This is a genomic window from Streptomyces sp. NPDC002092 (assembly GCF_053593775.1).
This window is the reverse complement of sequence record NZ_JBSFDG010000003.1, coordinates 315815-373485: the sequence shown is the minus strand read 5'-3', so window position 1 is coordinate 373485 and position 57671 is coordinate 315815. Positions and strand designations below refer to the sequence as shown.

The following is a 57671-nucleotide window of genomic DNA, read 5'->3' as shown; positions in this document are numbered from 1 at the left end:
ACGATGATCGACCTCACCGAGGGCAGTTCGGCGTCCTGACCGGTGATGACCGGGAGGGGCTTGCCCGCGGAGCCGTAGCCGTCCTGCTTCAGCGCGGACAGGACGCCCCTGGAGATGCCGTCGTACGGCGACAGGACCGCGTCGACCTTCTTGCTGCCGTACCACTTGGCGAGGAGGCCGCTCATGCGCTTTTGCGCGGTGGGCCCGTCCCAGCGCACGGTGGTGATCTTGCTGAGTTCGGTCTGGCCGGACGGGACGACCAACTGCCTGCTGTCCAGGAACGGCTGCAGGAGCGTCATCGAACCGTTGAAGAAGTATTTGGTGTTGTTGTCGTCGGGGGAGCCGGCGAACAGCTCGATGTTGAACGGGCCTTTGCCGTCCTCCAGGCCGAGCTTCTTGATGATGTGGTGGGCCTGGATCAGGCCGACCATCTCGTTGTCGAAGCTGACGTAGTAGTCGACGTTCCTGGTGCCGAGGATGAGCCGGTCGTAGCAGATCACCGGAATGTGCGCATCGGCGGCCTGTTGCAGTACGCCGTTCAGCGATCTGGCGTCAATGGCCGCGATGATCAGTGCCTCGACGCCCTGTCTGATCAGGTTCTCGATCTGTGAGCCCTGGGCTTTCGGGTCGTCGTCGCCGTAGACCAGCTTGGTCTTGTACCCACTGCCCTTCAGGTTCTCGACCAGGCTCTTGCCGTCGGTGAGCCAGCGCTCGGAGGCCCGCGTCGGCATGGCGATGCCGACGGTACCGCGCCCGGACCTGCGGACGGAGCTGCTCTCACTGTTCTGGCCGCAGGCGGACAAGGCGATGGCGAGGCCGGCGGCTCCGGCGAGGGCGGATCTTCGGTTGAGCATGGTGATCGTTCCTTGTTCTTCTCGTCGTTGAGCGGATGACGGCGTATCAGGCGTCGACGGGGGCGGCGGAGCGGGCGGGCGGCGGGCAGGCGAGTCGCGAGCGAGTCGGACGCGCCGTACGCGCTCCCCGGGGGTCCCGAGGCAGGTCCCGCGGAGGGGGTGCGTACGGGTAGATGCCCCGGCGCCCTGGACGGACCGAACTTCAGACAGAGCCGTGGGCCGGGGCGGATGGGCTCGTCGCGCTCATGGATCCGCACGTAGCCGCCGAGGTCGTCGGGGCCAGGGGCACACGTTTCAAGGCGAGTCCACAACCGGCGGCCTCAAATCACGCGGTTGAGGCCAGGTTTTGGCCCGGCACGCTGCTTGAGTCGGCACTCAGGCGCCTCGATGTCCCGCAGATCGCCGATCCCGTCGTCGGAGTGCTTTCTGTACGTACGTCAGGCTGCGCCACGGCGTTCCGGCCACGTGCGTGCTGATTCCGGGGATGCACAGGGCAATCGCCTTTCGGACGTTCGAAATCTCGTCATATGTTCGGAATGCTGGCGTGACGTTAAGGGTGGGTATGCAGGGTGTCAACGGGGCGAACTGGAACGGTTACAGAAAGAGTTGGAGTTCGCTTTCGGTCTCCGATGGAGCAGCTGGGAACCTTCACCGTCACCCGCGACCGACCGCATCCGAGCGGGCGAGCGTGAATAGATCAAGCCCCGGGGCCGGAAGCCCACGGCGGCGCCGAAGCCGGACCCGCCGCCACTACCGGAAGCCAGGCCCTTCCGACCGGGTCAGCACTCGGCGGACGAGGTCTCGACGTTCACGGCAGAGCTGTTGGAGGCAGGTTTCTCGGTGTCGGTACGGCCGACACGGTAACGGGACCGGCGACTCGGCGGAGTGCGCCGCTGAACCGGGTCCCACCCCGCCGAGCTCACTACGCCGTGGCGCGTGCTTCCTGCCAGCGAGCGGCGTTCGCCTTGTCGAGACGGTAGAACGCCTCAGCCGGGTAGGCGGAGTCGGGGTCGGTGGCCCACTCGAACTTCATCGGCCAGTTGCCGCGCCCGTAGTGCGCGTGCAGGTGCCGGGTGAAGGCGGCCAGGGCCCCCTTGATCTGACCCCGGTCGAGATTGATGCGCTCGACGAGGGCTGTGGTGCTGTACGCGCGCTCCGGTTCAGCGGCGAGGAGGTCCAGCATGGCCGCAACGCGCTGGATCGACGGCAGATCCGTGGCGATGAGCGACCTGAAGTTCTCAACGGTCCACTCCTCCACCGGCCAGCTTCCGTCCGGCTCGCCCCCCTGGGTCCCGCCGGGCAGCGGGCTGTTCATCTCGCCCTGCCTCAGGTCCAGTTCGGCGAGCAGAGCGTAGACACGAGTGACGTGCTGAGCCGGCACCGGCACGGAGATGAACTTCTGGTCATGTGACACGACTCCCCCAGACTCCGGGCAGCGAGCAGCCTTTGACGCCCAGCAGACTGACAGACAGTCCAATGGACCGTCTACTTCCGACGACTGCAAGGTTCCTGTCCCGCGGATCACGCCCTTGCCCTGGCGGCTAAGGGCGTCCGTAGGCCCGACCGGCTCAGCACCGGCCCTCGTGAGGGCGCGAAGCGGACGGCGGATCGGCCGCCGCCGCTGCCAACCCGCCACCCGGTCACCGTTCGCACGCTGCCGTACGGTCCGAGCCTTACGGATGGATCTCCAGCTGAACCGCGTTGCTGACTCCCCGTAGGCCGGACGTAAGGCACTCCGTGGGCAGTTCCCCGGGCAGCCCGGTCACGGTCCGCTGTGCGAGATGCCCTTGGCCGCGTCCCTCAGTGACCCGGCCCCGCTGGATGACGACGAGGACGCCCGCCACGCGGACGGTGGCGGCACTGTCGTAGACGATCAGCGAGCTGCCGCCGTCGGCGTATCGGACGGTTTCCGTCCCGCTTCCGCCGGACACGGCGACGCAGGAAGCCTCCGGTGCGTCCGAGTCGAAAAAGGCGGTGGCGGAGACTGTACGGCCGGGGGTGACGGTGCAGGCGTACGTGATGTCCGCGTGGACATGGGTCGGCCGCGGCAGGAGGGTGAGCGGTGGGTCGTAACGGCCTTCACTGCGGCCCGCGCAGCCGACGCTCCCACCCTCGCTCGTCGTCGCCTGTCCAGCCGGTGCCCACGCCAACGACGATCCCACCAGCATCAGCGACCCCAGCGTCACCGCGATGCCACGCCACCCGAGCATGCTCACTCCATCACATCCTGAGCCCCGAACGGCCCTTGGCCTACCCAGAGGGAACGCCCCTTGCCCCGGCGCCTGAAGCGCACAGCCCGCGCACTCTCCGCTCGGCGCGCGGTGACGCGCACCTTCGCTCTCGCCGATTGCCGGCTGGTCGGCTCGGGTCGCATGGAACCTGCAAGGCGGCGGGTAGCAAGCGCCGGACGAGTCCTCGTCGAGCAGGGAACGAGCCGGAGGAGATCTTCAGTGGGCCGAACCACCGCCGCAGTCGCCACAGCCGCCACCGCTGCGAGGGGACGTATCTTCGCCATGATGGACGCGGACGGGGACGGGGTCATCTCGGCGCACGACTACCTCTCCCGGGTCGACCGAGCCGTCCAGGCCACCGGTCGCACGGAGGACGACCCGCTCGTCGTCGCCGCCCGCGGGCAAGCCCACAAGGCGTGGGGAGCGATGGACGCGAACGGCGACGGGAAGCTGACCCTCGCCGAATACGACGCATGGGTCGGTGCCGACAAGTTCGACAACATCTGCCGGTTCGCGCTCGGCTCACTGTTCGACCTCGCCGACGCCGACGGTGACGGCACCCTGGACAAGGCCGAATTCATCATCCTGCGCACTGCGCTGAACAATGCAACCGGAAACGCTGCCGCCGCGTTCGACGCACTGGACACCGACGGCGACGGCCGAGTCGGTCGGGACGCCTACCTGGCGGCGATCCGCGCCTACGTGATCGGCGACGCCTCGCTGATGGGCGAGGCCCTGTACTGAGCGCGGTAGCCCGCTGGTCTCTCTCCCGCACCTGGCAGCGCAGGAGTTCATCGATCTGCTGGTCGGTGCCGTCCCCCCGCCGAGCTGCGAAGTAGATACAGCGGCGGGCTACTGTCCACTCGTCGTTCTGCTCGGCCGGCACCACGCCGACGAGACGGATCAGGGCGGTCCGGCCGGGCAGAGCGGCCAGTACGTCCACGGCTTCGCCCATCTCGCGCAGGGCACTGCGGCGGGTCAGCGCGGGAGCAGCCCCGCAGTCCGTCTGAGACAAGATCACTGCGCTCCACGAAACCGGGGGGTTCTTTCCCCCACCTGGCGGGTGGGGCCCATCCGACCGGTGGGGGCGAACCGGCCGACTGCCGGATGGGTTCCCGATCGTCGGTCCCGGACACTTGGATCATGACAACGGAGAGCGGCCACGGCGACGGAGGGCGACGGGAAGTCTTCTTCATGATCGAAGCACCGGCGTACGGCGACGCGGCCGCATGACTGCATGCCGACTCTCGGATGCCTGCCGACGAGGCCACCGTCCGTTCTCGGATCTGCTGTGGCCGATGCGCCCGGGCGTCACCCCGTAAACGCCATCGAGGCCCAAGGTGAGGGACCTCCTCCCTCGCCGGTGCCGTCACCGTCACAGCTCCACCTCGAGAAGAACGCTGCTGCGCCGCCCGCGCGGACAGCGCGGACGCCGACCGCGATCGATGCCTGAAGCTGCCGGTCCACCACACCATCACGAGCAAGGGGAGATTTTCCATGACGTGCTTCTTCGACCCGGTCCACGGCCCCGGCGCCACGACCGTGGCCTGGTCACCCCAGTGGGGTGTGTCCCGCCCTGTGCAGGTGTGCGGCGCCTGCGCGCAGCGCGTGCAGACCACCCCGCCGCCCTACTACAGCCCGTACCAGCCGAGTTGTCCGCAGGCCGAATACGCGCAGGTACCGGGCTACCCTCAGCAGGGCTACCCGGTCCAGAACACGGGCCCCCTGCAACAGGGTTACCCGGCCCAGGACACGGGCCCGCAGCAGCAGGGCGGGCGCCGCTTCGGCGCCGGCGCGCTGATCGGCGCCGGTGCGGCCGGTCTGGTCGGCGGCGCACTCCTGAACGAGGCGATGAGCGGCGACAAACCGGAAGTGGTCGTGAACAACCACTATGAGGACGACGACTTCAGCGATTTCGAGTAAGGCGACCGAGGGGGCGTGAAGCTTCACACGGAGACCACGCCGCCTTCGGGACACCACGCCTTCGCCGGGGCCATTCCTGGACCAACCGCCTGCCAGAACATGCGAGGTTGTCCCCTGACGGGGGCCGGCCGGTCCCTGCCTCGGCCTTGCAGCCGTTTCCGGGCCCCTCGCACACAATCTCTGCTCCGGCAGGCGACGGCCTGCCGGGCCCACCGAGGCCCTTTCGTCCCAGGGGCGCAAGGGCCTTCGTACTCGCAACACCCATATGGCGCCCGATGGTTCAGCGGGCCGGCGGCTGGATGTAGTCCTCCAGTCGTGCGACGGCGAAGCCCTGCTTCTGGATGATCCTGAGCATGCTGGCGAACATCTGCGTCATCGTGCGGCCCTTGAGCTCGGAGGGCCCGCGGAAGTGGGCCAGGATGATGTCGCCGGCGCGCAACTTCTTGTCCGGGGTCTGGTACTGCATGTTGCGGATCTGCATCGATTCCCGCCACCACACGATCGCGCGGGGCCCGCACGCCCCGACCGCGGTCTTGGTGTTGGTGTTGTACGCGCCGTAGGGCGGCCGGAACAGCAGTGGAGCGGTGCCGTACTCCTTGGTGAGGATCTTCTGGTCTCCGCACACCTCCTCCCGTTGACGGGCCAGCGGGACGGAGCTCATGACGGGATGGTGCAGGGTGTGGTTCTGGATGTGATTGCCCAGCGCCTGCAGCGGTTTGAAGTACGCGTAGTCCGACTTGATCGCGTCGTTCATCAGGAACATCGTGATCGGGACCTTCAGGTCCCGCATCATCTTGATGAACTCGGGATCCTTCTCCTGGCCGTCGTCCACCGTGATGAAGACGACCTTCTGCGAGGTCGGTATGTGGGTGAAGACCGGAACGGCTCCGGTGGCCGAGAGCTTCACCGGCTTGTCGGCCGGCGGCCGCGGAGCGGTCCGCAGCGGTGTCAGGCCCCACCTGTGCCAGGCCGCGAGTTCGGCGCCCTGAGCAGCGCCGGCCGCGTTGCCGTTGGGTGCGGCGCCCTGCGCCGTGGGGGCGGAGTGACCGGTTCTGCTGCCGCCGCCCGCGCCGCAGCCGCTGACGGCGACGGCCACCGCGATCACCCCGGCCACCGACGTGTACAACCTGCCCCGGCTCATCCGCTGCACCATTCCTCGCTTCCGTGTGAAATGTGACGCTTTGCCAGAATGAAAGTAGGTTGATAATCAAGACCCACGATCACCCTGTTTGATGACGGATGCGGGGGCGGGGTTCCCGTCGGCCGTGAGACCCGGGCAAGGGGGCGCGGGTCACTTCAGGACGTTGACCGCGCGCGCGATGATCAGTGCCAGGGTCAGCAGGGAGATCGTGGACTGCACGGACATCAGCAGCTTCGCCCACCGGGACAGCGGCATGGTGTCGGTGGGGCTGAAGGCGGTGGCGTTGGTGAGGGCGACATAGAGGTAGTCCATGTACTGCGGCTCCCAGTCCGCGGGGGCGATGCCCTCCTGCTGCATCTGCGGGAAGAGGAAGTCCGGGTTCTGGTGCGTGCCGAGGGAGCGGGCCACCGGACCGCCTCGGTCCCACTCCCAGTACCAGAGGCTGAAGGCGATGACGTTGGTCAGCCAGATGCCGCCGCCGGTCATCAGCAGGGCGACCGCGTTGGAGCCTTCGGTGCCGTGCAGCAGGTCACGTACCAGGATGACGGCCGACCAGCCGTTGGCGAGGCTGACCGCGGCGGCCAGCAGCAGGCCCAGCGCGCGCAGCAGACGGGAGCTGTGCTCGATCCGCCGGTGTGGATGGGCCACCCACAGCGCCGCCATCATGACCAGCTCCAGTACGGGCAGGAGCCAGTGCGGGTGGATGGTGAGCCGTTCAGGCAGCGCCCACTGCACCCAGACGGCAACCAGCAGCGCCGCCATCACGGCCCAGCGCTGCTCGCCCCGGGTGCGCCGCCGCCAAGCTGGACGCTCGGACTCGGACGCCTGCTCCGCCGGAGCGAGCAGGCGCTCTATCCGTTCGAGGCGGACTTGCAGCAGCTCGGTCCAGTGCTCGGGGCCGGGGTGCTGCGGAGGCGGGGTGTCATGGGTGGTCACAGGCCTATCTTCGCCGGGTGTTTGCCTCATTGCGCAAGTCTGCAATCAATGGGATTCGTTCGTCATGCCGCGCCGGAGGCGAGCACGGCCAGGACTTCGCCGGCAGCCCCGGGAGGAGGGGTTCGGCTGGTCCAGCCCTTGTCCGAGGAGGAGCTGTTCCATTCACGGCCGTCGAAATCCACCGAAGTGATGTGCAGCGTGGCGGCATGGCAGACCAGCCACAGGGCCAGGGCCCAGCCCGCCGTGGTGTCGGTCGCCTGGTAAGCGACTTGGTTCGGGGCGGGGGCGGGCGGGTCGGTGGCGAGGTCGGTGCCGAACTCGCGCCGGACCTCCGCCGTGACGGCCGTGCCGCCGGTCCGGGCGGAGCCGGCTGTGCCCACGCTCCGCACCTCGCAGCTGAGCGAGGCGCCTTCGCGGCCGGACAGAGCGGCGGCCACAGTGGCGGCGTCCTGCTCGTGCCGGGCGTACGCCTCGGGGTAGCCACTGTGCTGGACCTTCTGTGCGGCGACGGTCACCGGCAGCTTCCGATAGTCGCGCACCTTGACGAGCGCGTCGTAGAACATCGCTGCGGAGTGGACGGGGTCGAGTACCTGCGCGGGGGTGCCCCAGCCCTGGGAGGGCCGCTGCTGGAAGAGCCCCATCGAGTCCCGGTCGCCGTAGCCGATGTTCCGGAGCTTGGATTCCTGCATCGCGGTGGCCAGAGCCACGGTGACGGCGCGTTCCGGCAGTCTGCGGGCGTCGGCCACGGCCGCGATGGTCGCGGCGTTGGCGGCCTGGTCCAGGTCGAGGGTCACGGCCGGCCCCTCGGTGCTCTGCGCGGTGCACTGCTCCACCAGCATCGAATGGATGTGGCGCGCTACGAGATAGCCGATGAGCACGAGAACCATCCCGAGCCCCACGACCACCGGCCACACCCGGCGCCGTCGCCGCCTCCTTGCAGGCCCGCTCAGTCCCACCGCCCCCTCGGGTTTACAGTTGCGCTGTTGCGCAACTGTATATCCTTCCAGTCGGAGCCCGTGCGGAGAGCCACCTCGGGCCCGGTCTGTTCACTGTCACCCCGGGGGGAGCCGCATGCGCGGTCGACGCGAGCCGGTCGTGCACTACGGCCGGTTCACCAGCCGTGATGTGGAACTGGCGCTGTTGCTGGGCGCCGTACTGATCTGCGGGTGCGGCTATGCCGAGACCACGCTCGCCACCGGGGGGAGCCTGTCGGCCGCCCTGCTGGGCCGGGTCGCGGTCCTGGCGATCCTGCCGCTGCTGTGCCATGTGGCCGTACGCCGCTTCGCCTGCCACGCCGACCCGTTGATCCTGCCGGTGGCCACTCTGCTCAGCGGGCTGGGCGCCGTCCTCATCCACCGCCTCGACATCGCCTACAAGGCCCGTTACGGCGCCGCCGCGGCAACGTCGGGACAGCTCATGTGGTGCGCCGTCGCGGCGGTGGGCCTGGCCGCGGTGGTGATCGCGCTGAAGGACCACCGCAGGCTCCAGCGCTACCCCTACCTCGCCATCACCCTCGGCCTGGTGCTGCTGATGGCACCCGCCTTCTACCCCGGTGACGTCTACGGCGCCAAACGCTGGATCTTCATCGGGCCGCTGTCCTTCCAGCCCGGCGAGTTCGTGAAGATCGTCATCGTGGTTTTCTTCGCCGGCTACCTCACCATGCGCCGAGACGCGCTGGCGCTGGCGGGACGCCGGTTCATGGGGCTCTACCTCCCGCGCGGACGGCAGCTCGGCCCCATCGCGGCCGTATGGCTCCTCAGCCTGCTCGTCCTGATCTTCGAACGCGACCTGGGCACGTCGCTGATCTTCTTCGGCATCTTCGTGATCATGTTGTACATCGCCAGCGAACGCACCAGCTGGGTGGTGTTCGGCGTCGCGATGTTCGCCGTCGGCGCGTTCGTCGTCGGCTCCTTCGAACCGCATGTCCACGGCCGCGTGGTCGCCTGGCTGCACCCGATGGACATCTACCTGCCACCTGCCCAGCGCCCGGCCGGACTCGTCTCCGACCAGGCCGCCCAGGCCCTCTTCAGCTTCGGCTCCGGCGGCATCCTCGGCAGCGGACTGGGCCAGGGACATCCGGAACTCATCGGCTTCGCCGGACGCAGCGACTTCATCCTCACCACCGTCGGCGAGGAACTCGGCCTGGTGGGCGTCACGCTCGTGCTGCTCCTCTACGCGGTCCTCGCCGAGCGGGGCCTGCGCACCGCCATCACCGTGACCGACCCGTTCGGCAAGCTTCTCGCCGCCGGCCTGGCGACCTCGCTCGTCCTGCAGGTCTTCGTCGTCACCGGTGGCGTCACCGGCCTCATCCCCCTCACCGGCAAGGCCCTGCCCTTCCTCGCCCAGGGCGGATCCGCCATGGTCGCCAACTGGCTGCTGGTCGCCCTTCTCATCAAGGTCAGCGACACCGCCCGGCGACCCCCACCCCAGCCCGCCACAGATCTGAGCGCCGCCGAGACACAGATCGTGCGGCCGTGACGGGGCAACGCACAAAGAGCCGCGAGCATGCGAGCGAGCGGGAAACGACGGCGCGACCTCTTCGCCCGGGCAGTACCGCTCGGTGTGGTCGCAGCCGGCGTCACCGTAGTGATCATGATCAGCACCCGGCAGGAATCCGGTGTGCAGGTCACCGGGCGGGTTCGCGTGCCCCCGCCCTCGGCCCCCGCCCCGGGCGGCATGGCCACCACCAGGGGCCGGGGCCTCGCACTGCCCGGGGGCTTCACCGGGCCCCCGGGGCCGCTTCTTCCGCGTTACTGCCGGGTCCACTTCTGGTTGGTGCCGCCGTTGCAGGTCCACAGCTCTACGAGGGCGCCGTTCGCGGTGGAGCCTCCGGTGACGTCCAGGCACAGCCCGGACTGGACGCTGGTGACGGTGCCGTCGCCGTTGAGGTTCCACTGCTGGTTGGTGCCGCCGGTGCAGTCCCAGAGGACGACCTTGGTACCCGGGGAGGTCCCGTAGCCGTCGGCGTCCAGGCACTTGTTCCCGTAGACCCGCAGCTCCTTGGCGGAGGTGGGGGTCCACTGCTGGTTGGTGCCGCCGTTGCAGTCCCAGATCTCGGTCTGCACACCGTTGGTGGTGCTCGCGCCGGGCACGTCGAGGCAGCGGTTGGAGCCGGCGCCGCGCAGTGCGTTGCCGCTGCCGCTGCCGCCTCCGGGGTTGGTGCCGGTGCCCCAGCCCCACTGGAGCCGGTCGAGACCGGACCGGTTGGTGACGGTCAGGGACAGGTTGGTGCCGGTGCCGTTCAGGGAGGTGATGGCGCAGGAGGCGTTGTCGCAGGGCCCGGGGCCCTGGGTCTGGGCGGCTTCCTTGACGCCGGTCCACAGGACGGAACCGATGCCGAGGCTGCGTACGGTGTCGGTGATGGCGTAGAAGTAGGAGTTGTTGTTGATGCCGTCCTTGGGGCCGTTGTAGTCGACCCCGGTGTTCATCGGGACGCCGAACTCGGTCACTACGGCGCGGTCGGCATAGCCGCACAGGTTGTTGGTGAACTCCTTGACCCAGTCGGCCTCGGTGGTGTGGGAGACGCCGAACATGCTGTAGGTGTGGATGGACAGCAGGGTGCCGGACAGCCGGGAGTCGGCGCCGAGGTTGCACAGGCTCGCGTCGCCCCACAGACCGGGCACGATCACGTGGTCACGGGGGATGCCGGGGTAGTGCGAGAGCCAGCCGGCCTCGAAGTCGGCCAGGTCGGTGGCGTTGTAATTCCAGGGCTCGTTCATGATGTCGAAGTAGAAGTTGCTCTTCGCGCCGTACTTGTTGATCATCGTGTCCCACATCGCGTAGAACGACGCGGTGTCACTGACCTTTCCGTTCTGCAGCCACGGCGCGACGATGACCTTCATGCCCAGCGCGGTGGCGGCGTCCAGCGCCGCGGTGTAGCTGCCCCACCAGGCTCCCGACGTGGTCGCCGCGTTGAATCCCATGCGGACGGTGTTGGCCCCCAGGCTCTGGAAGCCCTTGAGGATGGCCGTGGACTTCGCGTACGTGGTGGCGTAGTCGTCCGACGTCGACAGGCCGACGGGGATGTTCGGGCCGGTGATGAAGTTGTCGTTGGGGTCCGCCCAGTTCACGCCGTGGAACTGGCTGGTGGCCGCAGCCGCCGGGGCGGCCTGCGCCTGCGTGGCGGCCTGGGCGGTGCCGCCGCCCAGCAGTCCCAGCAGCGCCAGGGCCGAGGCCGCCGCGCCGGCGATAAGGCGCCGGCCGGTCTGGAGGCGGCTGCGCCCGGCGCCCGGCCGTCTCAGTAAGCGCGTCGTCGCGATGTTCACGAGGTCTCCTCACGAGGCCGTGTTTATTTGTGTTCGATTCCATTCCATTGCGATGCGACTCCCATCGATGACAGCCCGCATCGCGGCTCGATACATGGGATGAATATGGCGGGGTGGGCCTGCATAGCCTCTAGAGCGCGGCCCGGCGCCCGGCTTGCCAGGACCGGGAAAGAGCTTGCCCGCATCCCACAAGGCGGTCAAGACTCAGTACCCACATTCGTCGCGAAGACATGGGATGAACCAACAGCCCGTTTGTCGCGTTTGATTGTGCGACATCTTGTGGACTTGGACCCTCACGTCTGGGGGGACGCCCCATCGAGGAAACGTCTGAATGTCTTCACGGCCAGCCGGTCCGTCGTCGCGCTCCGGCCGGACAGGCGGTGGACGAGGATCCAGCCCTGGGGTGCGGCGCCCGCGAAGACAGAGGCGCTGCCCGTTGCGCCGTTGTGCCACAGGAGGTGTCCTGCCTTCTGCCAGGCCGGGGCAGGTTCGCCGAGCCTGCGGTCGACGAGCAGACCGGTGACGAGGCGGGCGGTGGCTTCGGGAGTGGCCCACAGGCCGCCGGCGGGCAGGATCGCGCCGGTCATGGTCCAGGGCCGCTGCGGTCGTCCGAGGAGCCCCCGACGGCACAGCCGTCTGCCGGACGGCGGCTCGGCGGTGACGTCGGTGACGCCGAGGGGGCCGAGGACATGCCGGTGCAGGAGCTCCTCGTACGGGGTGCGGGTGGCCGCGACCAGGGCGGCGCCCAGCAGGGCGTATCCGAGGTTCGAGTACTCCTCCGTGGTGCCCGCGGGCGCCGTGACCAGGGTGTCCAACTGCCGTACGACCGCATCCAGGGCTTGGGCGTCGAAGGCCGCGTAGGGGTCGCGGCCGCCGATTCCAGGGGGCAGCCGTGGCAGGCCCGAGGTGTGCTCGGCGAGGTGGCGCAGGGTGATTCCGGTGCCCTCGGGCGCGGGCAGGAAGGACTCCAGCGGGTCGTCGAGACTCAGGGCACCGCGGCCGGCCAGGGCGGTCAGGACGGTTGCGGTGAGCGGTTTGGTCAACGACCCGATCTGCACGTACAGGTCCAGGCTGTGGCCGTTGCGCAGGCGGGGCGGCTCGAAGCTGCTGAGTACGCAGGTGGGAACTCGGATCATGTCGGACTTCCGTCGTGCGTTCGGGGCAGCGCGCATGCCACCGTACCCGCCGGCATGCAGTGCGGGCAGGGGTTTGTCCGGCGATGGACGAGCGTGGTGCGGAGGTCTGCGTTATGGATCTGTGCCGACGGCCACAGCGTTCGGGAGGGACATGGGTTCATACTGAGCCATGACCAAGCCCGCGGCATCGAAGCGCCATCTGCCCACCAGCCCCTTCAAGGCCCCGGTCGCACCGGCCCCCAAGCACTTCGCGATGGGCGACCAAGTGACCCACGATGTGTACGGCCTCGGCCGGGTGATCGGCGTTGAGGACGGGATCGCGGCGCTCGTCGATTTCGGCTCGACGCAGATGCGGATCTTGAGCCCGTACGCCAAGATGACCAAGCTGTAGCGCCGTCGTGCCCGGCCACGGCACGCCAGGACCCATCAGGGACCTGTAACGAAAGGCAGACCTGTCATCGACTCGACGTCGCTGTTCTCCGCCCCGCTGGAAGGGCAATCCCGCCGTTCCACGGCATCGTCGCCGCCTCCGACGACGACACCCTTCCAGGCCCCGGACTTCGGAGAGGACGAGACCTTCTGGCCCGAGGACGCGCAGGAGCCCGTCCCGGGCACCCGTGCGGCGCGATCCGAGGCTGCCTGAGAAAAGCCGGGTCAAGGGCTGTATGAGCATGAGGAAGGCCCTCCGTGAGATCACGGAGGGCCTTCCTCATGTGTGCCCGGGTGGGCTACTTGCGGGCTACTTGCCGAAACTGACGGTGTTGTTGCAGCCCAGGCTCGAGCCGACGTTGGTGTTCTGCGTGTCGGGTTTGCCGTCCGGGCCGAACGCGGCGGTCTCGCCCTGTACGTCGCTGTTGTCTTCGGTCACCGTGCAGGTGGTGCTCTGGTTGACACGGATCGTCTGGCTTTCGTGGCCGTGGTGCTCGCGCGAGTGACCCTGTCCGTGTTTGCTCCCGTGCCCGTCCCCGTGGGCGTAAGCGGTGCCGGCGCCGAGGAAGCCGACGGTGCCGAGGAGGACTGCCACGACAACGGTCTTGCGAGGCTTGCGCATTTCTTCTCCGGGTGTTGAAACGGACGCGAACGAGATCCGCCACGTCTTAAGGTGACTGGAGGTTAATGCGCAAATTTCCTATATCTGCTCGTCGGCACGCCGGATCGTCCGATCAACGAGCGCGGGCGACGGGCCGGCTCCCGGCCCAAGTCCCCTGTGCGGACAAGGCATCGCGAGGATGAAGCGGACGTAGGCACTCCGCGCGGAAACCACCCGTGCGGCGGTGCCGCGAGCGTGAGGCGGCTTGAGCCGTTTCGGCTACTGGCCGGGCGCTACGGCGACCGCCAGGTCCTCCGCGCTGATCCAGGTCCGGCCGTCGGCGCCGATGAGGAGGGTGTCGGTGCCGCGGCGGTAGCGGCCGGTGCGTACGCCCGGTTCGAGCAGGGCCGGTGGGCTCAGGCAGACGTGACTGGCATGCATGTGGGACTGACAGGTGCGCAGTTGGGCGATCCCGGGGTGGCGACGGCCCTGGTCTCCGCAGGCACGTACGTCTCGTTGTCGGCGACGAGCAGGCTGCGGTCCTCGGGGCTGCGCAGGCTCCGGCGCCGCCGATCACAAGGACGCGGATGCCGAGGAGTGCGGTGACACCGGATCGCCGGGCTGGAACGGGAGTTGGGGGTCAAGCTGTCGGCCCGGTCCAGCCGCCGGGTGGAACTGACGCCTGCGGGGGCGGCGTTCGTCGCCGGTGCGCGGGAGTGTCTGGCCACCGCCGACCGGGCGGCCGCCGATGCCGCCGCCGCGACCGGTGTGGCGCCCGGCCGGCTCGCCGTCGGCGTGACCGTGACGACGGCCGCCGTCGACGTACCCGAGTTGCCGCAGCGGTACCGCGCCCGGCATCCGGACGTGCGCGTCGCTCTGCGCTCCGGACGCAGCGACGACCTGGCCGCGGCGGTCCGCAGCGGTGATCTGGACATCGCCTTCCTGGGGGTGCCGGAGAGCGAACCGCCTCTCGGGGTGGAGGCGGTGGTTCTCGGTCACGACGAGCATGTGCTGGTGGTGGCGGCCGGGCACCGGCTGGCGGGCGCTGCCCCGGTCACGCTGCGGGGGTCGCCGAGGAGACGTTCGCGGACTTCGTGGGCGGGACGCCCGCCCGGGCCCAGTCCGATCAGGCGTTCGCGGCCGCGGGCCTGGTGCGCGATGTCGCGTACGAGGCCGGTGTCGTGGAGCTGATCACCGGGCTGATCGCGCGCGGGCTCGGTATCGCGCTGCTGCCGTCGGCGTTCATCCGGCCGCGGGCCGCCGACGATCCCGGACTGGCGCTGGTCCCGGTGGTCGGCGGACCCAGTCGGACCGAGTTTCTGGTGTGGAACCGGTTCAACCCCAGTCCGGCGACCCGGGCGATGCTCGGCGTCCTGGAGGTGCCGTCGACGGCCTCCTGCCCCCCGTGTACTGGGCGGCTACGGTCGGTAAGGTTCGGCGATCAGCTGCCAAAACCTCCCCAAGGACGATTAAATCGCCTAAATTGCTCGGATCAGGTGGATCCCCGAGCGGGAGCGGAGGCGACAGTCGCGCGTGGTGAATGCCAGAGGCGCCGTGCGGCCCTTGGAGCGGCAGCAGATGCGGATGCGGCTGCTCGACGCCGTGGACGAGGACCGGCGCGATGTCGAGGTGCTGCTGACCGCGCTGCAGCAGGCGGTGGCCGAGGTGCACGGCCTGGGCGGCATGGTGCATCTGCCGGGCGGCGGAATGAGCGGCGTTCTCTACCTGGTCGCCGACAGTGGGCTGCCGGAGTCGATGACCCGGCCCTGGCTGATCATCCGGGCCCGGGGCAAGGCGCCGCCCAGCAGGGCAGCCCGCGGTGACACCGTCGCCTGGCAGCCGGACCTGGCCCCGCCCGATCCGGTGCCCGGCCGGGACCCCGCCGCGCTGTGGCCTTCCGCGCTTCCCGTGGGCATCGGGCACCTGGCCGTCCCCGTTCCGGGTGGCGGCGGCAGGCGCGGTGCGCTCTCCGTGCTCTTCGCTCCGGGCACCGAGCCCGGCCCGGCGGAGCATGCGTTTCTGAGCGAGGTGGCGGCCTGGATGTCCGGGAGGCTCAGGTCGTCCGGGATCCTCAATCCGTCCTGCGCCCTGCTGCGGGCCCTGCAGCACGGGCCTGGGCCGCGGGATGCCCCGGCGCAGGAGGTGGAAGGGGCGCCGGCCCTCACGTACACCTGGGACCTGCGCACCGGCGAGCTGACCGCCGGCGGGCCCGTCGACGAGGTGCTGCCCGGCATCGATCCGCAGATCATGACCGGCGGTATCGAGGCATGGGCGGCGCTGATCCACCCGGACGACCTGCCGGCGGCGGTGGCCGGCTTCGACACGGGGATCCAGGAGCGCGGCGGCTTCCAGCACGAGTACCGGATCCGGTGCCAGGACGGCACGTACGTCTGGATCGAGGCCCGGGCCCGGACGATCACGGACGCGGCGGGGGCGCCGGTGAAGGTGATCGGCACCATCCGGGACAGCAGTGAGACGCACACGGCCGCCGAGTCGGTGGGGCGGGCGCTGCGGCACATGAGCGACGGCTTCGTCTCCCTGGACACGGACTGGCGCGTCGAGTTCCTGAACCAGGCCGCCGAGCGGCTCTTCGGGCCTGCGGGAGAGGTGGCCGGGGCGCTGCTCCGGGACGTTCCCGCGGTGCGTGCCGTGCCGGGGCTCGAGCAGCGGTGCCGGGCCATCGCGGCCGAGGGCCGGCCGGCCGGCTTCGACGTGCCGTGGCCGGACGGGACGTCCTGGTACCACCTGCGGCTGGTGCCGGTGCCGGAAGGCCTCACCCTCTACATCACCGACACCACCGAGCGGCATCTGCGGGAGGTCGAGCGGGCCGCCGCGGAACGCGCGGCGGCGGAACGTGCGGCCCTGGTGCAGCGGATCACGCGGGAGCTGGCCGAGGCCGTCACCGCCCAGGATGTGATGGCGGCGGTGGCCGACGGTGTGATGACCCCGCTCGGCGCCACCGGACTGATCATGCTCGGCGTGGTCGACGACCGGCTGACCGTGGTCGGCTCCCGGGGGTACCCGCAGCACTTCACCCGGGCGCTGGAAGGCCAGTGGACGGTACGGGACCCCACGAACCCGGTGGGCGACGCCCTGCGCACCCGCACCCCCCTGCACCTCGCCTCCCCGGAGGAGTTCCGAAAACGCTATCCGGGGGCCGAGGCCCTGATCCGGGAGGGCGGCGAGCAGGCGTGGGCGTTTCTGCCGCTGGCCGTGTCGGGACGCGGGATCGGCGCGGCGGTGGTCTGCTTCGACCGGCCGCGGGCGCTGGACGACGACGAACGGACGCTGCTGACCGCCCTCAGCGGACTGATCGCGCAGGCCCTGGAGCGGGCGGGGCTCTATGACGAGGCGACGACCCGGGCCCGTACCCTCCAGCGCAGCCTGCTGCCGCAGGCACTGCCCGAACTGCCCGAGGTGACGGTGGCCGCGCGCTACCAGCCGGCCAAGCAGGGGGCCGACGTCGGCGGCGACTGGTACGACGTGATCCCGCTCTCCGCGGCCCGGGTGGCGCTCGTGATCGGCGACGTCATGGGCCACGGCATGGCCGAGGCCGCCATCATGGGCGGGCTGCGCACAGCCGTCCGCACCCTCTCGGAGCTGGAACTGCCGCCCGACGAGATCCTCGGCCATCTCAACGACATCGTCGGTGAACCGGGCACCGATTCCTTCGCCACCTGCCTGTACGGCATCTACGACCCGGTGACCCGGCAGCTGTCGTACGCCAGCGCCGGTCAGCCGCCCCCGGCGGTGGCCCGGCCCGACGGCACCGTGACCTTCCTGCCCATGACCCCGGATCCGCCGCTGGGTGTGGCCACTCCCCCGTTCGAGACCCTGGAGACCGAGCTGCCCGCCGAGAGCCTGCTCGCCCTCTACAGCGACGGGCTGGTGGAGAGCAAGGACAGGGATGTCACCACCGGCATGAACCGCCTCGCCGAACTGCTCTTCGAGTCCGCGAAAGCCGGACCGGGCGCACCCGGGGACGGGTTGGACGGCCTCTGCGCCGCCATCACCTCCGCTCTGCTGCCCGCCCACCGCGCGCTGACCGACGACGCCGCGCTGCTGCTGGCCCGCACCCACCCGCTGGCCACGGAGAACGTCGCCGAGTGGCCGTTGCCGGAGGACCCGATGGCGGCGGGCCAGGCCCGTGAGCTGGTCCGCGCTCAGCTCGCCGACTGGGACCTGGCCGACGAGGACCTGGTCATGACCACCGAGCTGCTGGTCAGCGAGCTGGTCGGGAACGTGATCCGGCACGCCGTCGGCCCCATCCGGCTGCGCATGCTCCGCAGCCGCGCACTGATCTGCGAGGTCTCCGACGCCAGCCTGACCACACCGCACATCCGCCACACCTCCGCCACCGACGAGGACGGCCGCGGTCTGCAGCTCATCTCCGCCCTCTGCCGGCGCTGGGGCACCCGCCACACCCGTACCGGCAAGTCCATCTGGACCGAACAGGCCCTGCCCGCCGGTGCGGTTGACGTCTGACCTCGCGAACGGGTCCGGTCAGGTCAGCGGGTCGAGGAACGTCAGTACGGAGGCGTCCTCCTCGATCAGCGGGGCGAGAGCGGCGTTGAAGGGAGCGCCGTACGGCTGCTTCAGATGCGCCTGGAAGGCGTCCTCGTCGCGGTACACCTCGAAGATCCAGAAGGCGCGCGGGCTTGCTGCCTTGGTGTAGGCGTCGAAGGCGAGGTTGCCCTCCTCCTCGCGGACCTTCTCGGCGTACTCCCGCAGCATGCGGGCGACTTCGTCCTCCGTTCCCTCGCGGGCGGTGAACTCGGCGAACAGGGTCTTGGTCACAGCGGTCCCTCTCCTTGCGTTGTCGGGAAATGTCCGTTGTCGGCGAATGTCCGTTGTCGGGGAATGTCCGGTGGGTGATCAGGGTTGCGCCAGCTCGCTCTGCCACGGCGGGTTGGGTCCGGCGACCGCGCAGGTCAGGGCCGCGACCCGGGTGGCGAACGCACAGGCTTCGGCGACGGCGGCGAGGTCCAGCTCCTTGAGCCGGCCACCGAGGAATCCGCGGGCGCCGAGGTGGTGCAGCAGGCCGGCCGTGAAGGAGTCGCCCGCCCCGACCGTGTCGACCACCTGGGTGGCGACGGCGGGGACCTGGATCCGTTCGCCGTCGAGGGAGGCCAGGGCTCCTTCGGCACCGCGGGTGATCACGACGAGCCGCGCTCCGGCGGTGTGCCAGACGTCGCAGGCCTTCTCGGGAGGCGTGTCCGGAAGGAGAAGTGCCAGGTCGTCCTCGCTCAGCCGCAGTACGTCGGCGAGGCCGCACCAGCGCTCCAGCCGGGAGCGGTAGACCTCGGGACGGACCAGCAGCGGCCGTACGTTGGGGTCGATGCTGATGGTGGTGCGGGGCGCGGCGGCCGCCAGGAAGTCCTCCACCACGGCGGCGCCGGGCTCGCGTACCAGCGCGAGGGAACCGGTGTGCAGACAGGCCGTTTCGGCCAGGTCCACCGCTGCCAGTTCCGCTGGGGTCCACTGCCAGTCGGCCGTGTTCTGGGCGTGGAAGGAGAACGCGGCCTGTCCCTGGGGGTCCAGTTCCGCGACCGCCAGCGTGCTGGGTTCGGCGGCCGCGACGGCGTGGGACAGGTCCACTCCGGAGGCCTCCAGGCGTGCCCGGAAGAGCCGGCCGAACACGTCGCCGGAGAGCCGGGCGAGGAAGCGGGCCGGGGTGCCCAGTCGGGCCAGCGCCACGGCCGTGTTCGCAGGTCCGCCGCCGGGCAGCACCCGCAGGGCGAGCTCGTGCGGGGCGCTCGCCGGTTCGGTGAAGGCGTCCGCGACGCACTCTCCCAGGACGGTGATCTGACGCGGGCTCATGGGCTGGCCTTCTTTCCGGCTGCTTTCCGGCTGAATTCCTGCTGCGTTCCGGCTGCGGACCCGCAGCGGGGAGGAGACGTTGCCGATTTGTGACGAGTGCAAGGCATTGACGTTGCCGCGAACGGGAGTCCATCATCCTCGCCAGGCGGTGTCAACGATGACATAAGTCAACGATGACACCGCGGGCAGTCCGCTCCGATCAGACCGCCGCTCGCCGTCCCGCATCCCGCAGGAGTCGTTCATGTCTCGCACCACTCGTCTGTCCCCCTCCCTCCTCAGGGCCGCCGCGGTCACGGGCGTCGCGGCCCTCGCTCTCACCGCCTGCGGATCCGGCTCCAAGGGCTCCGCGAGCGCCGGCTCGGGCAGCATCAAGGTCGGTCTGATCACCAAGACCGACACCAACCCGTTCTTCGTGAAGATGAAGGAAGGCGCGGAGAAGGCCGCCAAGGCCGACGGCGCCCAACTGATGACCGCCGCGGGCAAGTTCGACGGTGACAACGCCGGACAGGTCACCGCCATCGAGAACATGGTCGCCGCCGGCGTGAAGGGCATCCTGATCACCCCGAGCGACTCCAAGGCGATCGTGCCCGCGGTCCAGAAGGCCCGCGCCAAGGGTGTCCTGGTCATCGCCCTGGACACCCCGACCGAGCCGCAGAGCGCGGTCGACGCCCTCTTCGCCACCAACAACCTCAACGCCGGCAAGCTCATCGGCCAGTACGCGAAGGCCGCCATGAAGGGCAAGACGGCGAAGATAGCCACCCTCGACCTCGCGCCGGGCGTCTCCGTCGGCGTCCTGCGTCACAACGGTTTCCTGCAGGGCTTCGGCGCCACCGACAAGGACGTCGCCTGTGCCCAGGACACCGGCGGCGACCAGGCCAAGGGCCAGACCGCCATGGAGAACTGCCTCCAGAAGAACCCGGACATCAACCTCGTCTACACGATCAACGAGCCGGCCGCGCTGGGTGCATACACCGCGCTGAAGGCCAAGGGCCGTGAGAAGGACGTCCTGATCGTCTCCGTCGACGGCGGCTGCACCGGCACCCAGGCGGTCAAGGACGGCAAGATCGCCGCGACCTCGCAGCAGTACCCGCTGAAGATGGCCGCGGAGGGCGTGAAGGCGGTCGTCTCCTACGCCAAGAACGGCAAGAAGGCGTCCGGTTACACCGACACCGGCGTCAACCTGATCACCGACAAGGCGCAGGCCGGCGTCACGTCCAAGGACACCGCGTTCGGCCTGCAGAACTGCTGGGGCTGAGCCGCCCCCAGGCCCGCGACACCTTCCCTTCCCCCTCGCGGGGCGGCCGGCTCCTCCTCCCCGCCCGGGACGGCCGCCCCCTCGTCCTCCAGTCCTCCTGCCAGGAACGTGCCGGGCGGACAAGGACTTCTGTCTTCCGACAAGGACTTCGCATGACTGCCACGACCACGCCCCCGGGCACGTCCTCGCCGTATGCCGACCTCAAAGCGCCGACCACGCTCCGCAGACTGCTCACGGCGCCGACCACCGGTCCCCTGGTCGCGCTGCTCCTGGCCTGCGCCTTCTTCTCGATCTCGACCGACCAGTTCCTCACCGGCGGCAACTTCTCGCTGATCGTGCAGCAGGTCATGGTCGTGGGCACCCTCGCCATCGGCCAGACCCTGATCATCCTCACCGCGGGCATCGACCTGTCGTGCGGTGCGGTGATGGCCTTCGGCAGCATCATGATCGCCAAGATGGCCGCCAACGGCACCCTGCCCCCGCTCGTCGCCATCGCGCTCGGCATCGCCGTATGCGCCGGATTCGGCCTGCTCAACGGGCTGTTGGTGCAGAAGATCCCGCTGCCGCCGTTCATCGTCACGCTCGGCATGCTCAACGTGGCGTTCGCGCTGACCCACATCTACTCCAACGAGCAGACCATCACCAGCCTGCCCGGCTCGCTGACGGCTCTCGGCGAGACCTTCCCCCTCGGCCACACCGACATCACGTACGGCTCCCTGGTCACCATCGCCCTGTTCCTGCTGCTCGCCTACGCGCTGAGCAACACCAGCTGGGGCCGGCACGTCTACGCTTTGGGCAACAGCCAGGAAGCCGCACGCCTGAACGGCATCCGCACCTCCCGCCTGACCATCGGCATCTACGCGGTCGCGGGTCTGCTCTACGGCATCGCCGCCCTGCTGCTCATCTCCCGCACCGGAGTCGGCGACCCGCAGGCCGGGCAGACCGACAACCTCGACAGCATCACCGCGGTGGTGCTCGGCGGCACCAGCCTCTTCGGCGGACGCGGTTCGGTCCTGGGCACCTTCATCGGCGTGCTCATCGTCGGTGTGTTCCGCAACGGCCTGCAGCTGATGGGCGTCGCCTCCATCTACCAGACCCTGATCACCGGTGTGCTGGTGATCCTCGCGGTGACCGTCGACCAGATCTCCCGGAAGAAGGCCCGATGACCGCCACCTCCTCCCCCACGCCCGTGCTGCAGGCCCGCGGTCTGGTCAAGCGCTACGGCCAAGTCACCGCCATCGACGGCGCGGACTTCGACCTGCTGCCCGGCGAGGTGCTCGCCGTCATCGGCGACAACGGCGCCGGCAAGACCAGCCTGATCAAGGCGCTCACCGGCGCGCTGGTCCCCGACGCGGGCGAGATACGCCTCAACGGAAAGCCCATCACCTTCTCCGGTCCGCAGAGCGCACGCGCCCACGGCATCGAGACCGTCTACCAGGACCTCGCCGTGGCCGCCTCCATGGACATCGCCTCGAACATGTTCCTCGGGCGCGAGCTGCGCCGTCCCGGTGTCCTCGGCAGTGTCTTCCGCATGCTCGACAAGAAGCGCATGCGCGAGGAGGCCTCCGAGCACATGGCCGACCTGAAGATCGGCCTGCGCTCGCTCACGCAGTCGGTGGAGACCCTCTCCGGCGGACAGCGGCAGGCTGTCGCGGTCGCCCGGTCCGTCGCCTGGGCCGGCAGCGTCGTCGTCATGGACGAACCGACCGCCGCCCTCGGCGTCAAGGAGTCGGGGCAGGTCCTGGACCTGATCCGGCGCGTCCGCGACAAGGGCCTGCCGGTGGTGCTGATCAGCCACAACATGCCGCATGTCTTCGAGATCGCCGACCGGATCCACGTACACCGGCTGGGCAAGCGGGCCGCGGTGATCAAGCCGTCCGACTACTCCATGGCGGAGGTCGTCGCCATCATGACCGGCGCGCTCACCGTCGATGCGGCCGGAGGTACCGTCGTAGCGGATTCCGAGGCCGCGAAGGCAGCCGGAGTTCAGGCCAACTGACCACACGACCCAGCTCCCGCATGTTCCGGCCGAGGCCGCGGCCGGAACCGGGGAGCTGACAGGAGACGTTCCTCCATGGCTGCGAGCCGCCGTCCCACCCTGGCCGACGTCGCCCGGGAAGTAGGTGTCAGTGCCAAGACGGTTTCCCGGGTCCTCAACGAGGACGGCCCCGTCTCGCCCCGGACCAGGGAACAAGTCCTCGCCGCCGTCGCCAAGCTGGGCTTCCAGCCGAACCTGATGGCCCGCAACATCCGCGTCGGCGGCCCGGACACCACCATCGGCCTGGTCATCCCCGACCTCGCGAACCCGTTCTTCGGAGCCGTGGCCCGGGCCATAGAGGACACGGTCGGCGAACGCGGACTGACGCTGCTGATGGGCTCCTCCGCGGACGACCCCGGCCGGGAACGGGCCCTGACGGACAAGTTCCTGGCGCGGCGCGTCAGCATCCTGATGATCGTGCCGTCCGTGGGCGCCGACCACTCCCACCTCAAGAGCCACCGCGCGGCGGGGCTGCCCGTGGTCTTCCTCGACCGTCCGGGAGTCGGCCTGTCCACGGACAGCATCGTCAGCTCCAACCGTGCGGGCACCCATGACGGCGTCGCCCATCTGATCGCCCACGGCCACCGCCGTATCGGCTTCATCGGCGACCTGCCCGTGAAGCTGTACACCCGCCGCGAACGTCTGGCCGGATACCGTACGGCGCTGCAGGAGGCCGATATCGCCTACGACCGCTCGCTGGTCACCAACGCCCACGACCAGCCGGCGGCCGCGACGGCGACCGCCCAGCTGCTCGCCCTGTCCGATCCGCCCACGGCCCTGTTCGCCGGCAACAACATGGTCGCGCTCGGCATGGTCGCCGAACTCGCCCGCAGCAAGCGGAAGGACGTCGCGGTGGTCGGCTTCGACGACGTGCCGCTCGCCGAGGCGCTGGAACCGGCCCTGACCGTCGTGGCCCAGGATCCCGAGGAGATCGGGCGGGCGGCTGCGGGGATTGCACTGGCGCGGCTTGACGGTGATCGGTCGCGGGCGCGGACGATCACCGTGCCGACGCGGTTGATCGTCCGGGGGTCGGGGGAACGGTCTTCGCTTGCGGTGCGGGCGGTTTGACTGGCGTCGCTCTTGGCCGTCGGTCGTCTGCCACGCCGTCGTGGCTGGTCGCGCAGTTCCCCGCGCCCCTAAAAGGGGCGCTGCCGACCCGTAGCGGCCTTCGCGCGCCCTTCTCAGACGCCGTGACCGTCGCAGCAACCGTCCCTGCGCATCAGCCTCCCCAGCCCCAGCCAGTCCTCCTCCGCCGCCCTCGTGCGCGCCGCCGACGGCTCGAAGGCGGCGATCAACTCCTCAGTTGTATACGGCACTCCGCCCCTGAGCACCGACACAGTACGGACAAGCGTGGCGAAGTCCGTGAACGGGTCGCCGTCCACGACCGTCAGGTCGGCGAGCTTGCCCTGCTCGACCGTGCCCAGGTCGCCGTCCACGCCGAAGAGGCGGGCGGGCAGGACGGTGGCCGCACGCAACGCCTCGGCCGGGGTGAGGCCGCCCCGGTGCAGGGCGCGCAGGCCGAGGTGGAGGGAGAGGCCGACCGGGACGAGCGGCTGGTCCGTGCCGAGGGCGACCAGACCGCCGGCGGCCAGGATGCGCCGGTAGATGTCGGTCTCCGTACGGAGGGTGGCGAGTTGGGCCGCGGTGGGCGGAACGCCCGCCGACTGGCGGACGGCGGCCGTGTCCCACGGGGGCATCACCACCGTGACCCGCGGGTCGTCGGCGAGGGCGGGGTCCGCGCCGAGGAGGGGGGCGGACGTGAACGGGGTGGCGATCATGGAGAAGTGCACGTCCCGTGCGGTGTAGATCTCCACCACGTCGTCGTACGCACGACCCGTCGCCGTGATGGCATGCCCGAACTCGGCGCGCTGCGTGGCCTGCAGATGGGTCGTCAGGTCCTGGCCGAGCTGTACGCCCGGTGAGATCAGGTGGCCTCCGGTGCGTACGCCGAGGCGTTCGTGGGCGAAGCGGGCCGCCTCCTCCATGATCCAACCGGGCGCCCGGACATACGTCTTGACGAAGTCCCAGTCCAGATCGGCGCCCCGTTGCAGGGAGCGGCGCAGACCCTCCCGCGTCCGGTGGGCGCGGCCCATGCTGTACGCGACGCGTGCCCCGTCGAGGAGTTCGCCGGTGGTCAGCAGCCGCGGCCCGGCGAGCTGTCCGGTGGCCACCGCCTCGCGGATGCGGGCCTGCTCGTAGGCGAAGCCGCCGAGGGAGACGGCCGTGGTGATGCCGTAGCTGAGCTGGCCGGCGGTCTGGCGGCCGCCGTAGGTGCTCTGCCAGGGGTGGGTGTGGGTGTCCCACAGGCCGGGGATCACGGTGCGCGCGGAGGCGTCGACGCGGCGGAGGGCGGCCGTGCGCCCGGACGACCGGTGGGGTACCACCGCGGTGATGCGTCCGGCTCGTACGACGATGTCGGCGTCGTCGAGGGTCGCCTCGCCCGTGCCGTCCCACAGGCGTCCGGCGTGCACCACCACGTCCGCGGGGGTGGGTCTGGGGGCGTCGAGCGGGACGCGGACGGTGCGGGCGGGGCCGCCGTCGACGGCGAGGAGCCGTAGCCGGCCGCCGGACAGGTACAGCAAGGTCGTCGAGTCGCCGGACCAGGACGGGTGGTCGGCCGGTTCGGTGGTGAGGGTGCGCAGTTCGCCGGCCGGGGTGCCGTCGGGCGCGACGGGCAGCAGACACAGCGCCGACTCGACGATCACCGCCATCCAGCGGCCGTCGGGCGACCAGACGGGCCCGGAGTCGTACCGGTCGGAGATCGAGGTGTGGGGGGCGACCATGTGCAGCCGGTCGGTGCCCGTCGTCGTGTCGACGATCCGGACGAGGTTGTAGCCCTCCCGGAAGCGGGAGTTGAGGCGGTTGCGGTCGCAGAGGGCGAGGTGGCGGCCGTCGGGCGACCAACTGGGGCGGCCGGGCAGTCCGCCGCCGCCGAGTGGGGTGGCGAGGACGCGTTCCTCGCCGGACGCCAGGTCCCGCACGATCAGCCGGCCGGTCAGGTCGAGGCAGGCGAGCCGCTGCCCGTCCGGCGAGAGCGCGGGGTGGACCCGGCCGCCGGTCGCGAGCGCGGTCTCCCCGCCGGTGGCGAGATCGTGACGGTACGCACCGAGGAGGCCGTCCCGGTCGTCGGCGTAGACGAGCGACCGGCCGTCGGGAGCCCAGGCGGGCGCGAGCAGATACCGGGTGCGGGGTGCGGTGTGCAGCCGCCGGGGCGGAAGTCCGCCTGAACTTCCCGCCAGCCAGAGCGAGTTGAGGGCGGCAAAGGCGATCTGCCGTCCGTCGGGCGAGAGCGCGGGCAGATGGATGGCGCGCACCGGACGGGCCCGGCCGGGCTCCCCCAGGTCGTACTCCTTGGTCGCATACCGCGGCCGCCGCACGGGGAGCACTCCCTCGAAGGGGATGGTCTGCGGCTGCTCCGGGCTCTCCGGTCGTACGAGGGTGAAGGCGCCGTCGAGGGTCAGCAGGAGCTGCCCTGCCGGTGTCCAGCGCGGGGGCACCGGAGCGATGTCGCCGGTGAGCGGGACGGGGTGACCGTCGACGACCAGGGTGCAGGAGGCGTTCGGGGCGGCCGTGGTGCGCAGATACGCCAGGCGGCCGTCGGCGGCGACGGAGGGGGTCATGACCTGCGCGGCCTCGGTCTCGGTGTGCCGCACGGTTACCGGTCCGGTGCCGTCGGCGGGGACGGCGGCGATCGTACGGGCCTCCAGACCGGTACCCAGAGGTGTCGCGACGGGCTTGGCGCGGACGAAGAGGATGCTGCTGCCGTCGGGTGACCAGGTGGGGTCGAAGTCCTCCCACGCGCCGTCCTGGAGGGGACCGTCCTGGCCGGTCAGACCGGTGACGCGGGTGATACGACCGGTGCGCAGCTCAAGGACGTGAATGCGGTACGGACTGCCGCTTGCCGGGCCTTCGGGGTCGCCGCCGCGCTCGGAGGCGAAGGCGAGCCGTGTCCCGTCGGGCGACCAGGCCGGGCCACGGTCGTCCCAGGGGCCGTCGGTGCGCCGCCGCAGATCGGAGCCGTCGGGGCGCATGGTCCAGAGGTGGAAGCCGCCGCCCCGGTAGGCGCAGAAGGCGACGAGGGCGCCGTCCGGGGAGTGGGTGGGCCGGTTGGGTTCGAGGTCGGCCGGGGTCAGGGGCTCGGCCTTGCCGCCGGTGCGGGGCAGCGACCAGAGGGTGCCCTGCACCTCGGCGATGAGACGGTCACCGGCCGGGGTGAGGGTGGCTGAGCCGTTGGTGGCCTGGGTGAAGGACAGGGCGGGGGTGCCGGTGCGGGCTCGCGCGGTCGGCGCGGCCACAGTCAGGAGCGGCAACGCACCGGTGGCAGCGAGGAGTTGACGGCGGGTGGGGCGAAAGGAGGCGGCGGCGGAGGTCTCGGAGGTCCGGTCACAGTCCATGGCAGCAACACTGCTGCACCAGCAGCCTCGGGCTCAACGCTGTCCCCGGCCATCACTCTGCCGTGTCGCCGGCGCGCGGCCATGGTCGGGTGTCATCGGGGTGCGTCTTGGCAATTGGGGTGTGTGTCCCCGTCCGGCGTCGTGATGTCAGTCCGTGATGTCAGAAGTCTTCTGATTCGTAGCTCTACAGAGATCGGCCATTGAGACGGAGCGCAACTTGGATGACTGCGAGCTTCGGTTGAGCCGAGCCGGTGTTGACGGACACCGAGTTCGACCGGCGCTCAACCACTCGCTGCCCGAGTTCCCGGCGTTCCCCGCGGGTCCCCCGCACGATCGTGCGGACCGAACCTTACGCCCGCTGCCCGACCCGCGACAATGGAAGGCACTGACACGCCGTGGAGGGGGGACCCGATTCAATCCGTGCTTGAGAACATTGCCATCGGCCTGGTGACCAGCCTACTCGGTGGTGGGTTCGTATGGTTGTGGGAGCGGGCTAAGCGGACCCGGGAGGTGAACAAGAGGGCGGACTTCTTCGGTGTCCGGCCCGGGCAGACGTGCCTTGTTGTGCTGGGTAACAAGCACAACTCGCCTGGGACCGCGAGCTATCGAGACGTCCGGGCCGCCGTGGAGCTGGCTCTGCTTGCGGGCGAGCTGGGCTGTGACGTCCTCGTCGAGTCAGGAGAATTCCGTGGCAGCAACGGTGATCGTACCGAGTTCTGCGTGGGCGGTCCGGCGGGAGGTGCCAACATTCGTACAGGGGGACACCTGGCCGCTCATCTTCCCGGTGTCACCCTTCACCCCTACCACGCTACGAACCGGGACTCGGTCGCCATCGAAGTCGGTGGTGAGAAGTATCTGTTCGATCGGGGCAACGAGGAGTATGTACTCGTCGCGAAGTTCATCCCCGCAGAGTCGGGCAAGCCGGTGTTCCTTGTCTGCGGGCAGAGTTCCACGGCGAATCTGGCCGCCATCCACTTCCTACGGCGTGAGTTCGCGCAGGTCGCTGAGCAGATTTCCTCGATCGACCGGTTCTGCGTTCTGATCAGGGTCTCCAGCATCGGCACCTACGAGCATCATCGTGCGGCACTGGAACGGGATGTGTCCGCTGCCGCGTTCGTGCAGTGAGGCGGCTCATTTTCGCGAAATTTCGCCGAGGACCGCGGCGGCGGCCCGGTCCCAGCGCACCCGTCGGGCCAGATCGTCGCGCAGTTCCGCCGCCTGCTGGAACGCACTGACCCGGTCGCGAAGCTTGCGCTCGATATCGCGGGCCCAGGTCTCCGCGTCTGTCTCGACGTCACCCGACACCTCGACGACGAAAGAACTCGCTTGCTCGTCCCCAAGCTTCTCGCGCAGCAGCTCCCCCAGTCCGCTCGTCGAGCTGACCAGGACCGGAATTCCACGGATGATTGCTTCGAGACCGGTCAGACCGAATCCCTCTTTGCGGGACGGCATGATCACCAGCCATGCGGTGCTCAGATCATCCTCGATGTGGTCCTGTTCCGATGTGTAGACGCGTACCACGACGTCCAGTCGAGGATTCGCGGCTTGCTTCACGATCTCGTCGCGTGCCGCATCCACGTCGGTCACTGGCGCACCGCGCACCAGCAGTCGTACACCGCGCCGGATGCCGGCGTCACGCAGCCGCGTCTCGACCTTGCCGCAGGCCGCAGCGGCGAGGTCGAGGCCCTTGAGCTGTGCGTCTTCGACGCGGCCCAGTAGCAGTACCCGGGCAGGGCCTCCCTCAGGTGGAACACGGTCGCCACCGGGCACCGTGTTGTCGAACCCGGGATCAAGTCGGAGTGGTGGCAGCCCATCTGCGGTCCTGAAATCGCCGAGGAACTCCTGATACAGCCGAGGACCCACCGCTACCACACGATGAGCGGTTCTGCCCAGGGCCCGCTCGATTCCGGTGCGATTCTCGGCCCGAAGCCCGGCGTCATGAGACCGATCGAGCTTGTACCACTCGATCTCGTCCGGAGCCATGTGGAGGACGTGCAGGCGCCGGGCTTCGGGAAAGAAGTCGTCGGCCAGTTTCTGCGCCGCGGGACCGGTGATCCGGCCGTGCCCCAGGATCAGGTCGGGCGCCGTACCATCGGGCAGTCCAGGCCGACTGGTCAGGCGCATGTCATCGGACGCTCCAGGCCTGTCAGGGGCAGGAAGAAGCGAGACACCGCTCGCCATGGCCGCGTCCGCCTCCGCTGTGGTCGCGTCCAGTACGACACAGAAGACCCGGGCACCGGCTGTGGCCAGCGCTCGGCACAGGTCACGATTGAAGGTACTCAGACCGCCCTGAGAGGAAGACCATTCGGTGGCCACGGAGAGGACAACCGGGCCTTGCTTGAGGTGCGCCGAATCACAATCGGCATGTCCCTGCAAGGTCTCCTTTTCCGGCTCGTGGTCCCACTGGCTGTCCTTGTTAGCGTCAGTCTCGGCCTCCTGTGGAGTGGGCAACGCCTTGGCTGTGATGCGGAGTACGGCGCTTGCTCGCTCCACTGCGTCGGCCAGGTCGACCTGGGTCTCCTCGTGCAGGATCGCTGCACCACCGGGGTCGGGAAGGAGCAAGAAGTCGATCAGGTGATTCTGCAAGGCGATAGGAGACAACTCTGCTGCGGCTACGGAGAGTTCCTCGGCAGCCCTGTCCCGATCAGCGCCGATGAAGTGAGCCATGGCAGCGTTGTAGTGGCACAGCACGCGGCCATACGCGTTGTCGGCGAGCTTGAGCGCGCGCCGGGACCATTCGAGCGCCTCATCTCCGCGGCCCGTGGCCAGGTTCAGGTACATGAGGCAATTGGCTGCCGACCAGTCCGGGTCTAGGTCGAAGGACGACTGGAAGCGGGCACGTGCGCGGGCCATGTCGCCAGCCGCGTATGCGGCGAACGCGGTCGTTTGATGGTTGACAGCCAGTTCGCCGCGTAGCCGCCCGGTGGCCTTCAGGAACCAGTCGTCGGCTGGCCAGGTCCGCAGTGGTACGCGCACTCGCTCGGCGGTGAGGCGGCCACCGAGGGCCGCGATGCGCTCGGCGGCCGCCCTGAAGTCGGCGGTGTCGGACAGGCACACGTCGTCCGTGTCCGCCGCGAACAGCCATCGCTCGACCTCGTGATCCTGGTACGCGCACGTGACAGTAGTGATATCGAGCGCCTGGGGTTCACCGGCGCTGAGGACCGCGTAGTGGAGGTAATCAACATGCGGAGCGGCATCCGGACCGGCGTCGGGCAGCTTCTCCAGGGCGTCGAAACCCTGCGTCAAGTGCTTCGCACTCATGTGGTGGCAGCACGTTGGGTAAATCCGCAAGGGCCCACGCGCAAATTCGTGCAGTACACAGAAGAGTCGGTTGATCAGCATGGCCCGGACACTGGTCCGGCTTATGGCCTGAGTGTGTGGCATCGACCCGAGGGTGCGGGCCGACCATAGTCGGCAGTAGACCTCATCGAAGAGTTCCGCGTCGGCCGCCAGGCGCACAGGGGCGTCTGAGGCGAGGATGCCATCCGCGACCAGCGACTCCCTACAGTGGTCGTATTGCTCCCGCGTAATCTCCGGCTGTCCGCCCATGCAGTAGGCGAACCAGGCCTCTTCCTGCGTTGCATGGTCAAGCGCCGACGTCAGGACATTGAAGGCGATGAGCTCATTCCGGCTCATTGCACGAACCGCACGGATTAGTGGCCGGTCAAGTACGTTGCGGTCGCCCTTCTCCATGCGTGATCTGATGCCTTCAAGTACCTCGGGGCTGAGCTCCATGTAGTCCCCGAGGCCGCTCTTTATGCGGGCGAACATCTCGTGGCAGTACAGCTGGATCGCGTAGGGGTTGCCGTCAGTGATCCGTCTCAGGGAGGACACCAGGTTCGCGGAGACCAAGTTGCCGTAGATTCCGGCGCTGCGCAGTGGACGCACCACGCAGTCTTCGACGTCGACTTGCTCAACGAAACTCTTGACCTCGATCTCCCTGAACTGTCGGAGGATCGGTGACTGCACGTCCTTAATCCGCTCGATCAGTTCGGACGTACCGGCAAGCACCACGACGAGTCCGTCGACGCGGGTGGTGAGGAAACGCAAGATCGACAGTGCGCGCTCGTCGTCGGCGATCAACTGCGCCTCGTCGACGAGCAGAGCAATCGGACGCCCGAGGAGATGTACAAAGAACGATAGATCATGACGTAGGGCGGCTTCCGGTACGCGAGGCTCAGCTCCGGTGAGGGCAAGCGCCTCCGGGAATTGCAGCGGGGCCACGGTCGAGGCCTCGGCGGCTCCTGCTGTCACGCGGCGCACGGCCGCCGCGTCGAAGGCGACGCCCTTGCCGCTCTTGGCGGCCGCATCCAGCACCGCCGGTACTAGCTCGTCGTAGACCTTGCGAAAGAAGGCGATCGGCTCGCCGTCACTCTCGATCAGTTCCACCCGCACCGTTGTTAGCCCGCGTTCGGCGGCCATCCGCTCGGTGGCGTAGAGCAGGCTCGTCTTCCCACTGGCCCGCTGACCGTGCAACACGACACAGACCGACGGTTCGCCGACAGCCGCCTGATCCAACTCACCTGCGATGACCGCCGCTTCACCGCTCCGTCCGGCAAAGCGCGCGGCATCGCGCACTGGATGTCGATAGTCGTACGGATTGCGTACCTGCGAGATGTCCACGGGCCCCCTCACCTCGTGACAATCGTACGATCTCTGGCGTGCGACGGGACCCGTCTCCAGCCATTTCAAGGCGACACGCACAGAGCTGCCGAGGCGGCTCGTACCAAGCCGTACCTTCCCTGCACGTCATGAATGGCCTCCGAGGGCCCCAAGGCGGCAACAAACCCTTGTTCACGGAAATATCGCCGGCAGGGGACCCGATCGATACGGCTTGGATCCGGCCGCGCCTCAGCCGAACCAGCTCACCTGCACGACCACGATCCGCTCACCACGGACATCGGTCAGGTAGGTGGGCATGAGGAGCCCACGGCTCTCGGTCCGCACGCCAGGCCCCGGTCCGGTGTAGGCGGCTCCCACCAGAAACACCATCGACTCGCATACGGTGACCTCGTTGGCCAGACGTTCGGGCTCGGCACTCTGCCGCATCCGGGAGCCCGTCCAGCAGGTCGTCCTGGAGCGGCTCACAGCGTCAGTCCGCCGTCGGCGATCTCGCGGTGTGCGGCTCGTACGATCTCTCCGGCCTCGCGGATGGCGCGCTCGCGCACGTCCGGGTCGGGGCTGCTGATGACCTGCTCGGCAGCGTGCAGGCGATGGGCCATGTCGGGGTGACGCTCGATCTCCACCACTACACCCCACTGCCGGTAGAACATGCGGATCGGTACGACGCTGTCCTCGTCCCCGGCGCGGACGAACGCCTTCTGCAGGTCGTCGAAGAACTCGGGCAGGCGGGAGGGAGCCACCGTCGCCACGGCCTGTCGCAGCGCCGGCAGTGTCAGCTCAGGCATGGGGATGAGCGGGCCGTTTCCGTCCGCGTACGGCGTGGTCATGGGCCGCCCCGTCCACTCGTTCAACGCCCTTCCGGCACGGGCCGACCCTAGCGCCATCGCTGTCACTCCCGCGTGCGCGCGAGCGGATCGCCGGCGCAGAGGGTGAGGCCGAGGTCCCATTCCGCCCAGACCGTCTTGCCCACACCCGCCCGTGGTGCGACACCCCAACCGTCCGCCAGCGCTCCGACCAGCAACAGTCCTCGCCCGAACTGGTCCTCGTCGGCCGCCTCACGCCGACACGGCAGCCGTTCACCGCGAGGGTCGCTGACCTCGACGCGGAGCGTTGCGGTCGTAGTGGTGATCCGCAGCCGGATGAGCCGGTCGCGCAGGCTGCCGTGCAGGAGGGCGTTGGTCATCAGTTCGCTGGCAACGAGGGCTACGTCTCCGGCGAGGTGCGTATGGCCCCAGTCGGTCACGAGGCGTGCCGTGCGATGGCGGGCGAGGGCGACGCTGCGGGGGACGGGGGTGTAGTCGAGCTGGTCTTCGTGGCGGAGGGGTTCGGGGGTGGGGTTGATGTGGGGCATGGGGGAGGCGCCTCCGAGGCTTGGCTCCGTTGAGTGAGTGACCATGCGCCGACGGTAGCGACCTGGCCCACCTGAGCGCAATCGAACTGAGGAAGTTCTTCCTCAGAAGGGGATTTGCTCGACCGGGTAACTGGTGTGGGACACACTGTGACCATGACTCGACCAACTCAGCCCCGACAGGGACAGGTCTCAACTGTCCTGGCGCGTAGGCTCGGTGGAGAGCTGCTGCGCCTGCGTGACACCGCCGGAAAGACCCAGCAGCAGGCCGCCGAGTCCATCAATGCAACCGGCACCAAAGTCGTGAAGATGGAGCGGGGCTGGGTGCCGATGCGGGACCCGGATATCCGGGTGCTGTGCGAGTTCTACGGCCTGGACGACCCCAAGGCGCTCACCCGCCTGCTGGACTTGGCCCGGCTGGACCGCGAACGCCGTAAGGCGAAAGGGTGGTGGCGCGGCACGGTCGACTCGGGTGCCATGGCCGAGTACCTCGCGATGGAGGATGCCGCCACACGCATCCGCAGCTGGCAGTCCTCGCTGATTCCCGGGCTGTTTCAGATCCCCGAGTACACACGTGCGCTGTGCGTTGCCAGCGCCGCTTGGGAAGACCCCGACGACATCGAGCGCGACGTGGAGGTCAAGCAGAAGCGCCAAGGGCGCCTTCTCGGTGAACGCCCTCTCCAACTGCACGCTGTGATCTGGGAAGCCGCGCTGCGGCAGGAGGTCGGTGGGCCCCACATCAGGCGCGCACAACTGGAACGCCTGCTGGAGGTGGCCGAACTGCCGAACGTGCGCCTACAGGTGCTCCCGTTTCGGACGGGTGCGCATCCATGCATCAGCGGCCCGTTCAGCATCCTCTCCTTCGCGGAGGACGACGCTCTGGACGTGGTGCAGAGTGATGGCCTCACGGACATGGTGTGGGTGGAGAACGAGGCCGGGAGCAGCACGTACGGTGACTTGTTCGACCGCACATCCAGGCTCAGCCTGGCACCCCGGGACTCCGTGACACTGATCGACAGCCTGCGTAAGGAAACGTAACCCATGCCCGAGTTCGCCTTCGTGAAGTCCAGCTACAGTCAACCCGGCCAGGAATGTGTCGAAGTCGCCCGCAACATCCCCGCCACCGTCGCCGTCCGCGACTCCAAGACCCCCGACGGCCCGATACTCCGCCTGCCCCCCAAGGCATGGGCGGACTTCACCGCATCGTTGGCCGCCAACTGATCCGGACGGCCCTCGCTGTGTGACGTCTGTGACACTTGATCTTTGAGGTCTTCTGTCGCGCAGGTCGCCTTGAAAGGGTGCGAGGCGTACAACTCGGCCGTAAAAACGCGGCCGTTGGACCCCTCACCCCCCACGAGGCGTTGAAATGGCGAGAGCCTCCTCCTCGCGCGCGAGACGCGCGACCATACTCACCGCGGCGGCCGGCCTCACGCTGGCCGTCGCTTTTGTGCCCGGCGCCGCTCAGGCGACCCCTGGCGGACCGGCGGCCGACGGTCCGGCGCCCGCACCGTCCGCCACTCCGCCCGTACCGTCGCAGCAGACGCTGGTGCGCCGCGACGCCCGGCTCGCGAAGGCCGAACAGCGGTCGGGCGTACGGGAGTTGCGCAAGCAGCTCGGGGTTCAGGGCGTGCTCGAGCTGGACCCGGCCACCGGCACGGCGCGGCAGGTGGCCAAGCTCGACGGGTATCTGACGCCCCGCAGCGACAAGGGCGCGGAGGACATCGTCCGGCAGTATCTGCGGGACCATCCCGATGTCTTCGGTCTCTCCGCCGGTCAGGTCCGCGATCTGACCCTGCGCAAGGAGTACACCGACGTCGCAGGGGTTCGTCATCTGTCGTTCGTCCAGTCGGTCGACGGCGTCCCGGTGTTCGGCAACGGCGTCAAGGCGAACGTCTCCCGCGACGGGCGGCTGATCAGTGTGCTCGGCTCCCCGGTGCCGAAGCTGCCCTCGCAACTGGCCCCCGGCCGTGTCACCTCGACGCAGGCCAAGCACACCGCCGTTCGTGACATCGCCGGTGTCAAGGCCGACGGCGTCGGCAAGCAGGACACCGCCAAGCAGGTCGTCTATACGGGGCCGCAAGGCACCGCCCGGCGCGCGTGGCAGACGGTCACCGTGCCGGACGGCCACGGCATGTGGCTGCACATCGTCGACGCGGCGACGGGGCGGGTTCTGTATCGGCAGAATCTCTCCGACGACCTTTCCGCAGCGACCGGGGAGGCGGCCTCCACCGGACAGCCCCTGTCCTCCTCGGCGGCCACGCCCTCGCGCACCGGCAAGGTCCTCGTCTGGGACCGCTATCCCGGCGCCCCCGCGGGCGGCAAGCAGCACACCCGTCATCTCACCGCGCACGGCTGGCTGCCCGTCGGCGCCAAGACCCTCGACGGCCGTATCGCGCACGTCTTCAGCGATGTCGACGACAACAACAAGGTGGACGCGGGCGAGGAGATCACCCCGGCGGCCGACGGGACGTTCTCCTTCCCGTTCAAGCCCGTCACCGGTCCCGGCTGCGACGTCCCGCTGCCCTGCTCCTGGGACCAGAAGACGCCGTACTCCTGGAAGACCAACCGCGAGCAGAACGCCGCGCAGGTCTACTACTACCTCGGCACCTACCACGACCACCTGGAGGCCGGCCCGATCGGCTTCACCCGGGCCGCGGGCAACTTCGACGGCCGGGACGGCGACGCCGTGGACGCGCAGACCGACGACGGCGCGGCGGTCGACCACGGGCTGCCCGACGAGAACCACCTGAACAACGCCAACATGGGGACGCCGCCGGACGGGCAGGCGCCCACGATGCAGATGTACCTGACCGGGTCCGGGCCCGGCTACACGGTGCTGCAGGGCAACTGGGGCGACGACGCCGCCACCGTCTACCACGAGTACACGCACGGTCTGTCCAACCGGCTCGTCGTCGACGCCGCCGGGGTCTCGGCCCTCACCGGCCAGCAGGGCGGCGCGATGGGCGAGGCGTGGAGCGACTGGTACGCGCTCGACTTCCTCAACACCAAGGGGCTGCTGAAGGACAACCGGCACGTCGACGGTGAGGTGGCCCTCGACCCGCCGCACTGGACCGACGAACTGCCCTCCCGCTCCCAGCCGTTGGACTGTCCGGTCGGTTCCACCTCCGCCAAGTGCCCCGGCACGGCGGCGGCGGGCAAGGGCGGGTACACCTACGGCGACTACGGGAAGATCTCGCGCCGTGGCCCCGAGGTGCACGCCGACGGTGAGATCTGGAGTGAGACGCTCTGGGACCTGCGGAACCGGCTCGGCAGCAGGCTCACCGAGTCGCTGCTGACCCGCGCGATGGAGCTGTCGCCCGCGAACCCCACCTTCCTCGACCAGCGCAACGCCATCCTGCAGGCCGACACCGTGGTCAACCGCGGCCGGGCCCACGACCGCATCTGGAAGGTGTTCGCGCACCGCGGCATGGGCTACTTCGCCGCCGCGCTGAGCGCCGACGACACCAAGCCCGACGAGGACTTCTCACTGCCGCCCGGCCCGCACACCCCGGTGACCACCCTCACCGGCAAGGTCACCGACGACGCGTCCGGCGCCCCCGTCGGCGGGGTCGGCGTCAGCATCAGCGGCCATGCCTCCGGGTTCCCCGGTGCCGACTTCTCCGCCGTGACCAGGGCGGACGGCACGTACACGATCCACAACGTCCCCAAGGGCACGTACCGGAAGGTGTACGCGAGCGGCAACGGCTACGAGCCGCAGATCCGCACGGTCTCCGTCGGCTCCGGGAGCGGCGCCGACTGGGCACTGCGCCGCGACTGGGCCGCCGCTTCCGGCGGCGCCACGGTCACGGAGTTCACCGGGCCCGACAACACCGACTTCGGCTGCGGACCGAACGGCCTGATCGACATGTCGGGCACCGTCTGGGGTTCGGACGCCAAGGGCGGCAGCAACGGCACCGGGGTCGACCCGGTGCACAACACGGTCAAGCTGCCCTCGGCCGTCGACGTCACCGAACTGCGCATCGACCCGACGTCGGGCTGCGGGGACGACAAGACGGCCTCCCTCGGCGATTACCGGGTCGAGACCTCGACGGACGGCACCACCTGGGTCACCGCCGCCGAGGGCCACTTCAAGCCCGCCGACACCGGCCGCGAGAACGCCGTGCCCCTCAAGGCCGGCACCGGGCAGAACGTCCGCTACGTCCGCCTGACCATGCTCGGCAACCAGGCCGCCGACAACGGCGCCAAGTGCGCGACGGACCCGAGCCCCTCGGGCTGCAGCTACATGGACGTGACCGAGCTCCTGATCCACGGCTCCGCGCACCGGAGCTGACAGGACCGGCACCGACACCCGAGGGCGGCGTACCGGCGACGGGACGCCGCCCTCGGGCGTTTCCGCAGTCGGGAGGCGTTGCAGGGGCGATGAAATTCCGATGATGGTCCGCGCCGGGGGTGATGGGATGGCGCGATGAACAGTGATCTGCCCCAGGCCGCCGAGACCGTGGACCGCGGGCGCTATCCGCAGGCCGTGACGCCCTGGGAGGACGAGGCGTGGCGGGCCGCCGCCCTGGAGTGGGTCGACGAGGTGCTGGCCGCGCACGGGCTGCGGGCCGTCGGGCGGCCGCGGGTGCGGCTGCGGCCCTGGTCGGTGCTGGTACGGCTGGACGTCGGCACAGCGAGCGGCAGGGGCGGCGATCGCGTGTGGTTCAAGGCCAACCCGCCCGCGAGCGCCTTCGAGGCGGGGCTCGGTGCGGCCTTGGCCGGATGGGTTCCGGAACATGTGCTGCGACCGCTCGCCGTGGATGCCGGACGGGGCTGGTCGCTGCTGCCCGACGGGGGACGGCGGTTCGCCGACGTGCTCGACGCCGGTGAGGCCGGGCCCGAGGCCTGGGAGGAGATGCTGGGCCGGTACGCCAAGATGCAGCGCGCCCTGCTGCCGTACACCGGGAAGATCGAGTCCCTCGGGGTGCCCGGGGCCCGTACGGCCGCGTTGCCCGAGGTATTCGACCGGCTCGTGGCGGAGAACGGAGCGCTGACGGATGCGGAGCGTACGGCGTTGGACGGCTTGCGGCCTCGCGTGGCCGAGTGGAGTGCGGAGCTCGCGCAGACCGGCATCGGGGACTGCGTGGACCACGCCGACCTGCACGAGGGACAGGTCTTCCACGCGCCCTCCACCGGCCGTTTCACCTTCTTCGACTGGGGGGACGCGGCCGTGACGCACCCCTTCTGCAGCTTCCTGGTCCCCGCCCGCCGGGCCGTCGAACGCTACGGCCCCGACCTGCTGCCCCGCCTCCGGGACGCGTATCTCGCCCCTTGGACCGACGCGGGCCGCACACTGCCGGACCTGCGCCGCACCCTCTCCCTGGCCTGGCGGCTCGGCGCGCTGGGGCGGGCCTGGGCGTGGGGACGGCTCTTCCCGGGCGCGGTGAACGGCACGGAGCCGGTCGGCGGCGCGGAGGGCGCCCGCTCCCTGCTGCAACTCGCCGACGCACCGCCCCGGTTCATCGCGCCCGGGACGGAATGAAACGGAACTCCGCGGACGTCGGCCGACGCGTCCGTGCCGCGTACTTCCCCATGTAACCGGGACCGTGTTCGGAGCCGTGTGCAAGGACGTTTTCTTGACGATCTCCTGACGCAGGCGAGCGCATCCGGCCAACTCCGTCCGGTGTCTTCTTCCTTGTCTCAATCCTTAGCGGGAATCCCGAGGAATGGAGTGCCGTGACTCCACCCACGCGTAGGCGCGCGGGCTTCCTGCGTCCGTGGCTAAGCCGCGTCGCAGAGGACCAGCCCGGCCCTATTGAGGACGTTCTTCGCGCCGACATGGTCGGCGTTCGCTGTGAACCCGCATGTGACGCATTCAAACTTGGCTTGGGTGGCGCGGTTCTCCTTCGCGACGTGCCCGCAGGCGGGGCACGTGCGGGAGGTGTTGCGCGGGTCCACCGGGATCACGAGGCGACCGGCGCTCTCAGCCTTGTTCGCCAGGATTCCGAGGAACTGCGCCCAACCCGCGTCGAGAATACTGCGGTTGAGCCCGGCCTTCGCGGCGGCGCCGTTCGGCAGGAAAGTGCCGGGCGCCTCGGGGGCGGGCTTGGGCTTGACACCGCGGGTCATGCCCGCTGTGTTCAATTGCTCATGCGCGATCGCGTCGTGGGCGCGGACCAGGGCGAGCGCGGTCTTGTGGTGGAAGTCGAGGCGCCGACGACAGATCTTCGCGTGCAGCTTGGCGACCTTGCGGGCGGCCGCGCGGTGTTTCTTGGTGCGCTGCCCGGTGTGCCTCGGGAACATCGCCAAGTGCCGCTGTGCTTCGGCCAGCTCAGCGGCGGCCGCCTCGAGGAATCTGGGGTTGGCCACATGCTGGCCCTCCGAGGTGGTCAGGAAGTGCGCGATACCCATGTCGATTCCGGCCACCACGCCCGTCGGCGGAAGTGGCTCGGCGGCAACGTCGTCGCAGGACAGGACCACGTACCAGCGGCTCCCCTCACGCTTGACGCTGATTGTCTTCACCCGGCCCTTTACGGGCCGGTGCTGGTGCACCCTGACGTGCCCGACCCTTTGGAGCCGCACGCGGGTATGCCGGTCATGCGGCGTGGAGTCCCAGCGGCAGCCGTCGCCGTCCTTCGGGAACACCACGGTGTCGAAGTGTCCCACGCCCTTAAAGCGCGGGTAGCCGGGCTTCTCGCCGTTCTTGACACGGCGGAAGAACGCCTGAAACGCCTTGTCCAGGCGGCGCAGCGTGGACTGTTGGGAGGAGAACGACCACCGGCCCTGACGCTCAGCGTCGAACGCCCGAATCTCCTTCAGCTGGGCGGACTGGTTGCCGTACTTGATGCTCGTCTTGGAGCTATGCCGCCATGCGTCCCGGCGCTCCTGCAACGCGCCGTTGTACAGAGCACAGTGGTCGGCCAGCATCTGGCGCAGCGTGGCCGTCTGACGGGCCGTTGGGCGCAGAAGGAACTTGTAGGCGCGGATCACTGCTTACGCCTCCGTTCCGCGCGGAGGCCTTCAGCCAGGAGGATGCACGCGGCAGCGTTGATCGAGATACCCGCCTGGTCGGCGTGCTCCTCGACTTGCCGCTTCAGATCCGGGGGCACGCGCAGATTAAGCGATTCCCGACGATCACCTCTAGCCACAACCAAAATGCTACCGCTTTTGACGGTCACTCATGTCCAGTACCGGCTGCCGTGCTGCTCTGTAGCCCGCAGCTTCCAGACCCCCACCGGCAGAAGCCGGTGGTCCCTTTGAAGGAGATGCTTATGGAAGGCACCGTCGTCGCGGTCGTGTTGGTGGTCGTTGCCGTCCTGCTCGTGCTGCGCAGCGGGATGCGGGTGGTCAACCAGGTCGAGCGCGGGGTCGTGTTCCGGATGGGCAAGGCGCTGCCGTCGTACCGGCAGCCGGGCGTGACGTTCCTGATCCCGTTCGTCGACCGGATGCGCAAGGTGAACACGCAGGTGGTCACCATGCCGGTGCCGACCCAGGAGGGCATCACCAAGGACAACGTCTCGGTGAAGGTCGACGCGGTCGTCTACTTCCGGGTGACCGATCCGCTGCGGGCCGCCATCGAGGTCCAGGACTACGTCTTCGCCGTCGGCCAGGTCGCCCAGTCGTCGCTGCGTTCCATCATCGGCAAGAGCGACCTCGACGACCTGCTGTCCGACCGTGAGCGGCTGCACGAGGGGCTCGCCCTGATGATCGACAGCCCGGCCGCCGGCTGGGGCGTTCACATCGACCGCGTGGAGATCAAGGACGTACAGCTGCCGGAGTCGCTGAAGCGGTCCATGTCCCGGCAGGCCGAGGCGGAGCGGGAGCGGCGGGCCCGGGTCATCACCGCGGACGGCGAGTTCCAGGCCGCCCAGCAGCTCGCCAACGCCTCCCGCATCATGTCGGACACCCCCGAGGCGATGCAGCTGCGGCTCCTCCAGACGGTCGTGGAGGTCGCGGCCGAGAAGAACTCGACGCTCGTGATGCCGTTCCCGGTGGAGCTGCTGCGGTACTTCGACAAGGCGGCCAAGGCCATGGCGCCCGCCACTCCCGCACCGGAGACCCCTCAGCAGTGACATCGGCTCCGGCGGCGGTCCGCCCCTCCCCGGGCGGGCCGCCGCCGGTCCGTCGTCCGTACCGCTCAGGCCTTCCTCGCCCGCAGGATCCGGTCCATCCGCTCGTCCAGCTCCGCCCGTTCCGCCGCGGCCCGCTCCGCCTGGGCCCGCTGGAAGTCGTGTTCCACACGCCGCATACGGTCGGTCGTGTCCTGTTCCACGCCGTGCCGCTGCACCTCGTGCTCCATCCGTGCGCACTCCTGCTGCACCTGGAGTTCCTCGGTGTACGTCCGGCTGCTCGCGGTGAAGCGGGCGCCGAGCATGCGGTCGTACATCGTGGCACCACTCATCAGCTTGGCCAGCACGGGCATGGCGTCCAGGCTGATCAACAGCAGATGCAGCACGAGGGTGAGGAAGAGCGCGAAGCCGTCGGACTCCGCCACCTTCCTGAGCCCGTGGGCCCGGGTGAGAATGCCGTCGGTGTCCAGGTCGGCGGCCCGTGCCCGCGTCTTCGCGTCGATGGCCCGCTGCAGCAGCGGCTGGTAGGCGTCGGCGGCGGTGTCCTTCTTCGCGGCCAGGGTGCGGCTCTTGGCGACCAGTGCCGACAGTTCCTTCTCGTACGTGTCGACCTTGCTGGTCGTGCGGTACTCGCTGGAGTCCTTCCGGGCCCTGTCGCAGGTGATGGTGACGTCCCGCACCCCGTTGCGCCAGATCCAGTTGGCCTTGCCGCACAGGCGCTGCTCGGCGGACATCTTGTCGTCGAGCGTCTTGTTGATCGCGTCCACCTGGGTCTGCAGGGCCTTGGTGCGGACGGTGTTGCTCTTGATCTGCTCGGTCAGCTCGGCCGGGGAGCCCGCCACCTTCAGCTGGTAGCTCAGGCATTCGGGGCGGTCTGCCGTGGATGCGCCGTCGGTGGGGTTGCAGGAGACGAGCATGCCGCGGTAGTCGGCGGTCTGCTGCTCGTTGCCGACGGCTATCTCCTGACGTATCTCCTTGTCGAAGATCTGGAAGAGGATCGGCTCGGCGATGAACAGGCCGAGCAGTACGGACAGGACGAAACGGAGGAGAAGCGACCACTTCTTGACCGCCGTGCCGTGGGTGCTGGACACCAGCCAGCTGTCCATCGCGAGGACCACCCAGAACCAGACCACGGCCACCGCGATCACGGCCGCGAGCGGCAGGTCGGAGCGGAAGCTGCTCAGCGCCAGCGTCATCGACAGGGCGCCCACCAGGGCCGTGTTGACGACCAGGGCGCCGTACCAGGTGTAGCGGGTGCGTTCCTCCGGCACCCAGGCCAGCAGACCCTCGTCGATGCCGATCAGCCCGCGCAGCCGCACCGCCGGTCCGTGGCTGCGCGGCACCGGACGGGCTGCGCCCGGGTCGTCGCCGAAGGAGGCGCTGTCGGCGGGGCGCAGCGGTGTGTCAGTGGCCAAGGCTGCCCTCCGAGTCGGTGCCGCCGAGGTCGAGGTCGCTGTCGCCTTCGTCGGTGTCGCTGCCGTCCTGGCTCTTCTGGCCGATGCTCACGCGTGGGGCGTTCTGCACCGCGCTGGGGGCGGTGCCGTCCAGTGCGGGGCCGCGCTCGAAGGAGAAGTCGCTCACCCGGTTGATCTGGGCTCCCGGATCGCTCAGCTGGCCATCGAACAGGCCGCGGTCGAAGGCCTGCTTGGTCAGCTCGGTCCAGGCGCCCAGCTGTTGCCTGGCCCAGGTGTGCTGTTCCTGCAGCAACTGCTTCTTGTCCTGCCGGTCCTCGTCACGTTGGCGCTGTTCCTCCGCGTGCTGTGCGTCCCAGCGACGGGCGTCCTCCCTGGCCTTCGCCTCCTCGCGCTTCATGGTGTCCTCACGGGCCGCCGATTCCAGCTGGTTCTGCTGTTCCACCTTCCAGCGGTCCACCTCGCGGTCGAGCTCTGCCCGCTTCTCCTCGAACTCGCGCTCCAACCGGGCTCGTTGAGCCTGCAGCTCGTCGTACTCGCGAACGCGCTTGGAGTACTCGTCGGAGGTGATGTCGCCGTGGTGGCGGGCGCTCAGGTCCGCGGCGAGCGGATCGGCGGCGATCAGCTTCATGTCCTGCTCGACCTCGCTGCGCACGAACCGGTTGAACTCGGCGCGCTGCGTGAGGTCGTACTTCTGCTGCTCGGCCCCCGCCTTGCGGTCGTACCCGTCGCGCAGGGTCTCGAATTCCTGGCGGCCCAGTTCCTTGTCCACCGTCTCCAGCTGCCGGTTGCGCTCCTTGCGCTGCTCCCGCACGAAGCGGATCTGTTCCCGCTTCAGCTCCAGCTCGGCCTCCCGCTCGGCCCGGTCCAGGGCCAGCTGCTGCTCCCGCTCCTCCCGCCGCTGCTGCTCCTGCTGCTCGCGCCGCTCCTTCTCCAAGTCGGCGATGTGCTGGGCGAGTTCGGCGGGGGAGAGCACCTCGACCAGGCCGTGCCGGGCGCGCAGGCCGGACAGCACCGTCGGGCGCATCTCGTGATACGCGGTCAGCCGTGCGTCGATGCGTTCCCGTACGGCGGCGGAGTTCATGATCGGCTGGTCGGTGCCGTCCTCGGTGAGTCCCGGCACCTCCCGCAGATGACTCAGCAGCAGCGCCTCCACGTCCGTGATGCCGTCGCGCACGACCGCCTTCGCGTCCGTGACGGTGCAGTAGAACGTCGCCCGTACGGTGAAGTCTCCCGCCTCGGCGGAGGGGATCCTCGTCTCCACGACGACCGGCACCTCGACCCGGCGGTCGACGACCGTGACGGAGCTGGCGCCGATCACCACCGGGTCCTCGACGTGCAGTTGCCCGTGGTCCTCGACGTACTCCGCGCCGACCCGGAAGACCCGTACGTGGTGCGGGGCGAGGCGGGGCAGTTCGCCCTCGTCCCGCATCACCCGCTTCTTCATCAGGCCGCCGCGCTTCTCCGGCCGCCCGTACTCCCGCTGCTCGACGAGCGGGTAATTGGCTTTCATGCCTGTCAGTCCTCCGTGCTCAGTACAGCGTCAAGGAAGGTGTCGATCAGAGGGGCCGCCGCCTTGTCGAAACGCCCCACGACCTGCTGCAGGAACGGCCTCAGCCGCGGGCGTTCGTCCGGCGGCAGCGCCGCGCCCAGGGAGCAGCCCAGCCGCTCGGCCGTCTGCTCGTCCTTCGCGGCGGCCAGGTCGCGCAGGGTGGCGTGGATGCACAGCAGCACCCGGCGCCGGCACGGCCGGTGCGCCAGCAGCCCCGCCCACAACTCGCCGATCGCGTCCGCCTGCCCGGGGTCACGGGCCGGCAGCACGGCGCAGAGCATCCGGCCCGTGCGCGTGTGCCGCGCCACGACGGTCAGTACGGCGTCGAGGGTGCGGTCCTTCTGGTGCGGGGTGAGTTTTCCGCCCTCGTCCTTCAGCTGGTAGGCGAGCGGACGGAGCACCGCACCCGCGTCCTGGTCGCACTCCATGAGGACGACGACGAGACTGGTGAGGGCGGCCATCGCCTCCCATGCCTGGTCGTCGAACCGGCCGAGGCTGCGGTGCAGCAGCGTCTTGACCGCGTCCGTGGGGAAACACACCCCGAGCGCCCCGCTGAACGCCGCGGTCGCCGTCGACGAGAGTGCCGGGTTGCTCGAACGGGCCCAGCCACGGGCGACGGAGAGCGCCGTCGCGGCGAGTCCCTCGTCCAGACACATGCAGTGCAGCACCAGGGTGGCCGTGGACTGGCCGGCCGGCCCCGCCGCCCCGGCCGCCCAGGGGTGCAGATAGTTCTCCGCGACCTCGTCGAAGGCGGGCCGGGTGAGCAGGGCGAGGCCGGAGGCGATGGACAGCTGGAGCCCCAGGCCGGGCTGGGTGGCCACGAGCTCGGTCAGCCAGTCCCGCACACCGTCCCAGTACGCCGTCGAGCGCTTGTTCCACAGCTCCTCCAGCACCCACTGCCGGTACTGGGCGTGCGGGAAGACCAGGGCGGACCGGGTGAGTGCGCCGTCCTTGCGCTCCTCGACCGCGACCAGGCTGTTGCGGGACAGCGACAGCCTGCGGTCGGCGTCGCGCCGGGTCGCCTCGGCCGTCTCCTCGTCGGTGGCGAGTTGCGGGAAGGTGGCGGCCACATGCTGCTCCAGCCGCTCCTGGCAGGTCTCGAAGTCGCGGTAGCCGAGGCCGGTGACGAAGGCCAGTGCGGTGACCTCGGTCCACTCCTGCGGCGAACGCGGCTCGTCGAACCAGTCGCGCACGGGCTGGGCCGCGGCGGCGCCGTACTCCTGCCAGACCAGGGCAGGATCCGCACCGTCCGCGATCCGGGCGGCCGCCGCGGCCACCTCCGCGATCCGGCACCCGGCGGGCATCAGGGAGGCGGCCTGGTCGACGGTGTCCTCCCCGCAGCCCGCCCGCACCAGCCGCAGCCGCAGGACGGCCGTGAGGTCCGGGGGCTGCCAGGGCATATGGCGTACGGATCCGGGGGCGTCGCCCTCACCCTGGTACACGGTGGTGACCACGAGGTGCGCGCCCTGCTCGCGCACGGTGTCGCGCACCCGCCGCCAGTCGAAGTCCGCGGTCCCGCCGACGGCTTCGTTCATACGGTCGATGAGGACGTAACCGACGCCCTTTTCGAAGACCGGGCGCCCGCCGGCCAGGTCGTCCAGGCTGCGGCCGGGCGAGAGCACCACGTACTCGGTGCCCTCCGCGACCTTGGCGACGAGGGCCACCGCCGCGGAACGTTTGCCCGTGCCGGGCGGTCCGACGAGCACGACCACACCGTCCTGCTGGAGGGCGCGTACGGCCTCCTCGAAGCAGTCGGGTTCGACGTACGGTGCCAGGATCGCGTCGGCCTCACCGGCGTCCAGACGGCCGACGGCGCGGCGCCGGGCATTGCCGGAGTCCGCGGTGCCGATGCCGAAGATGGCGCCGGGGGCGTCGAGTGCGCCGTAGAAGTACTGGTTGACGTTGTGCTGTGCCTGGCCCGTCTCGTCGGCCCGCTTCGCCCGGTCGGACCTGCCGGGCTGTTCCGGCTGGTCGGCCCGTTCGGGCTGTTCCGTTCCATGGGGTTCGTCGGCCTTGTCGGCCGGCCCGTCGCCGCCGGGCTTCGGAGCGTCCTCGGTGGGCTCCGGCGGGGGAGACGCCTCGGCCGAATCTCCGGGGTCGTCGGCCTCCGGCGGTTCCGGGGTGCCCTGGGGTCTCTTCGCGCTCTCTTCCTCGTCCATTCTCAGCCGTCACTCGGAGGTCACTTGGAGATGCCGAAGACGGCGCCCGGGGCATGGACGGTTCCGGGGAACACCTGAACTACCGTGTCGCCGGGAGCAGTTGGCGCACTCAAGGGGCGCACGTCGACTGCTTCACCACCCCCGTGCGCGCCGTCGTCCGCCCCACCGTCGGACGGCGCCTCTCCCGCGCCGCCCAACTCGAGCGCATGCACGTCGTACCCGGGCACCCGGATCCACGCCCGCCCCGCGTACTCCTTCTCCGAGATCTGCACCTCCCGGAACTCCTGCGCCCGGATCGTCGTGTACGCCTCGCGGATCACGTCGTTGAAGACCGTCGAGGAGACCGCAAGGGCCAGACAGGCGTCGGGAGCGGCCACCAGCGCCGCCTTCAGGACCGCGCTGTCCAGCATGCGGCCGATCTCGACCGGGGCCCGGCCCTCGAAGCCGTTGGCGGCCGGGGACGCCGTGCCGAAGTGCACGGCCGCCCGCAGCCGCAGCCGGGCCTCGGGCAGCCGGCCGTGGTTGAAGGCGCGCAGGCCGGCGTCCAGGTGCCGCATGAAGGTGTCGACGAGGTCGGGCTCCGAGGCGCCCTCGGGCAGCACGGCGAACACCGAGTCGCCGCCCACCTGCGTCTGCCACCGCTCCCGCGCCAGGCCGGCCGCGGCGGCCGACTCGCCCAGGAGCAGTTGGATGGCCTCCTGCAACTGGCGCTGCGTCAGCACGTCGACGCGGCCGTAACCCTTCGCGTCGACCGCCAGCAGCAGTCTGCGACCGAACGTTCCCATAGTCGAACTCCCCGCTCCCTGAATGGAACACACCGGCGTCCGCTCCCCCGAACACGCGGACGCCGGTAGGCCAGTGGTACACGCCCCGGCCGCCGTGAACCCCGTCGAAGTACGGGATGCGGAAAGGAGCAAGAAAATACCGGGATCGCGCCAAGTCGTAGGCGTATTCGGTGAATTGGTGCGGATGGGGTTCTTGGGCCGATCCCGGATAAATGCGGGATCGGGTCGGCCGGTCGGGTGTCTGCTGGAAAACGACGCGTCGGCCGTCGACCGCAGGAGGAGCCGTATGCCGCCCATTGCCGGACAGCCGGACAGCCGTCCCGCGCAGTACATGTTCACCGCCCTGCAGACCACCCACCAGCACGCCGACACCAAGGCCGGGATCCTGGCCGCCGCACAGGCCGCGCTGGTCGGCACGGCCGGCGTCTGGAGCGGGCGGGCCCTGCACGCCGCCGAGGGCGGTGGTGCGGCCGGCGTGCTCGCGGGCACCCTGCTGGCCCTGTTCCTGTGCGGGCTGTTCGGCGGCGCCGGATTCCTGGCAGCCGCGCTGCGGCCCCGTGTACTGAGGCCGGCCGGCGCCAACCGCTACAGCTTCGCCCACCTCGCCTCGGGCCCCGACATCCTGCCGGCCGACGGGGAGCCGGATACCGCCGACGCCGCCCTGGAACGCCGGGAGTTGTCCCAGACGGTCCGGTTCCTGGCGCAGGTGGCCGTGCGCAAGTACCGGTGCCTGACCGCCGCCGTGGTGTGCACGGCCGTGATGGGTGTCAGCGCCGGGCTGCTGGTGGTGCTGCGGCCGGTGCTGGCCTGAGCCCCGGCGCCGCGGCAGGCGGTCTCACACCTCGGGTGCCAGATCGGCCAGTTGCCTGAGCCGGGGCAGGTCACGGATCACCGTGGTGCCGTATCCGGTCTCCAGCAGGCCCTCCTGGCGCAACTCGCGCAGGCCCTTGTGGATCGTGGTCTCGGCGGCTCCGGTGAGTGCGGCGAGTTCCGGCTGGGTGAGCCGGCAGCCGAGGACGACGCCGCCCTCGACCGGGTGGCCGTAGGCCATGGCGAGTTCCACAAGGAGCCGGGCGAGCCGCACCTTGGCCGGATATCCGCGGAAGTCCAGGCGTCGGCGGTTGGCCCAGCGCAGCCGCTGGGCGATGATCCCGGTCAGGATCAGGTGCACGTCCGGTCGCCGCGCCAACAGCGAGTGCACTTCGGCGGGTTTCCATATCCGTGCGGTCACCAGGCCGCATGCCGTCACCGTGGCGGAGCGCGGCGCCCCGTCCAGCGCCGCCATCTCTCCGACGGTGTCCCCGCCCACCCGGACCGCGAGCAGGGACTCCTCACCGTTCTCCACCCGGGCGGTCACCTTGGCGAAGCCGGAGAGCAGCAACAGCACATGCCGGTCGAGCTCGCCCTCCCGCAACAGCACGTCACCCGCTTCGAACCGGGTCTCCACCCCCATCGCGAGCAACTCCTGCCGGGCCTGCGAGGACACCGCCCCCAGCAGACCGCGGGCGGGCCATTTCACAGAGTCGTACGACATGGGCGCTCTCCCCCGGACGTGTCGCTGAACGCACCTCTGCATGCTGCCCGTTGACGGAGCCTCAGGGACGGGAAACGGCGGTACGCACTGCTGCCCGGCCGGCTGCGGGCGACCCGGTGCGCCGCCACGCCCACGCCAGTGTCGACGTCACGACGGCCGACGCGGCCGCCATGAACGTCATCGCCGCGGCAGGCGAGGTGAGCTGGGCCGCCGAACCCGCCAGGGCCGCGGCCACGCCCTGCATGGTGAGCATGCCCGCCGAGTGCAGGCCCAGGGCGTGGCCGCTCAGTTCGTCCGGGGTGAGGGCCATCAGGCGTTCCTGCTGGACGAGGCTCGCGCCGAAGCCGGCGGAAGCGATCACGGCGAGGGCGGCCGACCAGGGCAGTGCGGGGTGGAGGGCGAAGAGCAGGTACGGCGTGGCCAGCAGGAGGAGCAGCGGGGTGGCCAGCCGGGGGCGCAGCGCGGCCGGTACGAGGCGGCCGACGGTCACGTCACCGGCGAACATGCCCAGCGCCCCGCAGGCGAACAGCGCGCCGGCCGCGTGCGGGTCGTAGGAGACGTAGAGGGATTCGCAGCCGACGACCAGGCCGTTGGGGATCCAGAGGCCGAGGTAGGTGAGGCGGCGGGGGCGCGAGGACCACAGGAGGGCGTTCGTGCGCCAGGTCGCCGCGACGGACGGACGGCCCGAGGAGCGCGGCGGACGGGCGGTCAGGCCCAGCCGGGTGCCGAGGGCCGCGGTGGCGTAGAGCGCCGCCGAGATGAACAGGCAGGCCTGCGGGGACACGACCGTCAGCAGCACGCCGCCGGTCGCGAACCCGGTGATCTGCATCAGACCGGAGAGCATGTTGAACACCGAACGGCCCAGCAGATAGCCGTCCTTGGAGAGGATCTCGTTCAGCAGCCCCCAGCGCACTCCCCCGCCCAGCGAGGCGATCAGGCCCTGGACGAGGACGACGCCGAAGACGGCCGCGACCGGCAGCCCGGGCAGGGCGAGGACGGTCGTACCGGCGGCGAAGGCGAGACCGATGCCGGCCAGTGTCGACCTCGGCGGCAGCCGGTCGGAGCCCGAGAGGAGGAGGGTGGCGCCGAGCACCTGCGCCAGCTGCGGGCCGAACATGCTCACCGCCGACAGCAGCGGCGAGTCGGTCATCCGGTAGACCAGCGTGCCGAGGGCCAGGGCGCCGATCGTCTGGGCCGCGGTGTGGGCGGCGGAGGCGAGGAAGAACGGGGTGAACTCCGGGGTGCGGAAGAGGTCTCGGTAGCTGCGCATGCTCGGAGTCTCGGGACGGCCGGCCGACGCCGGTTATTGTTTCGCGCACACGCGAAACGTCCGAAGGCGGGTGGCGGTCATGGGCTGGTGGCAGATCAACGCCGACACCCTCGCCCGCAGCCGGTTCGTCCTCTCCCCGCTCGCCGAGACCTTCGCCTCGCTGCGGCTGCTGCACACGCGCCAGGCCGCGCACCCCGGCGAACAGGCCTGGCTGCGGGACCATCTGCCGGGCTACCGGGCGCTGCTGGCCGCCGATCCCGTGACCGCGCGGCTCGTGCGCGCCGGGCTCGGCCGGAACTGGATCGCCGACTTCCTCACCCCGGCCCCCAGGGACGGCGAGACCTTCGAGGAGGGCGTCGCGCGCGTGCGGGCGGTCGCCCCCGCCGACGCCCGCGCCCAGCTCGCCGTCGCCCTCGCCACCGTCTCCCCCGCGGCACGGCTCCCCGCCGAGCTCGACCGCGACGACCTGCCCGAGCGGGCGGCCCGTCTCTTCGAGTACGTCTGGACCGAGACCGTACGGCCGTACTGGACCCGCCGGCGGCACATCCTCCAGGCCGATGTCGTCGCCCGCACCGCCCGCGTCAGCCAGGGCGGCTGGGCCGCCGTACTGGACGATCTGCGACCGGGCCGGACCCGCTGGCTCGGCGAGAACCGGCTCCAGGTCAATCTGCACGAATACCCGCCGCGCGAGATCTCCGGCGCCGAGCTGGTCTTCGTGCCGGTGACCAGCGAGGCGGGCTGGGTGTCGTGGGAGGAGCCCGACCGGTACGCCCTCGTCTACCCGTGCACGGGGACGCTCGCCGACCACCGCGCCCGACCCGCGCCCGCGAGCCTGGCCGCCCTGCTCGGCCCCGCGCGCGCCTCGGTCCTCGTCCTGCTCGCCTCCCCGATGAGCACCAGCCAGCTGACCGCGGTCACCGGCCAGGGCCTCGGCTCGGTCGGTCGGCATCTGAAGGTGCTGCTGGACGCGGGGCTGGTGGAGCGGCGGCGCGCGGGCCGCTCGGTGCTGTACTCACGGACCGCGGCCGGTGGGGTTCTGGTGGAGGCCCAGAACCGGGACGACATGTACCGGAGTTAGCATCCGCTTATGACGACTGCAGACAGCAACGGCGCCGCTCCCCTCGACGTGGAGATCGGCGCCCTCAAGGGTGGCTCCGCCGACCTCTCCCAGTACACGGGCAAGGCCGTCCTCATCGTGAACGTGGCCTCCAAGTGCGGGCTCACCCCGCAGTACACCGGCCTTGAGCGCCTCCACGAGCGCTACGCCGAGCAGGGCTTCACCGTCCTCGGCGTGCCCTGCAACCAGTTCCTCGGGCAGGAGCCGGGCAGCGCCGAGGAGATCGCCGAGTTCTGCTCGGCGACGTACGGCGTGACCTTCCCGCTGACCGAGAAGGTCGAGGTGAACGGCGCGAACCGGCACCCCCTCTACGACCGTCTGACCGGCTTCGCCGACGCCGAGGGCCACAGCGGCGACATCCGCTGGAACTTCGAGAAGTTCCTGATCGGCCGGGACGGCAAGGTCGTCGCCCGCTTCTCCCCGCAGACCGAGCCGGAGGCGGCGGAGCTCGTGGCGGCGGTGGAGAGCGCCCTCGCCTAGTCGGGCGTTGACCTTGCCCCTGGGGCAAGGGCGAGCGTTCCCGTCACCGGGCGGAAAGGACCGTCCGGTGACGGAGGATGCTCAGGTGGACGAGGAACTGCTCACCATCGGCGCGTTCGCGACCCGGGCGCGCCTGTCGGCCAAGGCACTACGGCTCTACGACCGCCTCGGCCTGCTCGCGCCCGCGCACGTCGACGGGCTCAGCGGCTACCGCTACTACCGCGCCGACCAGGTGGAACGAGCCCGCCTTGTGGCCCTGCTGCGGCAGCTCGACATGCCGCTCGCCCGGATCGCCGAGGTGGTGGAGGCGGACGGCACCGAGGCCGCCGACCGGCTCGCCGCCTACTGGGCGGACGTCGAGGCGCGGATCGCGGGGCAGCGGACGCTCGTCGAGTACCTCCGTGGACGGCTGTCGGGGAGGAGCTCCGAGATGTACGGGAAGTTCGTGGTCGAGACGGTGGACGTGCCCGAGCGGGTGGTGATCACCCAGTCGCGGCACACGCTGCAGGACGAGCTGCCGGCGTGGATCGACGCGTCGCTGGACCGTCTGGTGCCGGCGGCGGACGCGTGCGGGGGTGTCGCGGCGGCGCCCTATGTCGTCTACCACTCCGAGGTGACCATGGAGAGCGACGGACCCGCCGAGACCTGTGTGCCGGTCGCGGACGAGGCCGCGGCGCGGGAGTGGGCCGAGCGGCACGGGCGGAGCTGGGACACGAAGGTGCGGGTGGAGCCGGCGCAGCGGCTGGCGTACACCCGGATCACCAAGGCGCAGGTGGCTGCGCCGCAGATCGGGGCCGCCTTCGAGGCGGTGGAGCAGTGGATGGCCGCGCGGGGGCTTGAGCAGGCGGGGCCGTGCCGGGAGGTGTACTTCGCGGACTGGGCTGCGGCGGGGCCGGAGGATGCGGTGTGTGATGTGGCGTTTCCGGTGAAGTGAACGGCGTCGGGTCGGCGTCGGGTTTTGTCGCCCCCGCCGCCCCTTCCCTTCCCGTCCCTGGGGGCTGCGCCCCCAGACCCCCGCTTTCGGCCTGAACGGCCTCGTCCTCAAACGCCGGACGGGCTGGGTTTCAGGCGCCGGACGGGCTTATTTGAGCTCGTCCGGGCAGGGGGTGCCGCGCGGTAGCTGGTACGGCGCTCCGAGCCGGTAGGTGCCCGCCTTCGGGGCCAGCAGGAGGGTCCACTTGTCGCCCTTGTCGTCCTCCTGCGTCTGCATCAGGCAGCCGTTGACGTTGTCGTACGACTTGGGCGTGCCGTCCGCGCGGTGCTTGGAGGCGTAGGTCTCCTGCGGGGGCTTGACGCCCTTGCCCTTGGTGTCGACCAGGCCGAGCCACGGGGAGTAGGGGACGCGGATCAGGACGCGGCCGGGCTTCTTGACCTCGATGGTCAGCTCGCCCTGGGCCGCACGGTCGACGATGGCGGGCGGGTCGGCGAGCGGGGTGGGGTCGGTGACCCGGAACAGCTGCCAGTTGGCGTCGCCCCAGATCTGCTTCAGATACGGCATGCCCCGCTGCACGAGCTCCCGCTCGCGCTCCCCGCCGTCGCCGTCCGGCTCGCCCTTCGGCAGCACGACGAAGTGGACGGCCCAGCGCTGCAGCCATTCGTGGTAGTTCGCCGAGTTGAGGGTGTCGTCGTAGAAGAGGGGGTTGCGCTCCATGTCGGCCTGGCGGTTCCAGCCGCGGGCCAGGTTGACGTACGGGGCGAGGGCGGAGGCCTCACGGTGGGAGCGGGCCGGGACGACCTCGACGCGGCCCTTCTCGGCGCCGACGCCCTGGAGCTCGTTCACCAGGGGAGCGAGTTCGCGCGCCCAGGACGCGGCGGGCGAGGTGTGGATGATGTCGTCCACCGACTTGACGCCGATCCAGACGACGAAGCCGGCGAAAGCGAGCACGGTGACGTACCACTTGCGCGAGCGCGGGACCGTGAACGGGAGCGCCGCGACCAGCGTCACGCCGGCGAACAGCATGGCCAGCCGGGTGATGTTGGAGCCGATCTGCGAGCTGACCACCCAGACCGCGACGACCGAGAGGCCGTACACCGCGGAGGTCAGGCGGACCGTCGTCCACCCCTTCGGGACGAGCACGAAGGCGAGGACGGCGTACAGGAACGGCAGGATCACCGACCAGATCGTCATCGGCTGGGTGCCGGAGAAGGGGAACAGCCAGGCCGACACGGCCACCACCGCGGCCGGGGTGAGCCCCAGGGCCCAGGCGCCGGGACGGCGCTTCTGCAGGAACAGGGCCACGGCGACCAGCCCGACGAACAGGCCCGCGACCGGTGACGACATCGTCGCCAGCGCGGCGAGCGGCGCCGTGCACAGGGCCTTCGCCCACCGCTTGTAGCGCCACTTGTACGGCCAGCAGAAGACGGTGGCGACCGCGCCCAGCGCGAACATCGTGCCCAGGCCGAAGGTCACCCGGCCCGAGACCGCGTTGCACAGGAACGCGAAAAGCCCCGCCAGGGACGCCCACAGCGGGTTCTTCACGCTCCGGCTGCGGATCAGGATCATCGTGAGCAGACCGGCCGAGACCGTCCCCGCGATCATCATCGTCGTACGGACACCGAGCACCGACATCAGATACGGCGAGACCACGCTGTACGACACCGGGTGCATACCGCCGTACCAGGCGAGGTTGTATGCCGAGTCGGGGTGGCGGCCGACGAACTCGGCCCATGCGTCCTGCGCCGCAAGATCGCCGCCGCTGTTCGCGAAGGTGAAGAACCAGACGATGTGGAGTACGCCGGCCAGGGCGGTGACGGAGAGCACCGGGTGGCGCAGCATCCGCTCGCGCAGGGCGAGCAAGGCGGCCTGCGCGCGTGATGTCCTGTCGCTGTTCGCCCGCTCGCTCGGCCGCGCTCGGTCGGTGTCAGTTCCGTGCATGCCGCGCATGTCCTCCGTGCGCGGGGCGGGCACGCGTATTCGCGGGCCGTTTCCCGGGCCCGGATCGGCGTCGTCGGCGCGTGTCGGCTCCGCAGTGGCCACCTGAAGGCACTCCCCGTGGTGTCCCGTCTTCTGTTCTGGGACGCGTCCCGTTGTCCGCTGGTTCGCGGCCGCGTCCCCGGGGATTTCCCGGTCGCGTCCCGATAGCGGCGGCTGCCCCGTTTCGTGACGCTAGCACGCACCCCTTCGGAGGGCCCCCTGGTGGGCCCGCCGACGGGGTGCGAGGGCAGCCGCGGCCGCTGTCAGCCGAGGCGCTTGAGCTTCGCCGTGAAGCCGGGTTCCGTGAGGTCCTTCTGCAGCGCGACCGGGACCTTGACCGCGCCGCTCACGCCGTCGCCCACGGTGAGGGTGCCCACCTCGGTGCCGGCCTTCGCGGTGTGCGGGAGGGCGACGGAGTCGAAGGACAGCTTCACCTTCAGGCCCGCCCAGCCGACGGCGGCGACGTCCTTGGTGAGCACGATCGGCGTGTGCCCGCCGAGCTGGTCGTCCACGTACCCGACGACATCGCCCTTCTTGAGTATCTTCGTCGAGGTCAGCGCGTCCCGGGCGGCGAGCATCGCCGTCTTGCTGGCGTGGACGACGGTGTCGATGATCGGCGCCGTCTGCTGGTCGAGGATCGCCCCCACCACGGTGACCGTCTCGCCGTCGACGTCCTTGGTGGCGGCGAAGAGGAGATTGCCGCCGGCCTTGGTGGTCGTGCCCGTCTTGATGCCGATGGCACCGTCGTAGGGGACCAGATCGTTGTAGTTCTTCCACTTCTGGCCGGACGGGTCGACCCAGTATGGCAGCTTCGTGATGTCCATCAGGGCCGGGATCTTCACCAGCTTGTTGCCGAGCCTCACCTGGTCCTCGGCGGTGGAGACGGTGGACTCCTTGAGGCCGGAGGCGTCGGTGTAGGTCGTGTTCTTCATGCCGAGTTCCTTGGCGGTGTCGTTCATCCTCTTGATGAACGACGCCTCGGAGCCCATGTCCCAACGGGCCAGCAGGCGCGCGATGTTGTTGGCCGACGGGATCATGATGGCCGACAGCGCCTGCTTCTCGGTGAGGACGTCGCCCTTCTTGACGGTGTTGAGGGTGGACTCGTGTTGCTTGTCGTAGCCGCCCTCCTTCTCCGCCAGCGCGTCGACGGTGATCTTCTTGCCCTCCTCGCCCGGCTTCAGCGGGTGGTCCTTGAGGACGATGTACGCGGTCATGGCCTTGGCGACGGAGCCGATGGGGACGGGGGTCTGCTTGCCGAAGTTCCCCATCGTGCCGATGCCGTTGACGTCCATCCAGCCCTGTCCCTCGTTCGGCCAGGGGAGGCCGGCCTTGGCGCCGGCGAAGGTGTACGAGCCGTCGGCGGTGAGCGCGAGGGCGGGGGTGGGCAGGGGGCGTACGGCCTGCACGATCGCAAAGATGATCGCGAGGAGCAGGACCAGGGGAGTCCAGATCTTGACCCTGCGGATGATCGTGCGGACGGGGGTCTGCGGCGGTGGCGGGGTGTTGGTCAGCTCGGCCAGCAGGTCCAGTGGCGGCTTCGGGGGCAGCGGCTGCTGGGCGGTGCGCTCGGGGCCGACCTGGGGGACGGGCGCGGTCGCGTCCGCGGGCCTGCGGGGCGTGCGGGGCTCGTCCAGGGGCTTGAGCGCCACGAACTTGCTGGTGCGCTCGGCTTCGGACGGCTCCGGGGTCTTGGCGCCGCCCAGTTTGAGCATGGTGGTGGGCTGGTCGACCTGGGGCTTGGGGCGCTTGAAGACGGCGGTGGGCTGGTCGACGGGCTTGTCCTCGACCTCGGCTCCGCCTTCGGTCCCGGTGCTCCCACCCGCACCACCGGTACCACTTTCGCCATCGGGTGCGGGTGGCCCCTTCGGAGCTTCCTCGCCATCGGCGACCGCGGGTTCGTGGACGGCAACGGCATCACCACCGGCTTCGGAGGCGCCGCCGGTCTCGGAGGCGCCGCCGGTCTCGGAGGCGTCACCGGTCTCGGAGGCGTCACCGGTCTCGGAGGCGCCGCCGGTCTCGGAGGCGTCACCGGTCTCGGAGGCGTCACCGGTTTCGGCTCCGCCAGCCGTCACGGCTCCGCCGCGCGTCTCGGACGCGTCGCCGGTCTTGGGCTCGCCACGCGTCTCGGAAGCACCGCCGGTCTCGGGTTCGGCGCCCGTCGCGGAGGCACCGCCGGTCGCGGAGGCACCGCCCGTCTGGGGCTCGCCGCCTGTCGCGGACGCGTCGCCGCTCTCGGCTTCACCGCCCGTCGCGGGCTTGCCGCCCGTCGCGGATGCACCGCCGGTCTTGGGCTCGCCGCCCGTCTCGGACTCAGCACCCCCCTCGGACGCACCGCCCGTCTCGGACTCAGCACCCCCCTCGGACGCACCGCCCGTCTCGGACCCGTTGCCGGCCCCGGAGTCGGCGCCAGTTTCGGGCTCGTCGCCCGTTTCGGCGTCGGCGGCCGGCTGGGCATCAGCGCCCGTTTCAGCGGCGGCGCCCGTTTCGGCACGGGCGTCCGTGGAGGAGTCGACGTCGGTGTCCGCCTCGGGCTCGGGGGCAGCGTCCTCCGGTCCCTCTTCCGCCGCGTCGGAGCCGGCAGCGGCCTCGTCCTGGGCGTCGGGGCCCGCCTCCGTCTGCGTGGCACCGTCCTCGTCGGCCTCAGCGGTGCTCTCTGCGTTCCCTGGCCCCCCGGAGTCCCCGGAGCGGACCCACGCCGCCACAGCGGCCCGGAGCCGGGCGTCACCGCCCTCGTCGCCCTCGTCGCCCTCGGTCCCAGCGGCATCGTCGGTCGTGACCGCGTCGTCAACGGAATCTGCGCCCTCAGACACAGCGTCGTCGCCGACAGCCGCCGCATCCTCGGCCTCGGCGTCCTCGACCTCGGCGTCCTCGACCTCCGCGCCCTTCGCCTCCGCAGCCCCAGGCTCCTCGGCCGCCGTCTCCCCGGCCCCAGGCTCCTCGGCCGCGGTCCCCCCGGCCGCTGGCTGCTCGGCCTCGGTCTCCTCCGTCGCGGCCGCCTCTGCCTCAGGCTTCTCAGCCGCCGGCCGCTCGGCCCCGGTCTCCTCGGCCGCGCCTTCAGCCGCAGTCCCCCCGGCCTCCTCGACCGCGGTCTTCAGATCTCGTACCGAGAACACCCGCGTCGCCGTGTCCACGCCGCCGCGCGCCTCGGACGTGTCGGTGGAGTCGGGCTCCCGGGACACCGAGAGACGGGGATCGCGGGCGGGCTCGGGAACCGGGCCCGTGTTCCCCGACGTCGGTTCTGCCGACGACTCGCGCTGCTTCGACCTGTCGGGGGACTCGCCCGCCACCGATGCCTCCTCCATGCCGCACGCGCTCCGTGCGACCTACCGAACCGTGAACCGCCGCCCGCGACACCGCTCAAACGCGTTGTCCGAACCATGTACCAGTGTCCTGTGTGCGGGCTTAACCCCTGCGGTAGACGAGAACGACATACCTACCGGTTCCC

Annotated in this window: 46 protein-coding genes and 2 pseudogenes (1 of these 48 cut by a window edge); 21 read left to right on the top strand and 27 right to left on the bottom strand. The window is 70.0% G+C overall.

Annotation, left to right across the window (positions count from 1 at the left end):
• The 3 genes from chvE to ACWCRD_RS09155 form a co-directional block, all read right to left on the bottom strand.
• Positions 1-854 carry the 5' portion of a multiple monosaccharide ABC transporter substrate-binding protein gene (gene chvE, locus ACWCRD_RS09165; RefSeq protein WP_450965283.1) on the bottom strand. 232 nt of this gene lie to the left of the window's left edge, so 854 of the gene's 1086 nt are visible here — the first part of the coding sequence; the start codon lies at positions 852-854; its stop codon lies off the left edge, out of view.
• Positions 855-1776: 922 nt separating this feature from the next.
• The gene (locus ACWCRD_RS09160) at positions 1777-2268 is read right to left on the bottom strand and encodes a hypothetical protein (RefSeq protein WP_450965282.1); all 492 of its coding nucleotides are present in this window, start codon (positions 2266-2268) and stop codon (positions 1777-1779) included.
• Positions 2269-2527: 259 nt separating this feature from the next.
• The gene (locus ACWCRD_RS09155; protein ID WP_450965281.1) at positions 2528-3064 is read right to left on the bottom strand and encodes a hypothetical protein; all 537 of its coding nucleotides are present in this window, start codon (positions 3062-3064) and stop codon (positions 2528-2530) included.
• Positions 3065-3304: 240 nt separating this feature from the next.
• Between ACWCRD_RS09155 and ACWCRD_RS09150 the strand changes: the two genes are divergently transcribed.
• Positions 3305-3829, top strand: a complete 525-nt coding sequence (locus ACWCRD_RS09150) for an EF-hand domain-containing protein (RefSeq protein ID WP_450965280.1) — start codon at positions 3305-3307, stop codon at positions 3827-3829.
• Positions 3830-4582: 753 nt separating this feature from the next.
• Complete coding sequence (locus ACWCRD_RS09145) at positions 4583-5008, top strand: hypothetical protein (protein ID WP_450965279.1); 426 nt, start codon at positions 4583-4585, stop codon at positions 5006-5008.
• Between the two features lie 280 nt (positions 5009-5288).
• On the opposite strand, the gene ACWCRD_RS09140 is transcribed toward ACWCRD_RS09145, so the two are convergent.
• The 3 genes from ACWCRD_RS09140 to ACWCRD_RS09130 all read right to left on the bottom strand — a co-directional run bounded on the left by ACWCRD_RS09140 (position 5289) and on the right by ACWCRD_RS09130 (position 7972).
• Positions 5289-6149: a polysaccharide deacetylase family protein gene (locus tag ACWCRD_RS09140; protein WP_450965278.1), complete on the bottom strand. Its 861-nt coding sequence runs from the start codon at positions 6147-6149 to the stop codon at positions 5289-5291.
• A 150-nt stretch (positions 6150-6299) separates the two neighbouring features.
• Entirely contained in the window at positions 6300-7085 is a 786-nt protein-coding gene (locus ACWCRD_RS09135) for a hypothetical protein (RefSeq protein WP_450965277.1), read from the bottom strand.
• 62 nt (positions 7086-7147) lie between these two features.
• The gene (locus ACWCRD_RS09130; RefSeq protein WP_450965276.1) at positions 7148-7972 is read right to left on the bottom strand and encodes a hypothetical protein; all 825 of its coding nucleotides are present in this window, start codon (positions 7970-7972) and stop codon (positions 7148-7150) included.
• A 184-nt stretch (positions 7973-8156) separates the two neighbouring features.
• Here ACWCRD_RS09130 and ACWCRD_RS09125 point away from each other — a divergent pair, with 184 nt between their 5' ends.
• Positions 8157-9563 carry an FtsW/RodA/SpoVE family cell cycle protein gene (locus ACWCRD_RS09125; RefSeq protein ID WP_450965275.1) on the top strand — a complete coding sequence of 469 codons (1407 nt, stop codon included), beginning with the start codon at positions 8157-8159 and terminating at the stop codon, positions 9561-9563.
• Between the two features lie 272 nt (positions 9564-9835).
• On the opposite strand, the gene ACWCRD_RS09120 is transcribed toward ACWCRD_RS09125, so the two are convergent.
• Together ACWCRD_RS09120 and ACWCRD_RS09115 are read right to left on the bottom strand one after the other, a co-directional pair.
• Positions 9836-11350 carry a ricin-type beta-trefoil lectin domain protein gene (locus tag ACWCRD_RS09120; protein WP_450965274.1) on the bottom strand — a complete coding sequence of 505 codons (1515 nt, stop codon included), beginning with the start codon at positions 11348-11350 and terminating at the stop codon, positions 9836-9838.
• Positions 11351-11643: 293 nt separating this feature from the next.
• The gene (locus ACWCRD_RS09115) at positions 11644-12486 is read right to left on the bottom strand and encodes a serine hydrolase domain-containing protein (protein ID WP_450965273.1); all 843 of its coding nucleotides are present in this window, start codon (positions 12484-12486) and stop codon (positions 11644-11646) included.
• A 169-nt stretch (positions 12487-12655) separates the two neighbouring features.
• On the opposite strand from ACWCRD_RS09115, the gene ACWCRD_RS09110 reads away from it, so the two are divergent.
• The gene (locus ACWCRD_RS09110) at positions 12656-12877 is read left to right on the top strand and encodes a hypothetical protein (protein WP_365834558.1); all 222 of its coding nucleotides are present in this window, start codon (positions 12656-12658) and stop codon (positions 12875-12877) included.
• Positions 12878-13225: 348 nt separating this feature from the next.
• Here ACWCRD_RS09110 and ACWCRD_RS09105 read toward each other — a convergent pair whose 3' ends face one another.
• Positions 13226-13537: a hypothetical protein gene (locus tag ACWCRD_RS09105; protein ID WP_450965272.1), complete on the bottom strand. Its 312-nt coding sequence runs from the start codon at positions 13535-13537 to the stop codon at positions 13226-13228.
• Between the two features lie 258 nt (positions 13538-13795).
• Positions 13796-13957, bottom strand: a complete 162-nt coding sequence (locus ACWCRD_RS09100; protein ID WP_450965271.1) for a hypothetical protein — start codon at positions 13955-13957, stop codon at positions 13796-13798.
• A 165-nt stretch (positions 13958-14122) separates the two neighbouring features.
• Between ACWCRD_RS09100 and ACWCRD_RS09095 the strand changes: the two are divergent.
• Together ACWCRD_RS09095 and ACWCRD_RS09090 are read left to right on the top strand one after the other, a co-directional pair.
• Positions 14123-14910, top strand: a pseudogene (locus ACWCRD_RS09095) (LysR substrate-binding domain-containing protein); the annotation flags it as partial.
• 139 nt (positions 14911-15049) lie between these two features.
• A complete protein-coding gene (locus ACWCRD_RS09090; RefSeq protein ID WP_450965270.1) occupies positions 15050-18001 on the top strand; it encodes a SpoIIE family protein phosphatase in 2952 nt (983 codons plus the stop codon).
• Between the two features lie 18 nt (positions 18002-18019).
• On the opposite strand, the gene ACWCRD_RS09085 is transcribed toward ACWCRD_RS09090, so the two are convergent.
• Complete coding sequence (locus tag ACWCRD_RS09085) at positions 18020-18313, bottom strand: putative quinol monooxygenase (protein WP_450965269.1); 294 nt, start codon at positions 18311-18313, stop codon at positions 18020-18022.
• A gap of 78 nt (positions 18314-18391) precedes the next feature.
• The gene (locus tag ACWCRD_RS09080) at positions 18392-19336 is read right to left on the bottom strand and encodes a carbohydrate kinase family protein (RefSeq protein ID WP_450965268.1); all 945 of its coding nucleotides are present in this window, start codon (positions 19334-19336) and stop codon (positions 18392-18394) included.
• 241 nt (positions 19337-19577) lie between these two features.
• Here ACWCRD_RS09080 and ACWCRD_RS09075 point away from each other — a divergent pair, with 241 nt between their 5' ends.
• From ACWCRD_RS09075 to ACWCRD_RS09060, 4 genes are all read left to right on the top strand, one after another.
• Entirely contained in the window at positions 19578-20591 is a 1014-nt protein-coding gene (locus tag ACWCRD_RS09075; protein ID WP_450965267.1) for a substrate-binding domain-containing protein, read from the top strand.
• 152 nt (positions 20592-20743) lie between these two features.
• Complete coding sequence (locus ACWCRD_RS09070) at positions 20744-21757, top strand: ABC transporter permease (RefSeq protein ID WP_450965266.1); 1014 nt, start codon at positions 20744-20746, stop codon at positions 21755-21757.
• A complete protein-coding gene (locus ACWCRD_RS09065) occupies positions 21754-22590 on the top strand; it encodes an ATP-binding cassette domain-containing protein (protein ID WP_450965265.1) in 837 nt (278 codons plus the stop codon). The genes ACWCRD_RS09070 and ACWCRD_RS09065 overlap by 4 nt, the downstream gene beginning before the upstream one ends.
• Positions 22591-22665: 75 nt before the next feature.
• A complete protein-coding gene (locus ACWCRD_RS09060) occupies positions 22666-23697 on the top strand; it encodes a LacI family DNA-binding transcriptional regulator (protein WP_450965264.1) in 1032 nt (343 codons plus the stop codon).
• 113 nt (positions 23698-23810) lie between these two features.
• On the opposite strand, the gene ACWCRD_RS09055 is transcribed toward ACWCRD_RS09060, so the two are convergent.
• Positions 23811-27023 (bottom strand): amidohydrolase family protein, encoded by a 3213-nt coding sequence (locus tag ACWCRD_RS09055; protein ID WP_450965263.1) that lies wholly within the window; start codon positions 27021-27023, stop codon positions 23811-23813.
• 420 nt (positions 27024-27443) lie between these two features.
• Between ACWCRD_RS09055 and ACWCRD_RS09050 the strand changes: the two genes are divergently transcribed.
• Positions 27444-28148 carry a hypothetical protein gene (locus tag ACWCRD_RS09050; RefSeq protein ID WP_450965262.1) on the top strand — a complete coding sequence of 235 codons (705 nt, stop codon included), beginning with the start codon at positions 27444-27446 and terminating at the stop codon, positions 28146-28148.
• 6 nt (positions 28149-28154) lie between these two features.
• Here the strand turns inward: ACWCRD_RS09050 and ACWCRD_RS09045 are convergent, their stop codons facing one another.
• The 4 genes from ACWCRD_RS09045 to ACWCRD_RS09030 form a co-directional block, all read right to left on the bottom strand.
• Positions 28155-31646, bottom strand: a complete 3492-nt coding sequence (locus tag ACWCRD_RS09045) for a glycosyltransferase (RefSeq protein ID WP_450965261.1) — start codon at positions 31644-31646, stop codon at positions 28155-28157.
• Positions 31647-31874: 228 nt separating this feature from the next.
• Complete coding sequence (locus ACWCRD_RS09040; protein ID WP_450965260.1) at positions 31875-32111, bottom strand: hypothetical protein; 237 nt, start codon at positions 32109-32111, stop codon at positions 31875-31877.
• Complete coding sequence (locus ACWCRD_RS09035; protein ID WP_450965259.1) at positions 32108-32473, bottom strand: hypothetical protein; 366 nt, start codon at positions 32471-32473, stop codon at positions 32108-32110. The genes ACWCRD_RS09040 and ACWCRD_RS09035 overlap by 4 nt, the downstream gene beginning before the upstream one ends.
• Positions 32474-32535: 62 nt before the next feature.
• Positions 32536-32997, bottom strand: coding sequence for an ATP-binding protein (locus ACWCRD_RS09030; RefSeq protein ID WP_450965258.1), 462 nt, complete (start codon positions 32995-32997; stop codon positions 32536-32538).
• 153 nt (positions 32998-33150) lie between these two features.
• Between ACWCRD_RS09030 and ACWCRD_RS09025 the strand changes: the two genes are divergently transcribed.
• From ACWCRD_RS09025 to ACWCRD_RS09010, 4 genes are all read left to right on the top strand, one after another.
• The gene (locus tag ACWCRD_RS09025) at positions 33151-34032 is read left to right on the top strand and encodes a helix-turn-helix domain-containing protein (protein ID WP_450965257.1); all 882 of its coding nucleotides are present in this window, start codon (positions 33151-33153) and stop codon (positions 34030-34032) included.
• A gap of 3 nt (positions 34033-34035) precedes the next feature.
• On the top strand, positions 34036-34215 hold the full coding sequence (locus tag ACWCRD_RS09020) for a DUF397 domain-containing protein (protein ID WP_450965256.1): 180 nt from the start codon (positions 34036-34038) through the stop codon (positions 34213-34215).
• A gap of 145 nt (positions 34216-34360) precedes the next feature.
• Positions 34361-37285: a M36 family metallopeptidase gene (locus ACWCRD_RS09015; RefSeq protein ID WP_450965255.1), complete on the top strand. Its 2925-nt coding sequence runs from the start codon at positions 34361-34363 to the stop codon at positions 37283-37285.
• A 135-nt stretch (positions 37286-37420) separates the two neighbouring features.
• A complete protein-coding gene (locus ACWCRD_RS09010; RefSeq protein WP_232655480.1) occupies positions 37421-38476 on the top strand; it encodes an aminoglycoside phosphotransferase family protein in 1056 nt (351 codons plus the stop codon).
• A gap of 239 nt (positions 38477-38715) precedes the next feature.
• Here the strand turns inward: ACWCRD_RS09010 and ACWCRD_RS09005 are convergent, their stop codons facing one another.
• Positions 38716-39924: an RNA-guided endonuclease InsQ/TnpB family protein gene (locus tag ACWCRD_RS09005; RefSeq protein ID WP_450965254.1), complete on the bottom strand. Its 1209-nt coding sequence runs from the start codon at positions 39922-39924 to the stop codon at positions 38716-38718.
• Positions 39921-40082 carry a toxin-antitoxin system HicB family antitoxin gene (locus ACWCRD_RS09000; protein ID WP_372488064.1) on the bottom strand — a complete coding sequence of 54 codons (162 nt, stop codon included), beginning with the start codon at positions 40080-40082 and terminating at the stop codon, positions 39921-39923. Before ACWCRD_RS09000 ends, ACWCRD_RS09005 begins: the two co-directional genes overlap by 4 nt.
• A gap of 123 nt (positions 40083-40205) precedes the next feature.
• Here ACWCRD_RS09000 and ACWCRD_RS08995 point away from each other — a divergent pair, with 123 nt between their 5' ends.
• Entirely contained in the window at positions 40206-41006 is an 801-nt protein-coding gene (locus tag ACWCRD_RS08995) for a slipin family protein (RefSeq protein ID WP_450965253.1), read from the top strand.
• Between the two features lie 65 nt (positions 41007-41071).
• Here the strand turns inward: ACWCRD_RS08995 and ACWCRD_RS08990 are convergent, their stop codons facing one another.
• Genes ACWCRD_RS08990 through ACWCRD_RS08975 form a run of 4 tightly spaced genes read right to left on the bottom strand, consistent with a single transcriptional unit; the run spans position 41072 to position 46911 of the window.
• The gene (locus tag ACWCRD_RS08990; protein WP_450965252.1) at positions 41072-42418 is read right to left on the bottom strand and encodes a DUF4407 domain-containing protein; all 1347 of its coding nucleotides are present in this window, start codon (positions 42416-42418) and stop codon (positions 41072-41074) included.
• Complete coding sequence (locus ACWCRD_RS08985) at positions 42408-43928, bottom strand: hypothetical protein (protein ID WP_450965251.1); 1521 nt, start codon at positions 43926-43928, stop codon at positions 42408-42410. The genes ACWCRD_RS08990 and ACWCRD_RS08985 overlap by 11 nt, the downstream gene beginning before the upstream one ends.
• Before the next feature lie 5 nt (positions 43929-43933).
• Positions 43934-46126, bottom strand: a complete 2193-nt coding sequence (locus ACWCRD_RS08980) for an nSTAND3 domain-containing NTPase (protein ID WP_450965250.1) — start codon at positions 46124-46126, stop codon at positions 43934-43936.
• Positions 46127-46146: 20 nt separating this feature from the next.
• Entirely contained in the window at positions 46147-46911 is a 765-nt protein-coding gene (locus tag ACWCRD_RS08975) for a hypothetical protein (RefSeq protein WP_450965249.1), read from the bottom strand.
• A 286-nt stretch (positions 46912-47197) separates the two neighbouring features.
• Between ACWCRD_RS08975 and ACWCRD_RS08970 the strand changes: the two genes are divergently transcribed.
• Positions 47198-47722, top strand: a complete 525-nt coding sequence (locus ACWCRD_RS08970; RefSeq protein WP_450965248.1) for a Pycsar system effector family protein — start codon at positions 47198-47200, stop codon at positions 47720-47722.
• Positions 47723-47746: 24 nt separating this feature from the next.
• Here ACWCRD_RS08970 and ACWCRD_RS08965 read toward each other — a convergent pair whose 3' ends face one another.
• Together ACWCRD_RS08965 and ACWCRD_RS08960 are read right to left on the bottom strand one after the other, a co-directional pair.
• The gene (locus tag ACWCRD_RS08965; RefSeq protein ID WP_450965247.1) at positions 47747-48445 is read right to left on the bottom strand and encodes a Crp/Fnr family transcriptional regulator; all 699 of its coding nucleotides are present in this window, start codon (positions 48443-48445) and stop codon (positions 47747-47749) included.
• 61 nt (positions 48446-48506) lie between these two features.
• The gene (locus ACWCRD_RS08960) at positions 48507-49715 is read right to left on the bottom strand and encodes an MFS transporter (RefSeq protein WP_450965246.1); all 1209 of its coding nucleotides are present in this window, start codon (positions 49713-49715) and stop codon (positions 48507-48509) included.
• Positions 49716-49794: 79 nt separating this feature from the next.
• On the opposite strand from ACWCRD_RS08960, the gene ACWCRD_RS08955 reads away from it, so the two are divergent.
• The 4 genes and pseudogenes from ACWCRD_RS08955 to ACWCRD_RS08940 form a co-directional block, all read left to right on the top strand.
• Positions 49795-50793, top strand: a complete 999-nt coding sequence (locus tag ACWCRD_RS08955) for a helix-turn-helix domain-containing protein (protein WP_450965245.1) — start codon at positions 49795-49797, stop codon at positions 50791-50793.
• 9 nt (positions 50794-50802) lie between these two features.
• Entirely contained in the window at positions 50803-51312 is a 510-nt protein-coding gene (locus ACWCRD_RS08950; protein ID WP_450965244.1) for a glutathione peroxidase, read from the top strand.
• Positions 51313-51379: 67 nt separating this feature from the next.
• Positions 51380-52246, top strand: coding sequence for a MerR family transcriptional regulator (locus ACWCRD_RS08945; RefSeq protein WP_450965243.1), 867 nt, complete (start codon positions 51380-51382; stop codon positions 52244-52246).
• 6 nt (positions 52247-52252) lie between these two features.
• Positions 52253-52426, top strand: a pseudogene (locus ACWCRD_RS08940) (cobyrinate a,c-diamide synthase); the annotation flags it as partial.
• Here ACWCRD_RS08940 and ACWCRD_RS08935 read toward each other — a convergent pair.
• Entirely contained in the window at positions 52394-54289 is a 1896-nt protein-coding gene (locus ACWCRD_RS08935) for an MFS transporter (RefSeq protein WP_450965242.1), read from the bottom strand. The pseudogene ACWCRD_RS08940 and the gene ACWCRD_RS08935 overlap by 33 nt on opposite strands.
• A 200-nt stretch (positions 54290-54489) precedes the next feature.
• Complete coding sequence (locus ACWCRD_RS08930) at positions 54490-57528, bottom strand: D-alanyl-D-alanine carboxypeptidase (protein ID WP_450965241.1); 3039 nt, start codon at positions 57526-57528, stop codon at positions 54490-54492.
• Between the last annotated feature and the right edge of the window lie 143 nt (positions 57529-57671).

Coding starts and splice junctions, on each gene's coding strand:
- ACWCRD_RS08970 (WP_450965248.1), top strand. CDS start 47,198: ATGCCGCCCATTGCCGGACAGCCGGACAGCCGTCCCGCGCAGTACATG.
- ACWCRD_RS09100 (WP_450965271.1), bottom strand. CDS start 13,957: ATGCATGCCAGTCACGTCTGCCTGAGCCCACCGGCCCTGCTCGAACCG.
- ACWCRD_RS08985 (WP_450965251.1), bottom strand. CDS start 43,928: ATGAAAGCCAATTACCCGCTCGTCGAGCAGCGGGAGTACGGGCGGCCG.
- ACWCRD_RS08975 (WP_450965249.1), bottom strand. CDS start 46,911: ATGGGAACGTTCGGTCGCAGACTGCTGCTGGCGGTCGACGCGAAGGGT.
- ACWCRD_RS08950 (WP_450965244.1), top strand. CDS start 50,803: ATGACGACTGCAGACAGCAACGGCGCCGCTCCCCTCGACGTGGAGATC.
- ACWCRD_RS09155 (WP_450965281.1), bottom strand. CDS start 3,064: ATGCTCGGGTGGCGTGGCATCGCGGTGACGCTGGGGTCGCTGATGCTG.
- ACWCRD_RS08960 (WP_450965246.1), bottom strand. CDS start 49,715: ATGCGCAGCTACCGAGACCTCTTCCGCACCCCGGAGTTCACCCCGTTC.
- ACWCRD_RS09025 (WP_450965257.1), top strand. CDS start 33,151: ATGACTCGACCAACTCAGCCCCGACAGGGACAGGTCTCAACTGTCCTG.
- ACWCRD_RS09075 (WP_450965267.1), top strand. CDS start 19,578: ATGTCTCGCACCACTCGTCTGTCCCCCTCCCTCCTCAGGGCCGCCGCG.
- ACWCRD_RS09030 (WP_450965258.1), bottom strand. CDS start 32,997: ATGCCCCACATCAACCCCACCCCCGAACCCCTCCGCCACGAAGACCAG.
- ACWCRD_RS09130 (WP_450965276.1), bottom strand. CDS start 7,972: ATGGTTCTCGTGCTCATCGGCTATCTCGTAGCGCGCCACATCCATTCG.
- ACWCRD_RS08995 (WP_450965253.1), top strand. CDS start 40,206: ATGGAAGGCACCGTCGTCGCGGTCGTGTTGGTGGTCGTTGCCGTCCTG.
- ACWCRD_RS08965 (WP_450965247.1), bottom strand. CDS start 48,445: ATGTCGTACGACTCTGTGAAATGGCCCGCCCGCGGTCTGCTGGGGGCG.
- ACWCRD_RS09145 (WP_450965279.1), top strand. CDS start 4,583: ATGACGTGCTTCTTCGACCCGGTCCACGGCCCCGGCGCCACGACCGTG.
- ACWCRD_RS09020 (WP_450965256.1), top strand. CDS start 34,036: ATGCCCGAGTTCGCCTTCGTGAAGTCCAGCTACAGTCAACCCGGCCAG.
- ACWCRD_RS09080 (WP_450965268.1), bottom strand. CDS start 19,336: ATGAGCCCGCGTCAGATCACCGTCCTGGGAGAGTGCGTCGCGGACGCC.
- ACWCRD_RS09070 (WP_450965266.1), top strand. CDS start 20,744: ATGACTGCCACGACCACGCCCCCGGGCACGTCCTCGCCGTATGCCGAC.
- ACWCRD_RS09125 (WP_450965275.1), top strand. CDS start 8,157: ATGCGCGGTCGACGCGAGCCGGTCGTGCACTACGGCCGGTTCACCAGC.
- ACWCRD_RS09065 (WP_450965265.1), top strand. CDS start 21,754: ATGACCGCCACCTCCTCCCCCACGCCCGTGCTGCAGGCCCGCGGTCTG.
- ACWCRD_RS08955 (WP_450965245.1), top strand. CDS start 49,795: ATGGGCTGGTGGCAGATCAACGCCGACACCCTCGCCCGCAGCCGGTTC.
- ACWCRD_RS09055 (WP_450965263.1), bottom strand. CDS start 27,023: ATGGACTGTGACCGGACCTCCGAGACCTCCGCCGCCGCCTCCTTTCGC.
- ACWCRD_RS09035 (WP_450965259.1), bottom strand. CDS start 32,473: ATGACCACGCCGTACGCGGACGGAAACGGCCCGCTCATCCCCATGCCT.
- ACWCRD_RS09115 (WP_450965273.1), bottom strand. CDS start 12,486: ATGATCCGAGTTCCCACCTGCGTACTCAGCAGCTTCGAGCCGCCCCGC.
- ACWCRD_RS09105 (WP_450965272.1), bottom strand. CDS start 13,537: ATGCGCAAGCCTCGCAAGACCGTTGTCGTGGCAGTCCTCCTCGGCACC.
- ACWCRD_RS09010 (WP_232655480.1), top strand. CDS start 37,421: ATGAACAGTGATCTGCCCCAGGCCGCCGAGACCGTGGACCGCGGGCGC.
- ACWCRD_RS09015 (WP_450965255.1), top strand. CDS start 34,361: ATGGCGAGAGCCTCCTCCTCGCGCGCGAGACGCGCGACCATACTCACC.
- ACWCRD_RS08930 (WP_450965241.1), bottom strand. CDS start 57,528: ATGGAGGAGGCATCGGTGGCGGGCGAGTCCCCCGACAGGTCGAAGCAG.
- ACWCRD_RS08980 (WP_450965250.1), bottom strand. CDS start 46,126: ATGGACGAGGAAGAGAGCGCGAAGAGACCCCAGGGCACCCCGGAACCG.
- ACWCRD_RS09110 (WP_365834558.1), top strand. CDS start 12,656: ATGACCAAGCCCGCGGCATCGAAGCGCCATCTGCCCACCAGCCCCTTC.
- ACWCRD_RS09060 (WP_450965264.1), top strand. CDS start 22,666: ATGGCTGCGAGCCGCCGTCCCACCCTGGCCGACGTCGCCCGGGAAGTA.
- ACWCRD_RS09140 (WP_450965278.1), bottom strand. CDS start 6,149: ATGAGCCGGGGCAGGTTGTACACGTCGGTGGCCGGGGTGATCGCGGTG.